Source organism: Agromyces selenitireducens (genome assembly GCF_052748465.2).
On record NZ_CM188259.1, the window covers coordinates 621151 to 676509 of the forward strand.

Sequence of the window (55359 nt, forward strand, 5' to 3'; positions counted from 1 at the left end):
CGCCGAGATCGCCGTGCTCCAGACCTGGGTCGGCGGGGAGCCGCGCCACCGGGCGGCCTGACGAAAGGGATGATCATGACGATGACGGATGCGCCGGTCGACCTCTCCGCACCGTACGCCGACACCGCCGGCCGGGCCGTGCTGGAGACCATCCGCGCCTACGGCGTGACGACGATCTTCGGAATCCCGGGCACGCACAACCTCGAGCTGTACCGTCCGCTCGCCGACCTCGGCATCCGCGCGGTGACCAACCGGCACGAGCAGGGCGCCGGCTACGGCGCCGACGGCTGGGCGCAGCAGACCGGGCTGCCGGGCGTCGTCATCACGACGTCGGGGCCGGGACTGCAGAATGCGATGAGTGCGATCGGCACCGCCTTCTGCGAATCGCGGCCGCTCATCGTGCTCTCCCCGGGCGTCGCGCTCGGCGAGGAGTTCCGCGACGTCGGGACGCTGCATGAGACGAAGGACGCCTCGGCCATGGTCGGGGCGATCGCCGAGTGGTCGCGCAGGGTGACGACGGCCGCCGAGGCCGTCGACGCGGTCCACGACGCGTTCGAGCTGTTCCGCACCGGACGGCCGCGTCCCGTGCATATCGAGATCCCCCTCGACGTCCTGGAGTCGCCGGCCGAGGTGCCGGCGGACGCACGGATGGCTCGTCCGGCGCCGCCGTCAGACCGCGGCGACGCGGGCCTGGTCCACCAGGCTGCCGAACTGCTCGCCTCCGCGTCGTCGCCGGTCGTCATCGCGGGTGGTGGCGCGACGCGCGCGACCGCCGAGGTCACCGCGCTCGCCGAACGGCTCGGTGCGCCGGTCCTGACCACGCTCAACGGCAAGGGAACCGTCGATGAGCGCCATCCGCTCGCGCTGGGCTCGAACCTGCGGCTCGCGGCGGCTCGCACGGTCGCCGAGGCGGCCGACGTGCTCCTCGTGCTCGGCTCGAAGCTCGGTGAAGCCGAGCTCTGGGCGCCGTCGCTGCAAGCTGGTGGCCGCGTCATCCGGGTCGACCGCTCGCCGGCGCAGCTGGATAAGAACCTCGAGGCGACCGTCGGGATCGTGGGCGACAGCGCTGCCGTGACCGCCGAGCTGCTGGCCACGCTGCCCGCCCCGGGCCGACCGTCGCCCGACCTCTCCACGGCCCGCCACGCGATCGCCGACGAGATCCGTTCGACGGCACCCGACACCGTCGCGCTCGCCGAGCAGATCGCGGAGGCCCTGCCTGACGACGTCATCGTCGCCGGCGACTCGTCGCAGATCATCTACCTGGCGCTGGCGAACATGCTCGAATGCTCGCGCCCGCATTCGCTGCTCTACACGCCGACGTACGCGACGCTCGGATACGGCCTCCCGGCCGCGATCGGCGCGCGCGTCGCGCAGGTTGATCGACCCGTGGTGGCCGTGCTCGGCGACGGCGCGCTGATGTTCGCGGTCAACGAGCTCGTCACCGCGGTCGAGCAGCGGCTCGACCTGACCATCGTCTGCGTCGACAACGGCGGGTATGCCGAGATCCGGCAGAACGAGGTCGACCGCGGCATCCAGCCCATCGGAGTCGACCTGGTGCAGCCCGACTGGGCGGCGCTCGCGGATGCTTTCGGTGCCACGGGTCGAACCGTTGCCGACCGCGCAGAGCTCGGCAGCGCCATCCGTTCGGCGATCGCGGATGGGGGAGTGCAACTGGTGCACTTCCGCGAGTAGGCGCCGCGGCGGCACGCTCCGCGCCGACCGGTCCAGCCCTCGCTACCGCCAGCCCAGCGCAGGCGCGACGTGCGTCAGGATCGACTCGAGCACGTGCGCGTTGTAGTCGACGCCCAACTGGTTCGGCACGGTGAGCAGCAGGGTGTCGGCGGCGGCGATCGCCTCGTCTTCGCGCAACTGCTCGATGAGCACATCGGGTTCCGCGGCGTAGCTGCGGCCGAAGACGGCGCGGAAGTCGTCGATCACACCGAACTGGTCCGACCGGTCGCCACCGCCGATGAAGTACCGTCGGTCGAGGTCGTTCACGATGGCGAAGATCGACCGGCTCACCGAGACCCGCGGCTCCCGCTCGTGCCCTGCCTCGGCCCAGGCCGCGCGGAACGCCTCGATCTGCTTGCGCTGCTGCACGTGGAAGGGCTCGCCCGACTCATCCTCCTTGAGCGTCGAACTCATCAGGTTCATGCCCTGCTCGGCCGCCCACACGGCGGTCGAGTCGGAGCCGGCGCCCCACCAGATGCGGTCGCGCAGGCCGGGCGACTGCGGCTGGATGCCGAGCGGCCCTGGGTGCGGGTTCGGGAACATCGGGCGCGGGTTCGGCTCGGCGAACCGCGCCCCGTCGATGACCTTCAGGAAGACCGTCGCGTTGTTCCGGGCGACGTCGGCCATGGTGGAGCCCTCGGGCGCCTCGTAGCCGAAGTAGCGGTAGCCCTCGATGACCTGCTCGGGCGACCCGCGCGAGATGCCCAGCTGCAGGCGGCCGCCCGCGATGAGGTCGGCGGCGCCGGCGTCCTCGGCCATGTACAGCGGGTTCTCGTAGCGCATGTCGATCACGCCCGTGCCGAGCTCGATGCGACTGGTCTTCGCGCCGGCCGCCGCGAGGAGGGGGAACGGGCTGGCGAGCTGGTTCGCGTAGTGGTGCACCCGGAAGTAGGCGCCGTCGGCACCGACCTCCTCGGCCGCGACCGCGAGGTCGATCGACTGCAGCAGCACGTCGGACGCCGATCGCGTCTGCGAGCCGGGCGAGTTCGACCAGTGGCCGAACGAGAGGAAACCGATGCGCTTCATACAGGGCTCCAACGCCTGGCGCGGCGGGGCATTCCGGGGGCGGTGCCGCGCGCGGCCCGCGGCCTGACGGCACTGACGACGACGAGCTCGGGTGGCGCCGCCTGAACCCGCTATGCGCGAGGGCGCGCGGACCAGGCAACTGGAAGACCGCGGAGCGTCAATCATCTGGACGATTCGCGGTCGATCGCAGGCGCTTAGCGTTGCGGCATGGAATCGCGGATCGCCCGGTCGGAGTTGCGACGGTTCATCGGTAGCACGGAGGACTCGATCACGCCCAAGGGCGTCGCCGCGCTGTACGGACGAGCCGAGATGCTCGCACGGCTGCCGCTGCGGGTACAGCGCTGGATCGTCTCGAAGGCCCGCGGTCCGGAGTACATGGGGTTCGTCGTGGAGCCGTACTGCACTTTCCTGGCGTACGAGATCGGCGACGAGGCCGCCGCGAACCGGATGCTGCCGTCGGGCTATCGCCTCGTCGCGACCTCGATGTTCGAGGGCGACGCTCCGCGCACCTGTGCGATCCTCGGCGCGTTCAACGTCCACGCCTCGGTCTTCTGGGGCGCTCGCGTCGAGCTGTACCTGATCGCGGAGAACCTGCGAACCGGGATGCTGACCTGGGTGATCTGCGACTACGAATCCAACACCATCAACTACGACCCCGGTCAGGGCTTCTCCGCCTCGACCACGGACCGGGCGCTCGTCACGACCTCGCACGCCGGCGAAGTGATCGTCGACGTCCGAAGCCGGGAACGTCCGAACGACCTGGCGCTCAGAGTTCGCCTGGCGGACGGCGCCATGCGGCCCCTCGACCAGCGGTTGTGGGTCGAGGGCAACCTGTCCGTCGACTACGGCGGACGGCTCGCCCACGCGGGGTCGGAGCCGTTCGGCCTGGTGTTCGACCCCGGCGAGATGAGCCAGGCGCTGCACCTGCCGCTGGACTCGGTCGTCATCGAGCGGAACACGTTCGGCACGGAGTTCCTGGCCGAGTCGCCCTTCTCGGCGGCGTGCTTCCCCTTCGCGCAGCACTTCCTCACGACGAGCTACCCACGGTCGACCCCGATCCAGGACCAGCGGTCCTTGGAGGACATGGTCCGGGCCCATGCGGGTCAGGCGCGCTGACGAGTTCCGATCCTGAGCTCACTGCGTGGCGTGCTCACCGGCTTCCGGTCGATGCGAGGTACTGCGCACCCGATAGCGCAGGTGAAGCACCCGGTCGCCCTGGATCACCACGTCGGGATCCTCCAACAGGTGCTGCGCGTGGACCGACCCGAAGTAGCGCTTGCCTGACCCGAACACGACGGGGACGACGTCCATCCGCACCTCGTCGACCAGGCCCGCGGCCAGCACCTGCCCACCGACGTCGCCGGCGGCGACCTCGACGATGCGGTCACCCGCGAGCTCCTGCGCCGTGGCCACGGCTGCCTCGACGCCGTCGACGAAGTGGAACGGCGCCTCGGGGTCCCAGCCCTCGGGCTGCGGCCGGTGCGTCACGACGACCACGTGGTCGATCCCGCTCGGAGGCGTCCCGTCCCAGCCGTCCGTGAGGTCGAAGACGTGGCGGCCGGCGATCGTCACGCCGATCTGGTCCCAGTACGGGCGGACGTAGTCGAACGACGCCTGCGACACCGTCAACACGCCGCTCTCGTCCAACGGGACGTCACCGCTGGTCAACCAGTCGAACAGCGGTCCGGGCTCGTCGTGCTCGTCCGCGATGAAGCCGTCCACCGACACCGAGGCGTACATGACCACCTTGCCCATGTGGCGCTCCTCTGCCTTGAGATGGCCCCAAACTAGCGCGTCGGGAGCTGTCGCTCTCGTAGGGAACCCCGCGAGAGCACGCGTCACGGCGTCCGTGGAACCCGACCGAATCGAACCGCGATAGTGGGGTGTGCGCCCGAGCCGATGAGCAGGCTGGATGCCGAAAGGAGGGCCGCCGTGATCGCAGCGTTGAACCGACTCGTCGACTTCGTCGAGGAGCACCTCACCGAGGAGCTCGACCTCGCCGATCTGGCAGGCGACGTCGGCACGACGGAGTACCACCTGCGCCGGATGTTCTCGTCGCTCGCGGGCATGCCGCTGTCCGAGTACATCCGACGACGGCGCATGACGGTCGCGGCATCCGAGGTGCTCACGGGTGGCGATCTGCTGGGCATCGCGGTGCGCTTCGGATACGGCTCGACCGAAGCCTTCAACCGCGCGTTCCGCGCGGTGCACGGCGTCTCGCCCGGCGACGTGCGCCGAGACGGTGGCCCCCTTCGCACTCAACCACACCTCAGGTTCCGCCTGACCGTTGAAGGGAACACCACCATGGACACTCGCATCGCCGATCGACCGGCCTTCCTGCTCGTCGGCCACACCGCACGCGTGCCGCTCATTCACCACGGACCCAACCCGCACATCCGGGCGCACCTCGCGTCGCTGCCGGAGGCGGAGCACCTGCGCCTGAAGCAGTTGAGCAACACCGAGCCGGCGGGACTGCTGCAGGTGAGCGCTGATGTCGATCCGGACTACACCGAGGGGAGTGAGCTGACGTACCTGCACGGTGTCGCCGTCGCCGCAGGAACGTCGGTACCCGGCGACCTCGACGCGATCGAGGTCCCAGCCGGCGCGTGGGCGGTCTTCCGCACGTCAGGGGCGTACCCGGCCGAACTGCAGGCCACGTGGGCGGCGACCGCCTCCGACTGGTTCCCGTCCAACCCCTGGCGGTTGCGGCCCGGCCCGTCGATGGTGGCCGTGCTCGAACGCGCCGCCGACTTCAGCAGCGCGACCACCGAGCTGTGGTTGCCGGTCGAGCGCGCCTGAGGTGAATCGCGTCGACCTGCCTCGGCCGGACTGGCGATGCGCGGGCGACGATCCGTCGAAAGGACCTTCGACTCCACGGCGGTGCGTGCCCGCGCTCCATGCTCGATGAATGCAGGTTGGCGGAGGCTCGCTGCCCGAGTCGAGGAGGCACTGGTCCGTGCGGCCCCCGGGGACCGCTCGGCGGATCATGATCGCCGGCCTGCGCGCGGGGCGACGGATCGCCCCGATGACCGGTCTGCTCGAGATGGACGTGACCACCGCGCGGGCGCTGCTCGCGGCGCCCGGTCGGGAGCCGCTCTCGATGACGGCCTATCTCGTGGCGTGCCTGGCACGAGCCGTCCGGCGGAACCCGGAGGTGCACGGCTATCGCGATTGGCGCGGGCGGATCGTCGTGCACGAGTTCGTGGATGTCACGGTGCTCGTCGAGGTGCCGACGTCGCAGCGGCCGATCGCATTCCCTCGGGTACTGAGAGATGCGCAGTCCCGCTCGGTTGCGGACCTCAGCGCCGAGCTGAGAGCCGCGAAGCGGGAGCCCTTCGCCGGACCCCCGGGCCGGATGCTGCGACGGTGGGGTCCGATCTTCGCGGCGATACCCGGAGCGACGAGCCTGATGTACCTGGTCATGGCCCGCTCGGTGCGCGTCCGGCAGCGGATCGGCACGGTGTCGGTGACGAGCGTCGGCATGTTCGGCGGCGGAGGGGGGCTTGCGATTTCGCCGCCGACGGTGATGTCGCTCGAGATGATCGTCGGGGGAATCAGCCGCCGGCCGAGGGTCGTGGGAGATGCGATCGAGCCCCGCGAGGTCGTCGACATCTCGGTGGTCCTCGATCACGTGGTCGTCGACGGCGGACCCGCCGCGCGATTCGTCCGGGACCTCCGCGAACTGGTCGAATCGGCCGAGCTCCTGCTGTCCGAGGCGACGGAGGCAGGGAAGGCGCGAAGCTCATGAGTGGCATCCCGGACCAGCTCTGGCGACTCGGCGCGACCGAGATCGCGGCGGCGATCCGCGTGCGCGAGGTCACGGTCCTCGAGGTGGTCGACGCCCATCTCGAGCGGATCGCCGACGTCAACGATGCGGTCCGGGCCGTCGTGCTCGTCTTGGGCGAGGAAGCGCGGCGGTCGGCTCGAAACGCGGATGACGCCGTCGGGGAGGGGGCGCGAATCGGGCCGTTGCACGGGGTGCCGTTCACGGTGAAGGAGAACATCGACCTCGCCGGCTCGCCGACGACGCAGGGCGTTCCCGCGATGCAGCAGGCGATGCCGCGCGACGATGCCCCGCACGTGGCGAGGTTGCGTCGCGCAGGCGCCATTCCGATCGGGCGGACGAACTGCCCCGACCTCGGGATCGGCTGGCACACGGTCAGCACCCTCTACGGGCCGACGTTCAATCCGTGGAACCCAGAGGTGACGCCGGGTGGCTCGAGCGGCGGCGAGGCCGCCGCGATCGCCACCGGCATGAGCCCGCTCGGCGTCGGCGGCGATCTCAGCGGGTCGCTCAGGTGGCCGGCCGCGTGCTGCGGGATCGCCGCGCTGAAGCCGACCCTCGGTCGCATTCCGCGGGCGCAGATGCAGGAGCCCGGAGACCTGCCCCTGAGCCTGCAGCTCATGCTCGCCGAAGGCCCGCTCGCGAGGTCGGTCGCCGACCTGCGCACCGCGCTCAGTGTGATGGCGGGCGAGGACTGGCGCGACCCATGGACGGTGCCCGCGCCGCTGAACGGCTCGGAACCGGTTCGTCCGGGCCGGGTCGCGCTCGTCCCGGATCCCTCTCCGGGCGCCACAGTGCCAGAGTTGCAGGACCGAGTGCGAGCCGTCGGCGCCGCCCTGGCGGATCTCGGCTACGCCGTGGAGGAGGACGAGCCCCCGGGGGTCGAGCGTGCCGCGGAGGTATGGCTCGACATCCTCAAGTCCGACATGTCCACGGCCATGGAGACGATGACGCCCCCGTGGGGGCCGGAGCAGGCGACCTTCGTGACACGGCTGTTCGAACTCGCCGACCCCTCGTTGCCGGCACGGACGATGGGCGCCTACGTCGAGCGCCTGAAGCTGCTGCGCGCGTGGGGCGAATTCCTCGATGGCGGTCGCGTCATCGTCGCCCCGGTCTTCGGCGGGCCGCCCTTCCTGGCTCGCGACAGCCTGCGGGACGTTCCGGGGACCTTCGCGAGTATGTCGATCACGACCGCGTGCAACGTGCTCGGCCTGCCCGCGGTCGCGGTCCCCGTCGGGCTCGCGAACGGGCTGCCCCTCTCGGTCCAGGTGATCGGCGGCCGATTCCGGGAGGATACGTGCCTCGCGGTGGCGTCCGCGATCGAATCCCGATTCCCGCCCCTCGCTCCGATCGAGCCCGTTCGTGCTCGGCTGGGTGCGACGGCCGGCCCGGTCGGCTCGAGATGACTCGGTTCAGCGTCGTTCGGCGGAGGCGGCCGTGGCGACGGGCTCGCGCGCCCCGACGGGCTCCGCCGTCGGGAACATCCGGGTGAGGAGGAGGTAGACGGCGCCGCTCACGATGAAGCCGAGGATCCAGGCGATGTCGACGAAGCCGAGGGGCTCGGCCAGCGGGCCGGTGTACATCGGGGTCACCATGAAGGGGATCTGGACGAGGATGCCGACCGCGTAGGTGGAGAGACCGACCGCGTTCCAGCGGCCGTAGCGACCGCCGTCGCGCTGGAAGAGCTCGGCCACCGCGTAGTCGCCCTTGCGCACGATGAAGTAGTCGGCCAGGTTGATCGCCGACCACGGGATGAGCACGTAGAGCAGGATCGTGACGAAGTTCTGGAACATCGTGACGAAGTCGCTCTCGCCGGCGAGGGCCCCCATCGTGGCGATCGCGCCGCACACGAGCGTGGTGATGACGCGCGTCCGGGTGGTGACGATGATCTTGGCGAAGGTCGAGTTCACGGTCGTCAGTGCGCACATGACGCCCGAGTACAGTTCCGCCGCGTTGATCATGGCGGCGCTGAAGGCGAAGATCAGCAGCCCCATCGTTCCGAAGACGCCGAGGAGTGCGCCCATCGCGCCGAGCGGGTTGGCGGGGTCGGCGGCGCCGAGGAGCACGCCGAGGATCATGACGAAGACGGAGCTCAGCACCAGGCCGAGGTACGTCGCCCAGAACGCCTGCTTGGGTCCCGTGTCCTTCGGCAGGTACCGGGAGTAGTCCGACACGTACGGGGCGTAGGCGAGCTGCCACACGACGCCGATCGCGAGCATCCCGAAGAATCCGGAGATCGTGAAGCCGGCCTCCGGGTTCGCCTGCGTGACGCTGGGCTGGAACCACAGCATGACCATGGCGACGACCACGACGACGGCGATGATGACCGACAGGAAGGCCATCGCCTTCCGGAGGAGGTCGTAGCCGTAGACGGCGATCGCGATGCCGACGACCGCGAACACGATGATGACGGCCGCGGGCGGCAGGTCGGGGAAGACCGCGAGCAGCGAGTCCTTCGCGACGACGAGGATGCTGGCGAAGAAGCCGAGGAACATCAGCAGGGCGACGAAGGCGAGGAGGCTGCCGCCGTAGAAGCCGAACTGGGCGCGGGCCTGCAGCATCTGCGGAACGCCGAGGTGGGGCCCCTGGGAGGCGTGCAGCGCCGCACCGAATGCGCCGATGAGGTTGCCCGTGAGGATCGCCACGATGCTCCAGCCGATCGAGAGGCCGAAGGCGCCGGTCGCGATCGCGCCGGTGACGACGGTGAGCGGCAGCATGTTGATGCCGACCCAGATCGCGAAGAGCGAGCGGACGGTGCCGGTCCGCTCGTTCTCCGGGATCGGCATGATGTGCCGGGTCTCGAACTGGACGAGGGATTGCGTGGTCGGTGGCGCGCTGGTCATGACTGCCCCTTCTCTCGGCGACGTTGCCGGGGATCTGTCGGGTTCGGGCGTGCGGTGGGGATTCGAGCCGGCCCGAACGTCCGGCTCCCGCTGGTGTTCCGTCCATGGTGCGCCCATCCGGTCCATCATGGAACTTCAGAAAGTCGAGCCAGTGCATCAATTGTTCAGATGCTCACGGCTCGTCGCGGCATCCGTCGTGGCATCCGCCGCGGTGATCGGAAGATGCCGTCTGCATCTTGCGAATTGATCCAGTGGTACGCGCACCGATATTGGCGGAGTCATCGGAGGTGAGGTGTACTCGTCTCATCCGATGGCTCGCGCCAACCCGCGAGACCTGACACCGCAGTTACGGAGAGCATCGTGAACACGACGACCGTCGCCATCGAACGGCGCACCCACCCCATGGATCCGCTCAGCGCCGAGGAGATCACGGCGGTCCGGGACCACCTCGTCGAGGAGGGTCGGCTCGGCGAGACGGTGCGCGTGGCCTACCTCTCGCTGAAGGAGCCGGCGAAGGCTCTCCTGCGGGAGGGTTCCGACGTGCCGCGCGAGGCGCGCGCCATCCTCCTCGACACCGCCACCGGGGCGACCACCGACCTGGTCGTCTCGCTCACCGAGGGGCGCATCGTGGCCGAGGCCGCCGTGGATCCCGCACTCGTCGGCCAGGCGCCCGTGCTGCTCGAGGAGTTCGCCTCGATCGAGTCCATCCTGGCGGCGGACGAAGGATGGCGCGCAGCGCTCGCCGCACGCGGCCTCACGCCCGACCAGGTGCGCGTCGCACCGCTGTCGGCGGGCCTCTTCGACTACGAGGGTGAGGAGGGCAGGCGCCTGCTGCGCGGCCTGGCCTTCGTGCAGCGCGAGCCCGGGGAGTACGCGTGGGGCCACCCCGTCGACCAGCTCGTCGCGTTCGTCGACATGATCGAGCGACGCGTCGTGCGCATCCTCGACGACGGCCCCTCCGACGACCCGCTCGCCAACGGGAACTTCGAGGCACCGGAACTGACCGGGCCGCTGCGCACCGACCTCAAGCCGTTGCACATCACGCAGCCCGACGGGCCGAGCTTCACGCTCGACGGCAACGTGCTGCGCTGGCAGAAGTGGGACCTCCACGTCGGGTTCGACGCGCGCGAGGGTCTCGTCCTCAGCCAGATCGGGTTCGCGGATGGCGGGCGCCGGCGATCCATCATCGACCGCGCCTCGATCGCCGAGATGGTCGTCCCGTACGGCGACCCGGCGCCGTACCGCTCCTGGCAGAACTACTTCGACACGGGCGAGTACCTCGTCGGGCGGGACGCGAACTCGCTCGAGCTCGGCTGCGACTGCCTCGGTGAGATCACCTACCTCTCGCCCGTCGTCGCCGACGACTTCGGCAACCCGCGCGAGATCACCCAGGGCATCTGCATCCACGAGGAGGACTTCGGCCTCCTCTGGAAGCACACCGACGAGTGGGCGAACCATACGTCCACGCGTCGTCAGCGTCGACTCGTGGTGAGCTTCTTCACCACCGTCGGCAACTACGACTACGGCTTCTACTGGTACTTCTACCTCGACGGCACCATCCAGTTCGAGGCGAAGGCCACGGGCATCGTGTTCACGGCGCGGTACCCCGGCACGGACTACCCGTACGCGTCCCAGATCGCACCCGGGCTGGGGGCGCCGTTCCACCAGCACCTCTTCTGCGCCCGCCTCGACATGGCGGTGGACGGCGACCGCAACGCGGTGCACGAACTCGACCTGCAGCGCGTGCCGAAGGGCGAGGGCAACCCGCACGGGAACGCCTTCACGCGCTCGCGGCGCGTGCTCGGCACCGAGACGGAAGCGCGACGACGAGCCGACGGCTCGCTCGGCCGCGTCTGGGACATCGTCAACACCGAGCGGACGAACGTCGTGGGGGAGCCGGTCGCCTACACGCTCATCCCGCAGGGGCTGCCCACGCTCGCCGCAGCGGATGACTCGTCGATCAGCCGCCGAGCGGCATTCGCGACCGAGCACCTGTGGGTCACGCGCTTCGCCGAGGACGAGCGCTTCCCCGCCGGCGACTTCGTGAACCAGAGCGTCGGCTCGCCCGGACTGCCCGAGTACATCCGGAAGGACCGGTCGATCGACGGCGAGGACATCGTGCTGTGGCACAGCTTCGGCCTCACGCACTTCCCGCGTGTCGAGGACTGGCCGATCATGCCGGTCGACTACACCGGCTTCACCCTCAAGCCCAACGGGTTCTTCGACCGGAATCCGGCGCTCGACGTGCCGCCCTCGCCGTCCGCGCACGCCGCCTGCCACACCGTAGGCGACGACGCCGGATGTCACTGCTGAGGCGGCGCTCCAGGAGTCGCCGAACCGCCGAAGAGCTCGCGAGCGAGGGTGCCGATCACCCTCGCTCGCGCGGTCGGGCGCACGTCGGCCACGCGCACGAAGCACACGTCGAGCGGGGCGATCTCCCCCGCGATCGGGATGGCGGTGAGCTCGCCGCCGTCGTAGGTGCGCGGTGACTGGGGGATGTTGTTCAGGATCGAGAAGCCCTCGCCGCGCGCGACGAGCGACCGGACCGTCTCGTAGCTGCGCGAGCTGTAGCGGATCTGCGGCTCGACGCCTGCGGCGTGCAGCATGCCGAGGAAGTACTCCCGCGAATGCGGGATGTCGAGGAGCACGAGGTCCTGCCCGTCGAGTTCGGCGAGCTTGATGCGCTTGCGCCGCGCGAGCGGGTGATCGAGCGGCAGGATGACATGGGGTTCCGCCGTGTAGAGGTGGTCGAACGCGAGGTCGTGCATGCGGCCGAAGTCGTACGCGATCGCGGCCTCGACCGTGCCGTTCAACAGCAGCTCGACCGTGCCGTCCACGTCGGCCTCGATGATCTCGATGCGCAGGCGCGGGTGCTCCTCCTTGAGACGCGAGATGAGCCTCGGCAGCACGAACGGCGCGAGCGTGACGAAGCACGCCAGTCGCAGCGTGCCTCGCACGTCGTAGTGGCGGCCGCGGACGGTGTCGGTCATCTCATCGACCTGGGCCAGAAGTGAGCGAGCGTCGCGGAGCAACTGCTCACCGGCGTCGGTCAGCGCGAGGCCCTTGCTCCGCTGGCGCACGAACAGTTGCACTCCCAGGCCGCGCTCGAGCTGGGCGATGGCCGTCGAGACGGCCGACTGCGCCACGTGCAGGTCGAGCGATGCTTCGGTCATCGAGCGCCGGGTCGCGGCCGTGACGAAGTAGCGCAGTTGCACGAGCGTCATGTCGGGACGGGTGAGGCGTGCCATGACCCGACTGTATCAACTCAACTGATGCAGTGCGCCGCCAATCTCATCTATACAGATTCCAATGCGATTCCTAGCCTGAAATCACCGACGCAGACGTCGGCGGAGCAAGGAGGGTCAGGATGTCGAGCGAAGAGACCGAAGTCCTCGTGATCGGCGCCGGTCAGGCCGGCATCGCGATGAGCGAGCACCTGAGCGAGCGCGGCATCGCGCACATCGTCGTGGAGCGCGAGCGCATCGCCGAACGGTGGCGCACCGGCCGGTGGGACTCGCTCGTCGCGAACGGGCCCGCGTGGCACGACCGGTTCCCGGGACTCGAGTTCGACGTCCACCCGGACGCGTTCGCCCCCAAGGAGACCGTCGCCCGGTACTTCGAGGCGTACGCCGAGAAGATCGCGGCCCCCATCCGCACCGGCGTCGAGGTGACCGCCGTGCGCCGTCGTTCCAGCGGCCCGGGCTTCACGGCCGAGACGTCCGCCGGCACCATTCACGCTCGCTATGTCGTCGCGGCCACGGGGCCGTTCCAGCGTCCCGTCATTCCCGCCGTGGTGCCCGCCGAGGCCGGCATCCATCAGCTGCACTCGAGCGGATACCGCAACCCGCAGCAGCTGCCGGACGGGGCCGTCCTCGTGGTCGGCGCCGGCTCATCGGGCGTGCAGATCGCCGACGAGCTCCGGCGCGCCGGCCGGAAGGTGTACCTCGCCGTGGGCCCGCACGACCGCCCGCCGCGCAGCTATCGCGGCCGGGACTTCTGCTGGTGGCTCGGGGTGCTGGGCAAGTGGGAGATGGCCGCACCGCCCGCAGGTGCCGAGCACGTCACCATCGCCGTGAGCGGCGCCCGTGGCGGCCACACCGTCGACTTCCGTCGGCTCGCCGCCGAGGGCATCACCCTCCTCGGGCGCGCGGGCGCGTTCGAGCGCGGCACGATGCGGTTCGCCCCCGACCTGGCCGCCAACATCGCGCGCGGCGACGCCAACTACCTGGACCTGCTCGACGAGGCCGACGCGTACGTCGCTCGCAACGGCATCGACCTGCCCGCGGAACCCGAGGCACGCGTCATCGGCCCCGACCCCGAGTGCCTCACCGACCCGATCCTCGAACTCGACCTCGCCGCGAGCGGCATCACGACCGTCCTCTGGGCGACCGGCTTCGCCGTCGACTACTCCTGGATGGAGTTCGACGCCTTCGACGATCGCGGACGTCCGCGACATCACCGGGGCGTCTCGGTCGAGCCTGGCGTGTACTTCCTCGGGCTGCCGTGGCAGTCGAGGCGCGGATCGAGCTTCATCTGGGGCGTCTGGCACGATGCCCGCTACCTCGCCGACCAGATCATGATCCAGCGCGGCTACCACGCCTACCTCCCCGAGGCTGCGACGGCGGCCGGGGCCTCCACCCCGTCCGACAGCGGTCTCGACCACGTGGCCGCGCTCGCAGCATCCGGAGCACTCTGATGACGACCCACACGCGCATCCGTCCCTTCAACACCCGCGACACCTACCCCGAGCAGAGCCTCGCCAACGACCTGTGCCAGGCCGTCGTCGCGAACGGCGTGGTCTACCTGCGCGGGCAGATCGGGCAGGACCTCGACACCCGCGAATCCGTCGGCATCGGCGACGTCGAGGCCCAGACCGAGAAGGCGATGGCGAACATCGCGATGCTGCTCGAGGAGGCCGGCTCGTCGCTCGACGACATCGTCAAGGTCGTCGTCTACCTCATCGACCCGCGCTATCGCGAAACGGTGTACCGGGTCATGGGCCGGTGGCTCGAGGGCGTGTTCCCCGTCTCGACCGGGCTCGTCGTGAGCGCGCTCGCCCGCCCCGAGTGGCTCGTCGAGATCGACGCGACCGCCGTCATCAGCACTCCTGCGACGGAGGGCGCACGATGACGTTCTCACTCGTCGCCCGCGACGCCTCCGGTGCGCTCGGCTCCGCGATCTGCTCGTCGTCGCCGGCCGTCGCGGCCCGCTGCGTCACGCTCGCCGACGGCATCGGGGCGGTCAACTCGCAGAACATCACCGACCCGCGGCTGGGTCCGTCGGTCGTCGATCGCCTCCGGTCCGGAATGTCGACCCGCGACGCGCTCGACGCCGTCGTCTCGGCGACCCCGCACACCGAGTTCCGGCAGCTGCTCGTCGTCGACGCAGGCGGCGGTGCGGCCGTCCACTCGGGCGGACGCGCGCTCGGCATCTTCGGTCACGCGACCGGCGACGGAGTTGCCGCGGGCGGCAACCTGCTCGCCGCCGCCGACATCCCCCAGCGCATGGTCGACGCGTTCCACGCCGCGACGGGCGAGCTCGAGCACCGCCTGCTCGCGGCGATGCGGGCGGCGATGGATGCCGGCGGCGAAGCCGGCCCCGTCCACTCGGCGGGGCTCGCGGTCGTGCGCGACGCCGGATGGCGCGTGACCGACCTGCGCGTCGACTGGACCGACGGCGACCCCGTCGCCGAGCTCGGCGCGCTGCTCGAGCTCTGGGTGCCGCAGCGCGACGCCTACGTCACGCGAGCGCTCGACCCAGCCGCCGCACCGTCGTACGGAGTGCCCGGCGATGAGTAGCGAACTGGGAACCCTCAAGGGCGCGGCCGACCGGACGGTGGCCGCGGCATCCGCTGGGCTCATCGCCCTCTCGGAGACGCTGCACGCGCACCCCGAGACGGCCTGGGAGGAACACCGCGCCGCGGGCTGGGTCGGCGACTCCCTGGCGCGCGCGGGCTTCCGCGTGACGCCCGACTACCTCGGCTTCGAGACGGCGCTGCTCGCCGAAGCGGGGTCCGGCCCCGTGACGATCGGCATCATGGCCGAGTACGACGCACTGCCCGGGCTCGGCCACGCGTGCGGGCACAACCTCATCGCGGCGAGCGCCGTCGGGGCCGGTCTCGCGCTCGCGCAGCTGGCCGACGACCTCGGCATCACCGTGCGCGTCTACGGCACGCCGGCCGAAGAGGGCGGCGGCGGCAAGATCGAACTCATCGAGGCCGGCGCGTTCGGCGACCTCGACCTCGCCATGATGGTCCACCCCGCGCCGGTCGACGTCGCCGAGGCGCGGCCCTTCGCCGTCTCCCACAGCCACATCGCCTACGACGGGGTCTCGGCCCACGCCGCCGCCTACCCCGACCAGGGAGTCAACGCGAACGACGCGTTCGTCATCGCCCAGGTCGCGATCGGGATGCTGCGCCAGCAGCTTCCGTCGGACACGCGCGTGCACGGCATCCAGACCGTCGGCGGGTTCGCGCCCAACGCGATCCCCGAGCGCACGGAAGGCCGTTGGTACGCGCGCGCGAACTCGCTCGATGAGCTCGCCGTGCTCGAGGAGCGCGTGCGCCGGTGCTTCGAAGCCGGGGCGGTCGCGACGGGCGCGAGCCTGACGGTGACCCCGGAGTCGAAGCCGTACGCGGAGTTCCGCACCGACGAGCGCGCGCTCGCCGCGTACACGCGCAACGCCCTCGAGCGGGGGCGGGTCTTCGCGGATCCGTCCGTCGCAGGCCGCATGAACCGCGCCTCGACCGACATGGGGAACGTGTCGCAGATCGTGCCGGCGATCCATCCCTACATCGGCGTCGACTCGCTGCCCCACACCAACCACCAGAAGGAGTTCGCCGCGGCCTGCGTCGGCGGCGCCGCCGAACGGGCGCTGCTCGACGCCGCCGTGCTCATGGCCTGGACCGCCGTCGACATCGTGTCGGCCAACTCGACCCCTGCGGAGGACGCATCATGACCACCATCGACTGGACCGCCCGCAGCCGCGATCTCGCCATCGACGGACGCGCCTTCATCGGCGGTCGCCGCGTCGACGCGGCCGAGGGCCGCACCATTCCGGCGATCAGTCCCGGCTCGCTCGCCCACCTCGCCGACCTCTCGGCGGGCACCGAGCGCGACGTCGACCTGGCGGTCGGCCACGCCCGGCAGGCCTTCGACGACGGCGCGTGGAGCCGTATCGGCGCCGCCGACCGCGGGCGCGTCCTCATCCGGCTCGCCGACCTCATCCACGCGAACCTCGACGAGCTCGCGCTGCTCGAGAGCCTCGACTCCGGCAAGCCGATCGCCCAGACGCTCACGGTCGACGTGCCGGGAGCCGCCGAGACCTTCCGCTGGTACGGGGAACTCGCCGACAAGCGGTACGACGAGATCCCGGCGACGCCCCCGGGCTCGACGGCACTCGTGCGTCGCGTGCCCCTCGGCGTGGTCGGCGCGATCGTGCCCTGGAACTACCCGCTCGAGATCGCCGCGTGGAAGCTCGCCCCCGCACTCGCGGCCGGCAACAGCGTCGTGCTCAAGCCCGCGACCGAGACGTCGCTGACCGCACTCCGCCTCGCCGACCTCGCGCTCGAGGCCGGCGTTCCGGCAGGCGTGCTCAACGTCGTCCCCGGACGCGGCTCGACCGTCGGCGGCCGGATCGCGCGGCATCCGGGCATCGACGTGCTCGCCTTCACGGGATCGACCGCGGTCGCGAAGCAGCTCATGATCGACGCCGGCTCGTCGAACATGAAGCGCGTCGCCCTCGAGGCCGGCGGGAAGAGCTCCAACCTGGTCTTCGCGGACGCCGACTTGCAGGCCGCCGCCGAGAAGGCCGCCTTCGGTGCCTTCTACAACCAGGGCCAGGTGTGCTCGGCCAACTCCCGCATCCTCGTCGAACGCGCGGTGCACGACGAGTTCGTGGCCTTGCTCGCTTCGGCCTCCCACGCGTACGAGCCGAGCGACCCGCTCGCAGGAGCACCCGGCAACGGCAGCCTCATCAGTCGCGCGCACGCAGATGCCGTCGGGACCGCGATCGACCGTGCCGCGCGGGACGGCCGGCTCGTCAGCGGCGGCGACCGCGTCACGATCACCGGATCCGACGCCTACCTGCGGCCCGCGATCGTGACCGGGCTCGGTGCCGAGCACGAACTCCACCATGTCGAGGTGTTCGGTCCGCTCGTCGTCGTGCTGCCCTTCGACGCCGAAGGCGAGGCGATCGAGCTCGCCAACGCGACCGACTACGGTCTCGCGGCGTCGCTCTGGACCTCCGACCTCGGGCGCGCGCACCGCGTGTCGGAGCGGCTGGTCGCTGGAACCGTCTCGGTCAATACGGTCGATGCGCTGGGGCTCACCACGCCGTTCGGCGGCTTCCGCCAATCGGGCTTCGGACGCGACCTCTCGCGCCACGCGCTCGACAACTACACCGACTGGAAGACGACGTGGTTCCAGCACGGGTGAGGTTCGCCAGTGACTTCCTACGCTGACCGCCGTCGGGCAGGGTGACGACCATGACCGAGGTGCTGCACCCTGCCGCGATCGGCCTCACGGCCATCGCTGCGTTGCTGCACACCGGATGGCGACGGCGCGCTGCCCTCCCGGGCCTGCTCGCGGTGCTGCTGATGCTCGGCGCGATGGTGGACGTCGTCTTCCTCCACCGGATCGGCACCGTGCTCTGGTTGGCGGTACTGCTCGCTGGGGCGATCGGGTTGTCGGCGGTCCACGCATGGCGGCGTCGACGAGCCGGAGAGGACGCCGCGGAGTTGCACGTGGGGGCGACCCATGACGCCCTTGGCCTGGTCGTCATGGCGGCGTTGCTCCCGATGATGTCCGGAGGCCTCGGAGAGGCGGGAGCCGACGCGCACGCCGGACACGGCGCTGGCGTGAGCGGACTTTCCGCCCTCGTAGTGGCGGCCGCCCTGTCGCACACGGTGGTCTCCGCGGTCGCCTCCGTCCGAGGCGTCAGGGCGAGCGAGCGACTCATGCATCTGCTCATGGGCGGAGCGACGCTCCTCATGGCAGGGCATGCGCTCGGTCAGCTGTCCTGATTCGAGCGTCGTCGGGACCGGTGGCCGGACTACTCGAGCAGCTTGCCCGCGACCGACACCTCGCGGTCCATGAGCGCCGCGATCTCCTCGGGGATGGGCGGGATGGCCTCGCGGGTGACGCCGGCGGCGGGCGACCAGACGAGGTTGACCTGCAGCGCGGCATCCGTTTCGGGGAAGTCGGAGCGGTTGTGGCATCCGCGGGTCTCGCGCCGTTCGAGTGCGGCCTCGAGGGTCGCGCGCGCGGCGAGGGCAGCCGACTTGAGGTCGAACGCGTGGGCGAGGTCCTGGTAGCCGGCGAGGTCGGGGTGCACGCCGATGCCGGCCATGCGGGCCTCGATCGCGTCGAGCTCGGCGAGGCCGGCGCGGAGGCCCTGCTCGTCGCGCACGACGCCGGCGTGCTCGGTCATGGTGTTGCGGATGGCGCGCTGGAGGGCGCGCACGTTCTCCGCGCCATCCGCTGCGAGCAGGTCGTCGATCTCGGCCCGGGCCGCCTGGACCGCCGCCGCCGATCGCCGCTGCGCGGCGAGCCCCCGCGAGTAGTCGGCCGCAGCCTGCCCGACGATGCGCCCGAACACGAGCAGCTCGATGAGCGAGTTGCCGCCGAGTCGGTTGGCGCCGTGCAGTCCCGAGGAGGCCTCGCCGATCGCGTAGAGGCCGGGCACATCGGTGCCGTGGTCGTCGGGGCGCACCCAGACCCCGCCCATCGAGTAGTGCGCGGTGGGCGCGATCTCGATCGGCTCCGTCGTGATGTCGCGCATCTGCAGCTCGAGCATGGTCTGGTAGACGCGGGGGAGGCGGGTCATGATCGTCTCGCGAGGCAGGTGCGAGACATCCAGCCAGACACCGCCATTGGGGGTGCCGCGGCCCTCCTTGATCTCGGTGTACGCCGCGAGGGCGACGCGGTCGCGCGTCGACAGCTCCATCCGCTCCGGGTCGTACTTCGACATGAAGCGCTCGCCGAGGGCGTTGGTGAGGATGCCGCCCTCGCCGCGGGCCGCCTCGCTGATGAGGGTGCCGGCCGCGTTCTCGGGCTCGAGGATGCCCGACGGGTGGAACTGCACGAGCTCGGGGTCGCGCACCCGGCCGCCGGCCCCGACGGCGAGGCGCCACGAGTCGCCCGTGTTCTCGTCGCGACGCGACGACGTGCGGCGCCAGATGCGGTTATGACCGCCGGCGGCGAGGATCACCGCGTCGGCGTGGATCAGGTAGCGCGTGCCGTCCTCGAGGTCGAAACCGTAGGCGCCGAAGACCGCCCCGTCGTCGTTCACGAGGATGCGCGTGACGTAGACCGTGTCGAGGATCGGCACGCCGAGCTGCGCGGCCCGGTTCACGAGCGTGCGCTGGATCTCGAGGCCCGTGTAGTCGCCCGCGAACGCCGTGCGGCGGTAGGTGTGCGCGCCGAAGAAGCGCTGCGAGATGCGGCCGTCCTCCTCGCGGGCGAACGGCATGCCGTAGCGCTCGAGGTCCTGGATGCCGCGTGCCGCGCCCTTGGTCACGGTCTCGACGGTGCGCGGGTCGGCGAGGAGGTAACTCTCCTTCAGGGTGTCGGCGGCGTGCTGCTGCCAGCTGTCGTCGGCGTCCATCGTCGAGAGGGCGGCGTTGATACCGCCTGCCGCGAGCGAGGTGTGCGCGTCGGACTTCGCGCGCTTGCCCAGCGCGAGCACGTCGACGCCCGCCTCGGCGAGCTCGATGGCGGCGCGCAGGCCGGACCCGCCCGTGCCGATCACGAGGACGGTCGTGGAGATCTGCCGCTCGGAAGCGGCCCTGCCTGAAGCACTCATGGGATCCACGGTAGGTTCGGCGATCGGATGCGTCCAATGCATCTTGTGCTTGATGTCGATGCATCTAGGCTATCGACATGAACCTCGAGCAGCTGCGGTCGTTCGTCGAAGTGGCCCGATTCGGCAACTTCACGCGGGCTGCCGAGGAGCTCTACCTCTCGCAGCCTTCGCTGAGTCGCCAGATCGCCGCGCTCGAGCAGAGCCTCGGCGCCGAGCTGTTCCACCGCGCCCGCGGCGGCTCGACGCTGACCGTCGCGGGAGAGTCGCTGCTGCCGCTTGCGCGCCGCATGCTCGCGGACGCCCAGTCGGTGCGACGCGAACTCGCCGAACTCGCCGGGTTGGAGCGTGGCCGGGTTCGGCTCGGCGCGACGCCGACGCTCTGCATCAGCCTCGTCGCCGAGGTGCTCAGCGCCTTCCACGCCGAACATCCGGCCATCGAGCTGCATCTCTCCGAACAGGGGTCGCGGGGCCTGCTCGACGAACTCGGCGCCGGCGAGCTCGACCTCGCGCTCATCGTCACGTCGGAAGCCACGACCGCCGAGCGCTTCACCGTGACCCCGCTGCTCGTCGAGGAGCTCGTGGTCGTGTCATCCGCTGCTCTGCCGCCGGTCACCACCGACGACAGCATGGGGCCTCCGGATGTCGCGCGCCTGCCGCAGATCGTCTTCAGCTCGACCTATGACCTGCGCGCGACGACGGATGCCGCGTTCCGCGCGGCGGACCTCACCCCCGAGGTGGTGCTCGAGGGGGCGGAGATGGACGCCGTGCTGCGGTTCGTCGAGCGCGGGCTCGGCGTCGCGATCGTGCCCGCGATGGTGCTCATCGACCGGCCCGGGCTGCGGTCGGTGCGGCTCGAGGCGCCGACGCTCGAGCGTACGATCAGCCTGGCGCGGCCCGCGGATGTCGCGGCGACGGCTGCGGTCGAGGTGATGCAGACGACGATCGCGGCGACGGCGGTGGCCTTCGCGGGGCGGGCGGGCGAGACGATGCGGCTCGCGGGAGCGATGGAGTGGCGGAGATGATCGGCCGGCTCAGCCGGCATCCGCTCGCATGCCGGACGACCCGAGCACCCGCTCGACCGTCAACTCGAGCACGACGCGGTGCGGGTTGACGCGCGGCTGACGATATCGGGCCGCGTAGAGCTCGACGGCGAACGCGACCGACTCCGGGTCCGACAGGATGCGCACCGGTCCCTCGAAGCTGATCCACCTGGCGCCGTCGACGGTGTTCACGCTCGCCCGCCCTCCGCGCTCGGCGTTGACGAACTTCTGCGAGCCGCGACTGCCGATCACGCGGACGACGCCATCCAGGTAGGTGATCCCGACGGGCACCGAATGGATCCGGCCCGACCGGCCGATCGTCGAGAGCGTCGCGAGATGGCGTTCGGCGAGGAACTGCCTGGCCGCGTCGGTGATCACGGGGGTTGCACTCCTCGCAGGGGTCGGGGACTGTCGCTGCAGCCCAGTCTGTCAGCTGTGTCGTGTCGCAGAATCGAATGGTGTCATCTGCCGCCGCCGAGTTCATCGACCGCACCCTCCGGGCCGAGGGCTCCGAGGAGCGCGCGGCCGCAGACGCGGAGCGGGTCGGCGGCGGCCTGCACTTCTACGGGGCATCGGTGGGAGCGGTGCGCGGCACGGTCCGCGACGCCCGCCGGCGGCACCCGCGCATGACGCACGACGAGATCACCGCGCTCGCGTCGGAGCTGTGGTCGACGCCGGTCTACGAGCGACGGCTCGCCGCGATCGTCCTCCTGCAGGGCCACGTGACCGAGCTGCTCGCGTCAGACCTCACGCGCCTCGAGCAGTTCCTGCGCGATGCACGCGTCCCGGAGCTCGTCACGCCCCTCGCCGTCGACGTGGTGCGTCCGCTCATCGGCCGGCTCGAGGGCGCCGAGGCGTTGCGCTCGCGAGGGATCGTCGCCCGATGGGCGAGCGAAGATGACGCACACCTCCGTCAAGCGGCGTCTGCGATCTGACCGGGCCCGCCGTCACGTCACGACGCGGAACCGGAGATGGGTCGCGACATCCGTGGCAGATCGATGTCCGCTCCGGACGTTCGGCGTAGGGTGTGCCGCGAAGGGGATCCTGCGGGGAGCGATGGGAGGAAGGCGGCCATGACGAGATTCGGCATCGACGCCCTCGTCGCGCTGCGGCTGGTGCAAGAGGGGGTCGTGGTTGCCGAGGGCCACCAGCTGGTCGCGCCGAACGTGCTCCGCTCGCAGGTCCTCTCGCTCCTCTATCGCGAAGTCCGCCGCGGTGAGCTCAGCCGCGATGCGGCTCGCGCGCGGCTCGACCGGCTCTCGTCGATGCGCGTGCGGCTACTCGGTGATCGGGTGTCACGCGCGGTCGCGTGGCAGATCGCGGAACAGCTCGATTGGGATGACACGACCGCGGCAGAGTTCGTCGCCGTCGCGAAGCTGCAGGCCGACGCCTTCATCACCCTCGACGCGGACCTTGCCCGCCGTGTCGAGGGCGTTGTCACGATCGCGCCGTTCGAGGCCCTCGTCGCGGCCTGAGCGCGCTGAGGATGGCGGTCGACGAGCGCTGCTGCGAACGACGCGGCTCCCTGATACTGGACGCATGACCACGGACCGCACGCCCCTGTCGTGGAGCGCACAGCTCCAGCGAGATCCTCGGTATCGATTGATCGCGTCGGTCGGTCAGGTCCTGGGCGCTCCGTTCTTCATCGTCGTGGGAGTCGCGCTTTCCATTCGGTCGCCCTGGTGGCATATGCTCACCGTCGCCGCCATCGCGCTTCTCGCGTGGGGTGTCATGGGCGTGTGGCGGTATCGCAATGCATTCACTTTCGGGAGGCCGACCGGCACGGATCGGCCGCTGGCTTAACCCCCGAGCCGCTCGACGATCGCCGCGACCTCGGCCCGCGCCTCGTCGTCGAGCCCGCGGATCGGCAGCGGCAGGCACGAGCGATGGGCGAGTCCGAGCTGCTCGGCAATCGCAGCGACGACCCGGAGGCTGCCGTGCAGCGCGAACAAGGCCCAAAGCGGGCCGAGCCGGTCGGAGGCGGCGCGGGCGCCGGCGGCATCCGCTGCCTGCACCGCCCGCATGATCGCGAGGGCGGGTTCGGGAAGCGTGCCGGCGATGACCGAGTACCAGGCGTCGCATCCGGCGAGCAGGGCGGTGGTGGCGAAGGCGTCGCCGGAGATGCCGATCGTGACGTGGGCGGGCAGGCGCCGGCGGACGGCGTCGACACGGGCGGCCGCCGCATCCGCTCGACCGGGGATCGGCGGGATCTTGATCGAGGCGACGTTCGGCAGCTCGGCGATGCCGGCGTACAGCTCGTCGGTGAACGCGAAATGCGTGGTGCCGGGGTTGTCGTAGACGATGAGCGGCACCGAGAGGTCGCGCGTGACATCGGCGTAGAGGCCGAACACGTCGTCGGGAGTGAGCGGCTGGTAGGTGAGCGGCGCGAGCAGGAGGCCGGCCGCGCCCGCCTGCTGCGCGTCGTCGGCGAGCGCCTGCACGTGACTCGTGCGCAGCGCGCCGATGCCGACGAAGACGGGGACGTCGCCCGCGTGCTCGACCGCGATGCGCGCCGCGGCCGCGCGCTCCTCGCGCGAGAGGTAGGGGGCGGCGCCCGTCGAACCGAGGGCGGTGATCGAGTCGACGCGGGCGTCGGCCAGCCGCACGATGATCCGGGCGTAGGCCGCCTCGTCGAGCGCGTCGTCGCGCAACGGGGTCAGCGGGAAGGCGCTGAGGCCGGTGAATCGTGCGGCCCGCTCGGTCATGTGCTGCTCCGATCTGGGAAGCGGTCGGCGAAGCCCGCGATGCCGTCGAGCACCACGCCGAGGCCGATCTCGAACGACGACGCGAAGACGTAGTCGGTGCTCGCGGCGTAGAGCGCGGCGGCTTCGGCGATGCGGGGGAACGCCGCGAGGTCCATGCCGGCGCGCAGGTCGGCGGGGGAGTCGGGTAGGCCCGCGGTCTCGAGCATCGACTCCTGCAGCGCGTACCCGAAGACGAACGCGTCGAGCAGCGCGAAGGCGTGGGCGGATGCCTCGACCGAGAAGCCGGCGCGACGCAGCACGTCGAGCACGGCCTCGTGTGCGGCGAGGGTCGACGGGCCCGGGTGGGCGCGGGTCTCGAGCACCGACAGCGCCCAGCGATGGCGGGCGAGGAGGTCGCGCATCGCCCGGCTGCGGTCGGCGAGCTGCTCGCGCCATCCGTCGCTGTCGGCCCGGGGGAGCGGGACCTCGGCGAACACGCGGTCGACCAGTGCGTCGAGCAGCACGTCCTTCGAGGCGACGTAGTGGTAGATCGCCATGGGCTTCACGCCCAGGTCGGCCGCGAGGGCGCGGATCGTGAGCGCCTCGAGGCCGTCGCGGTCGGCGAGCGCGAGCGCCCCCTCCATGACTCGATCACGGGTGAGGGTGTTGCGCGCGGCCCTCGGGCTTGACATTCGGCCAGCGTACCGTACGCTGTACCGTACGACGTACCGTACAACGTACAGTACCTTGGTGCGAACGGATGCCGCCGGCATCCGTCACCGGAACGGAGCAGAACCCATGAACGCCTCGACCACCGCTCTCGCGGTCACCGACCGCGCCCCAACCCCCTCGACCGCCGCCTCGACCCGCGCCGCCGCGCTCGTCGCGGGCATCTCCCTCGCCCTCATGGCGGTGCTCGCACCGCTCGGGCTGTTGGTGGCGCTCCCCGCCGGCCTGACCGGCCCGGCCGCGGTCGCCGTGCTCGTGATCGCCGTGCTCGACGTCATCGTCGGCGTCGCGCTGTACCCGATCCTGAGGCCGGGCGGCGAGCTGATCGCCCAGGTCGCGGCCGCGCTGCGCGTCGCCTACGGGGCCGCCTTCGCCGTCGCCGCCGGCGCGCTCCTCGAGCCCGCCGATCCCGAGCGGTTCCAGGCGATGTGGGATGCCGCGCTGTTCGTGTTCGGCCTGCACCTGCTCGCCGTCGGCATCGCCGCCGTGCGCGCGTCGAGCATCCCGACCTGGATCGGCGTGCTCGTGCTCATCGCCGGCGCCGGGTACGCCATCGACGCCGTGAGCGTCGCGCTCGCGCCGTCCGCGCCGCTCGGCATCGGGCAGTTCGTGTTCGTCGGCGAAGTCGTGCTGCTCGTGTGGCTCATCGGCTGGGGCGGTCGCCGCACCCCCGCCGTCAGGTGACCCGATACGCGGCGTAGCGCACCGCGTCGGCGTCGCGCACGCACGAGGCGACGAAGACGGCGTGCTCGAGGTGCGCGAGCGCCGCGGCATCCGTCTCGATCGTGATCACCGTGCGGAAGTAGTAGCGGTCGGGGGAGACGTCGTCGCCGGCCAGCAGCGCCGCCAGCACCTGCGGTGGGCCGGTGCGGACGCCCGCCACCTGGAGGTAGATCAGTTCGCCGCCGGGCGTGCGCGCGGTGTAGCGGCCGTCGACCTCGATCGCGCCGTCGTCGCGGACCACCTGCCAGTCCGCCCCGCCGGGCAGGATCTCCGCATCGAGTCCGCCGGTGACCTGCCCGCCGATGATCGGGATGACGCGTCGGTGACCGGCGCGTGTGCGCCCGTGGTCGGCCAGCGGGCCGAGGCGCACCACGACGTCGAACGCGTGCTCGAGCGTCGGGACGGTGGGCGTGTGCGTCATCGGGGCTCCAGCGCGACGGTGAGGGAGGAGCGCGCGTTCAGCGCGTCGGGGTGGAAGCCCGCCGCGGCCTTGTACTCCGCGGCGATCCGCTCGAGCTCGGCCTGCGGAATGACGTCGTGGATGTCGTCGAACCCCTGAGGTGCGCGCTCGTGTGCGAGCAGCATGACCTGCTCCGGGCCGGTCCGGCGCGTGAGGCCGAGCAGCTTCTCGGTCGCGGGGCGGCGGATCCGGTCGTACGCCTCGAGGGCCTCCTCCGGCGACGGCGCGGTCGAGAGCTGGTACGCCACGGTGCGCGCGTCGAGGATCGCCTGCGAACCGCCGTTCGATCCGTTCGGGTACATGGCGTGCGCGGCGTCGCCGAGCAGCGTCGTGCGCTCGAACGTCCAGCGCGGCAGCGCGTTGCGATCGACCATCGGGTACTCGAGGATCTCGTCGGCCGCCGCGATCGCGCCCGGGATGTCGAGCCAGTCGAAGCGCCAGTCGCGGAACAGGTCGACGATCGGCGCCGGATCGACCGACCGGTTCCAGTCCACGTCGGGGCTCCCGGCTCCGCGCCGCTCGGCGATGAAGTTGATGCGCTGACGGCCGTCGGCCCCGCGCTCCTCGAGGGGGTACGCGACGAACTTCTGCTCGCCGTCGCCGGCCATGACCATCGTGCGGCCGTCGAGGTACGTCTGGATCGTCGCGGTGCCACGCCACAGGGTCAGCCCGCTCCACACCGGCTCGCCGTCATCCGGGTACCGAAGCGCCCGCAGCGCCGAGTGGATGCCGTCGGCGCCGATGACGACGTCGGCCTCCACGTCGACCCTGCCCTGCTCGGTCTCGAACGTCGCGGTGGCCGTGCGCTCCCCGTCGTCGATGCCGACGAGCCGCTGGCCGAGGTGGACGATGTCGCCGAGGCGCTCCTGGACCGCGTCGAGCAGGGTCAGCTGCAGCCGGCCGCGATGCACCGACAGCTGCGGCCACCGATAGCCGGCCGCGAGCCCGCGCGGTTCACTCCAGATTCGCTGGCCGTGCCGATTGAAGTACCTCAGCGTCGCGGGTGCGACGCCGAGCGCGGCGATGCGGTCAGCGAGCCCGAGCTCGGTCAGCTCGCGCATGGCGTGCGGCAGCAGGTTGATGCCCACGCCCAGCCCGCGGATGCGGTCGGCCCGTTCGAAGATGCGGATGTCGCGGAATCCGGCCGCCTCGAGGCTCAGGGCGGTCGCGAGGCCGCCGATGCCGGCGCCGGCGATGACGATGCGCATGGGATGACTCCTTCGGTGGCCGGGCCGTCGGACCCGATCGGTCTGGTACTAGCGGCGAGCCGGCTCGGGCGCCGGATGCTCGTCGACCGAGGCATCCGCCACCACCCGGCCGTCGACGAGGGTGAGCAGCACGCGTGCGCGCCCGAGGTCGTCGGGATCGGCGGTCAGCGGATCGAGGTCGAGCACGGTGACGTCGGCGACGGCGCCGAGCTCGAGCACGCCACCGCGCTGCCCGATGGTCGTATGCGGATGCGTCGTGAATCCGCGGAGGGCGTCGACCGCGCCGAGCGCCTGCTCCGGGTGCACGGGTTCGGCGTCGGGGTCGTCATGCGGACGTCGCAGGCGGGCGTCGGCGAGGATGCCGACCGCGTCGCTCGGCGCGATCGGCCAGTCCGAGCCCAGTGCAAGCGGAACGCCGGCGCGGACGAGGTCGCCCGTGCGGAAGCCGCGTGACGCCCGCTCCTCGCCGAGACGCGTCGACCAGTGATCGCTGCCGTCGGCCCGGGTGAACAGGGTGCAGTGCGTCGGCTGCATGCTGGCCATGATCCCGGACGACGCGAAGAGCTCCAGCGCGGCATCCGTCATCGTCTCGATGTGCTCGACCCGATGGGTCGCGTTCCGGCGCGGCAGCCCGGCGATGGCGCGCACGACGAACTCGATGCCGGCATCGCCGATGGCGTGCGTCGTGGTCGGGATGCCGCGGCGGTCGAGATCGGTGAGCGCCTCGCGGTACTGCTCGGGGTCGAGCCAGAGCGACGTCGTCGACTCGCCGAGGCAGTCGGGCTCGTGCAGCCACGCGGTTCCGTTGTCGATCGTGCCGTCGATCATGAGCTTCACGCCCTCGACGACCCAACGGCGCCCACGCATGCCCTGCAGGCGTGCGAGCCGGTCGACCTCCTGGACCGCGGTGCCGGGCTCGAACCACGGCGACATCCGGAGTCGGATCGGCAGGTCGCGAGTCTCCTCGATGGCCCGCAGCAGTTCGATCGTGTCGGGCGCCAGGTCCTGCACCTGCCCGGCGGTGAAGCCGGCGCGGGCCATCTGCATGAGGACCTCGTAGAGCCCGTCGACGCGCTGGTCGAAGGTGAGCTGCGGAACGAAGGGCTCGACCAGCGCCATCGCCTGCAGTTCGAGCAGGTAGCCGGTCGGCCGGCCCGTCGCATCGGTGACGACCCGGGAGCCGTCGGTGAACCGCTCGTCGCCGTGGCATCCGGCGATCTCGAGGGCGCGGGTCGACGCCAGCGCCGCGTGCGCGTCGAACAGCCGGATGAACGCCGGGCGGCCCGGGGAGACGTCGTCGAGCACGCGGTTGGTGACCTCGCGGCCCTCGAACGCGTTCGGGTCGAGGCCCCAGCCGAGGAGCCAGTCCCCGTCGCCCAGGCTCTCGAGCTCGGCGCGGAGCCGCTGCTCGACCTCGGCGAGCGTGCGGCAGCCCGTGAGGTCGGCGCCGCGCGTGAGGGCGAGGCCGAACACGGGGTGGATGTGGCTGTCGACGAAGCCGGGGAGGATGGCCGCGCCGGGTAGTTCGATCACCGCGGTGGCGTCGTCGATGAGACCCTGCAGCTCGTCGCGGTCGCCGATGGCCAGGATCCGCCCGTCGGCGATCGCCACGCCGGTGGCGCCCTCCGGGGCGAGGTTCCCGTCGGCCATCGTGATGACCGCTCCGCCGAAGAGGACGGTCTCGGCCCTGGCATCCGTGCTCATCGCGCCTCCACCTGCTCCCCGCCGCCGATGCGGGCGAACTGCTCGGGCCGGTTGGAGCGGAGGACGAGCGCGTACACCGCGCCGGCGACGAGGACGAGCGGCACCACGGTCAGGATGACGGCGTTGATCGCAGGACCGGCCGCGGTGAGGAAGTCGATCGTCGAGACGAGGATCGCGAGCAGCACCGTCATCGCCACGATCGAGAAGACGGCCGCCGGGAGCACGTACCACTTCCGCTCGAGGTGGCGGTTCCTGAGGATGAAGATCAGCACGGCGATGGAAGCGAGCAGCTGCAGCGTGATGATGCCGTAGACACCGGGCGAGTTCACCAGGATGACGAGCTGCGTCAGCGGGTCCAGGCCGGCGATCCCGAACGCGAGCACGACGGCGATCGCGACGGCGGTCTGCAGCAGCCCGGCCAACCAGGGCGCGCCGGTGCGGTTGGTGCGGTTGAAGAGGGCGGGCAGGATGCCGTCGCGCGACAGCGCGAAGCTGTACCGGTTGATGGCGTTGTGGAACGCCAGCTGCCCCGCGAAGATGCTCGACACGATCAGGATGAACATGACGGCGACGCCCCACTCGCCCACGTACTGCCCCATGGCGATGAAGAAGAACGCGGCCGGGTCCTCGGCGATCACGCCCTGGGCCGCGGCGTCGCCGAAGGCCTGGATCACCAGCCAGAGCGTGCCGGTGTAGAACAGCGCGAGGAACGCCACGGCGATGTAGGTCGCCCGCGGGATGGAGCGGGCCGGGTTGCGGGTCTCGTTGCGGTACAGCACCGTGGACTCGAAGCCCATGAACGCGGCGAATCCGAAGCCCAGGATGGCGAACATGCTCGGCGTGAAGATGTTCTCGGGGGCGAAGGTGGCGAATCCGAGGTCGCCGCCGCGCTGGCTCAGGATCGAGGCGGCGAGCACGAGCAGCAACGCCGTCTCGAGCACGAGCAGGACGCCGAGCACGCGCGCGCCGACGTCGACGCCGGCTGCGGCGAGGCCGAAGACCATCACGGCGCCGACGACCGCGAGCATCCACCACGGCAGCTGGATTCCGAAGACCTGCGCCAGCATGCCCTCGGCCATCACGCCGAAGAGTCCCCACAATCCGATCTGCAGGAGGTTGTACGACGCCCACGCGAGGAATCCGGCGCCGAGGCCGACGACCTTGCCCAGCCCGACGGCGATGTAGGTGTAGAAGCCGCCCATCGGCTTGAGGTTTCGGGCGGTGAAGAGGAAGCCGATCGAGAAGATCGCGAGGACAACGCCGGCGATCGCATAGACGAGCGGTGCCGAGACGCCGCCGATGAGGACCGCGAGGGGTCCGATTCCGGCGAGCACGCTGAGGGGAGCGGCGGCCGAGACCACGAGGAAGACGACGCCCCATGTGCCGAGCGCTGCGGTCTTCAGCGTTCCGGTCTTGGGTGCCTCGTCGAGGAGGGTCGAATCCAGGGTCACGAGCAACTCCTTCGTTGATGCCGACACGTGCGCGCTGCCCGTGGCGGAGGGGTGACCCGGCTGAGTCTGCCTCATCTCGAGCGAATGCGCAATCGATTGTGCAAATTTGTCCGCGGTGCGAACGTGGTCGCATAGGATCGGTCCGGGGAGGGGATGCATCCGATGGCCGCCACACGCCCGCCGACGCTGCAGGATGTCGCCGACCTCAGCGGCGTCTCGCGGGGCACCGCGTCGCGGGCGCTCTCAGGAGGCGGACGGGTGTCGGCTGAGACGCGAGCCCGCGTGGCTGCCGCCGCGGCCGAGCTCGACTTCTCGACGAACAGCGGGGCCCGGAACCTCCGACGTGCGCGTGCCGGCTCGATCGGCCTCTGGCTGCCCCAGGGCCTGCGGTTCATGGAGTACTACATGAACTTCACCCTCGGCGTGGTGGAGGCGACGAACGACCGCGAGCTCACCGTGTCGCTGATCCCCGGCGACTTCCCGCCGGGCAAGGCGCGCAGCCTGCACGTCGACGGTTTCGTCATGGCCGACGTCGACGGGCATGACGAGCTCGCGCGGGCGATCCTCGAGACGGGTCGGCCCGTCGTCACCTCCGAACTCGTCCCGCACGGCGTGCCGCAGCCGACGGCATCGGTCATGGCCGATCACGCCGCCGCGACCCACCTGCTCCTCGACCGGCTGCGCGCCGGCGGCGCGACCTCGATCGTGGTGCTCATCCCCGAGATCGACCAGATGTGGGTCCAGGGGGTCCATGCCGCCGCCGCGCGCTGGTCCGCCGAGACCGGCGTGGGATTGTCGTTCCAGCCCCTCACCGGCATCCCGCTGGCGACGGCGCTGCGCCGCATCGTCGACGACCTCATCGCTGCGCGGCCGGATGTCGATGCCATCGTGTGCGTTCCCGACGGGCTCGCCGTGGGCATCCTCTCGACCCTGCAGGAGCGCGGTCGCGCCGTGCCCGGTGACATCCAGATCGTGTCGTACGTCGACAGCGCGACGCTGCCGATCGTGCACCCGCCGATCAGCGCGCTCGACCTGCGACCCCGCGAGGCCGGTCTGCGCTCCGGGCAACTGCTCGTCTCGATGCTCGACGGCGAGGGCCCGGTGACGGAGGACGGGGCGACGCTCGTGGAGACGTTCGACCTCGAGTATCACGAGCGGGCGTCGACCCGTCACGCCGAGGGGAGCACTCGCTGATGGGATTCGCGCTTCCCGCCCCGGGCGTCGTGCTCGGCGTCGCCTCCCTCGTGCTGAGGGAGGGCGCCACGCTCGAGACCGCGCTCGTGGTCGTGCGCGCCGCCGTCGACGCCGGCGTGCTCGCGATCGACACCGCGCGTGCCTACGCCACGGTCGACGACGACGCCGCGGGGGAGCGGATCGCGCAGGCGGCCCGCGCGCAACGGCCCGACATCCCGATCATCACCAAGGCCGGGCACTTCCGGCTGGGTCGGGCGGCGTGGGATGTCGACGGCAGCGCCGAGCGCGTGCGCGCCGACGCACTGCGCAGCCGCGCGGTGCTCGGCGCCCCGCCCTCGCTGCTGCTGCTCCACCGAGCCGACCGGGTCGACGACCTCGACGCCTCGGTGCGCGAGCTCGCCGCGCTGCGAGACGAGGGCGTCGTCGAGGCGATCGGCCTGTCGAACGCCTCGGTCGAGATGCTCGACCGGGCCCGTTCGATCACCACGCTCGACGCCGTCGAGAACCGCTTCGCCCTCGGGCTCGACACGGCCGCCGAATACCACTACTGCGTCGACGCCGGCATCCCGTTCCTCGCCTACGCGCCGTTCGGCGGACCCAGGTCGACGCCGTTGGTGACCCACATCCCGCGCGTGGCGGCGCTCGCCATGACGCGCGGCATCTCGGTGCACCGCGCGGCGCTCGCGGCCATGCTCGAGGCGATGCCCGGCGCGTGGCCCGTCGTCGGTTCGACGCGCGTCGAGACGGTGCTCGACTCGATCTCCTCGGCCGACCTTGTCGTCGACGACGAACTGCGGCGGGCGTTGGGCGAAGACCTGCGCTCGCGCGGCGTCGGGCTGTAGGGAGCTGCCGGCCCCGTCGGCAACGGCCCGGCTCGTCGCGAGATGCGACTGCCGGGCCGGGTGCGCCGGGGGAGGAACGGCAGCTCGGAGGCGCGCTACCTGACCTTCTTGCGGTAGACGGACATCGCGAAGGCATACGCGACGACCATGATGCCGACGAGCCAGGCGAGGGCGATCCAGATGTCGGTGCCGACGGGTTCGCCGGCGAACAGGGCGCGGGTCGAGTCGACGATCGCGGTCACCGGCTGGTTCTCGGCGAACCAGGCGACCGGTGCGGGCATCGAGTCGGTCGGCACGAATGCCGAGCTGATGAACGGCAGGAAGATCAGCGGGTAGCTGAACGCGCTCGCACCGTCGACGGTCTTCGCTGAGAGGCCTGCGATCACGGCGATCCAGGTCAGCGCGAACGTGAACAGCACGAGGATGCCGGCGACGGCGAGCCAGGCGCCCACGGATGCTCCGGTGCGGAAGCCCATGATGAGCGCGACGCCGACGACGATCGCGACCGACACCACGTTCGACACGACCGAGGTGAGCACATGCGCCCAGAGGACGCTCGACCTGGCGATCGGCATCGACTGGAAGCGTTCGAAGATGCCGCCCTGCATGTCGAGGAACAGCCGGTACGCGGTGTAGGCCACGCCCGACGCGATCGTGATGAGCAGGATGCCGGGCAGCATGTAGTCGATGTACGACTCGGTGCTGCCGGTGTCGATCGCTCCGCCGAACACGTACACGAACAGCAGCATCAGCGCGATCGGCGTGACCGCGGTGGTGATGATCGTGTCGGGGCTGCGGAGGATGTGCCGGAGCGAGCGCCCGGTGAGGGTGCCGGTGTCGCCGAGGACGTGCGTGGTCATCGCGAATCCTTTCGTGTCGGAGCGGCGCCGTCGGCAGTGGAGTCGGCGTCGGTGGTGGTCGCCGTCTCGCCGACGAGCGCGAGGAAGACCTCCTCGAGCGAGGGCTGCTTCTCGACGTACTCGACCTTCGCGGCCGGGAGGAGCAGCTTGAGTTCGGCGAGGGTGCCGTTCTGGATGATCGTGCCCTGGTGCAGGATCGCGATCCGGTCGGCCAGGTGCTCGGCCTCGTCGAGGTACTGCGTGGTCAGCAGCACCGTGGTGCCGTTGCTGGCGAGCGTCCGGATCGTGTCCCACACCTCGAGGCGGGACTGCGGGTCGAGCCCGGTGGTGGGCTCGTCGAGGAAGATCACCGGCGGGTCGCCGATGAGGCTCATCGCGATGTCGAGCCGACGGCGCATGCCGCCCGAGTACTCCGCCACCTTCCGGCCGCCCGCATCGGTGAGCGCGAAGCGGGCGAGCAGGTCGTCGGCGATCGCACCTGGGTCCTTCAGGTGACGGAGCCTCGCGACCAGGACGAGGTTCTCGCGGCCGGTGAGCACGTCGTCGACGGCCGCGAACTGGCCGGTCAGGCTGATCGCCTCGCGCACGTCCTGCGCCTGCGTCGCGACGTCGAACCCGTCGACGCTCGCCGTGCCGCCGTCGGCCCTGAGCAGCGTCGACAGGATCCGCACGACCGTGGTCTTGCCCGCTCCGTTCGAACCGAGCAGGGCGAAGATGCTGCCCTGCGCGACGTCGAAGTCGACGCCGCGCAGCACGGCGAGGTCCTTGAACGACTTCTCGATGCCCCGGACGCGGATCGCGGCGTCCGTCCGCACCGCGGTGGTCATCGTGATCCCTCCTCTCGCTTCGCGTCGTCGATCGCCTTCGTCAGACGCGCGCGCTCCTTGTCGATCCACTGGGTGCCCCCGTAGGCCTGGGTGAACGTCTCGGCGAACTCCACGGGGTCCTCGCCGACGATGGCGCTTACCGGCGTGCCGTCGACGGCGGCGCGTTCCCAGAGGTCGGCGGAGTCGGCGAGCATCTTGACCATGGTGTCGCCGTCGGTGATGCCCCCGTAGTACATGAAGTACCGGTCGAATGCCTTCGCAGCCGCTCGGTACGGCTCGGGGAGCGCCTGGATGCGCGCCTTGTACTGCTTGTACTGCTTCTTCTGCTCGAGCGACCCGGTGAGGGTCTCGATCCACTTCGCGGCCATGGTCACTTCTCTCCTTCGTGGAGCTGTTCGATACGTTCTGCGAGGAAGCTCCATGTCCTCCAGAACTCGTCGAGCTCGGTTCGTCCCTGCGCGTTGAGCGTGTACACCTTGCGCGGCGGCCCCTTCTCTGAGGGCACCTTCTCGACATCGACGAGGCCGCGCTGCTCGACCCTGACCAGCAGGGCGTAGACGGTCCCCTCGGCGATGTCGGCGAAGCCCCGATCGCGCAGCCGCGCCGTGATCTGGTAGCCGTACGCCGGCTCCATCGCGAGGATCGCGAGGACGATGCCCTCGAGCGTGCCCTTGAGCAGCTCGGTCATCTGCTTGCCCATCGACGCCCCCTCTCTCTACTCAGCGTTACTGATTACCGGTACATAGTAAGCATGAGTACCGGTACATAGCAAGACTGAATAGTGAGGTCGTCGGCTCGCGTCGACTCCCGGGACGACTGGACTCCGTCTCGCGCGTGACCCGCCCGGCGCGGATAGGCTGCACGAGTGGGTCGCCGACGCGGTTCTCGGATGACACGGCGATCGATGGCCCGACGGGCACACGACTGATCCCCGCCCGAAACGGAGCCGCTGATCGATGTCCTGGGATGACGATTCGCACGATGACCGACCGGGTCGTCCGATGCAACCTGCGACCTGGCGGCAGGCGCTCCTCCAGGCCGCGGGATACGCCGGACTCGTGGTCGCGGTCGTGGCGCTGGTGATCGGGGCGGTCTCCCTCCCGGCCCTGATCGGGACGGCGGTCAATCCCGACGGGTTCGCCGCGCCGTCGGCGCACGGGCAGGGCGTGGCGCTGCCGCCGGTGAGCGCGCCGCTCGACGGCGGCGACGAGGGCGACGACGGCGACGACGGCGACGGGATCGACGAGGCAGATCCGGCGAAGGATCCCACCGACGTGACCGGGTCGGATGTCGCGCCGCTGGTGGAGCCCGACGTCGAGGTCGTCGACGACTGGGTCTCGCGGACCGCCTCCGCGACCGGGATCCCCGCGCGTGCGCTGTCGGCGTACGCCCTCGCGCACGTCTCGATCGCCCAGGTCGAACCCGACTGCGGACTCGACTGGACGACCATCGCGGCGATCGGCGCGATCGAGTCCGGCCACGGCAGCCATGGCGACGCGGTGCTCGCCGACGACGGGACGGTCCAGCCGACGATCCTCGGCCGCGCCCTCGACGGCGACGGCGTGGCCGCCATCCGGGATACCGACGGCGGCGCCCTCGACGGCGACGCCAGGTGGGATCGCGCGGTCGGCCCGATGCAGTTCATCCCGTCGACCTGGGCGATCTGGGGGATCGACGCCAACGGCGACGGGGTCGCCGACCCGAATCACATCGACGACGCCGCGCACGCCACCGCGCTGTACCTCTGCGCATCCGGGCCGATGACGAGTCCCGAGGGCTGGCGCGAGGCCGTGTTCTCCTACAACCACGACAACGCCTACGTCGACAAGGTGGCGACGATCGCGAACGGCTACGTGGCGTCGGTCGGGTGACCCGACCTTCTCATCGCGCCGTGAATGCCCGGAGCTCATGCGAGACTGCCCCGGTGACGGACATCGAACTCGCGCGGATCGCGGCCGGCACCGTCACCCTGCACGACGCCCGCCGCACGGTGCGATGGAGCGTCGACCTCGAGCCGTTCGAGATCGGCGTGTACCCGGTCACGCAGGAGCAGTTGGGGGAGATGCTCGGCGAGAGCGCGTCGTACCCGCACCCGCGCCGTCCGGCGACCGACGTGAGCTGGCTGCGCGCCATCCGCTTCTGCAATGCGGCGTCGGAGTGGGAGGGCCTCGACCCGGTCTACGGGTACGACGGCGAGGACGTCACGTGGCACGTCGACGCCGACGGCTACCGACTGCCGACCGAGGCGGAGTGGGAGTTCGCGTGCCGCGCCGGTTCGACGGGCCCGCACTACGGTCCACTCACCGAGATCGCCTGGACGAGCGCAGACGGCGTGACCGCTCCGCAGGAGGTCGGCGCGAAGCTGCCGAACCTCAACGGGCTCTTCGACACGCTCGGCAACGTGTGGGAGTGGTGCTGGGACCTGCTCGACCCGGCGCGGTACGACGACTACCGGGTGTTCCGCGGCGGCGGGTTCGCGGATGACGCGTGGAGCGTTCGCGCGTCGACGCGCCGCGGCGGGGCGCCGCGGATGCACCACGAGGACGTCGGGTTCCGGGTGGCGCGCGGCGGCTTCGAGACGACGGATGCCGCGCAGGGCTGGTCCGCGGCGACCGACCTCGAGCGCGCCGCGATCGACGGCCCGCTCCCGCCCGGGTGGACGCCGCGACGCTGAGCGACCGGAGCCAAGCTCCTCACGCTCGCGGCACGCGGGCGCTCACGTCGAAGCGCACTCGATGAAGCGCGGCCACGATGGCAGAGGTCAGCGCTCCGAGCTCACGCACCCCGGCTCGACCGGCTCGCCGGCGAACCGGGCAGCGGTCCACTCGATGAGCTCCGGCACGAGCGGCGAGTCCGGTTCGACCAGGGGCACGTGGTCGCGGCCCTCGTAGACGCGGTAGTCGACCTGCTGGCCGGCGGCGCAGAGGTCGTCGACGTAGGCGTCCTGCGCCGGCCGCACCACCAGCTGGTCGGCGGCGCCCTGGCCGATGAGGAGCGGTGCGAGGATCGTCGGCGGTGGCGTGTTCTCGACGAGGCGCTCGCCGAAGGCGCCGGTGGTCGGGTCGGCGGCGCCGATCTCGGGGTCGCGCGAGAGCCCGAGGACGCTCAACACCGACGCGAAGCTGCTCGGTTCGGCGAGGCACCGCTCGGCCATCTGCCGCACGGTGACCTCCGCCCCCGGCCGCACGTACTCGCGGTACGTGACATCCGGGTAGATCGCGGTGTAGGCGGCGATCACGAACGACTGGAAGATCGACCCGCCTGTCACCTCCGGGAGGTTCTCGATCAGGCCGGTGAGGTTGGACGCCGGCGCGAGGGCCGCGACGCCCGCGAGGTCGAGGTCGGGTGCGTACCCGTCGGCGATCGCGCCGGTCCAGAGCGCGGCGCCGCCGCCCTGCGAGTGGCCCCAGACGACGGTCTGATCGCCGAGGTTCGCCTCCTCCAACTCGGATGCCGCGCGGCGCGCGTCCAGCGCCGCGTGCGCGCTCGGCCGGCCGATCAGGTACGGGTGGGGCCCGGGGGTCCCGAGCCCCAGATAGTCGGTCGCCACGAGCGCCCAGCCGTTGTCGAGGATGTCGGGCAGCAGGAACAGCGCGCCGGACTCGAACGGCTCCTCGGCGAGCGACGGCGCGCACGGCTGCGCGAATCCGGTGGTGCCGTGCGTCCAGTCGATGACGGGGAAGTCCTCACCCTCGGTCGGCACGACCACGAGTCCGCTGGCCACGGCGGGCTCGCCGGCGTGGTCCGTGGTCGTGTAGAGGATCCGCCATCCGACGGCGTTCTCCGGCACGCCTCGCGTGAACGGCTCGGCTCGGATCAGCCGCCCCGGCTCGCCGGGCACGTCGCGCGGCGCCGCGTAGAACTCGTCGACGACGGGCGAGCCGCCTCGGAGCGTCGCGCTGATCGATCCGGCGATGACCGCGAGGAGCACGGCGACGACTGCCGCGATGGTCCGCGTCCATCGCCGCACGCCCGTGGCTGCCCCGGCCGCGCGACGCGACGGCTGCGTGCCGCGCACGGCATGCCAGGCCAGCAGCAGACCGACGATGATGAGCCGCGCGCCGAACACGACCGCGACGACGAGCAGCGTGATGTCGGGCCACAGCAGTGCGAGGAGGCCGAACGAGATGCCCGCCACGCCGAGCAGCGCGGCCGCGATGCGCGCGTCCCACGTCTGGCCGCGCCGGAACGCGGCGAGGAGCGACAGGACGCCGTTCACGATGAGCGCGATGGCGACGACCAGTGCGACGGTCCGCACCGTGAGGCCGGGGAAGAGGAGCACGAACAGGCCGGCGATGATCCACAGCGCCGCGGTGACGACTCGCCACCTCGGCGTGCGTTCCTCGTCGTCGGGGTCGCCGCCGCCGGCGAGTTCGAGGATGCCGCTCAGGACGAGTCCGGCGCCGATCAGGATCGCGAGGACCCCGAGGGAGGTCGTCGGCCGGGTGAGGATGACGGCGCCGAGGATGACCGCCACGACACCGAGGGCGCCGCGGACCCACCGCGGAAGGCGGGCGAACCACGTGTCGAGCCTGGTCGTCATGCGTGCTCCTCGGAAGCTCCCGTCACGTGCTCACTCTGGCATGCGTCCGGATGATCGCGCGAGCGCCCGAGGGCGACGCGTGATCAGCTCAGGAGCAGGTACACGCCCGCGGCGAGCGTGAGTACGAGCACGATCCGCTCGAACCATGCCGGCGAGATGCGGCGCGCGAGCCGCCATCCGACGAGGGCACCGACGATCAGGGCCGGGACGAGCACGAGGTTGAGCAGCAGCGACTCGGGCGTCATGAGGCCGAGCCCGACCGAGAAGGGCACCTTGAATGCGTTCACCACCAGGAAGAACCAGGCGGCGGTGCCGAGCACCGCCTGAACCGGGAGGCGGGATGCGACGAAGTAGAGCGACATCACCGGCCCCGCGGCGTTCGCGATCATGGTCGTGAAGCCGCCGAGCGGCCCGAAGACGTGCGCGAGTGCGGGAGGAACGGGCCGCGTTTCGGCACGGTCGCGACGTCGGCGCAGCATGAGCGCGAGGCTCAGTGCGACGAGGAACACCAGGATGGCGCCGATGATGCGGCGCACCGCCTGGTCGTCGGCGAACCACAGCACCACCACGCCGAGCAGCACGCCGACGACGACGGAGGGAACGAGTCGCCGGAGGATCCGCCAGTCTGCGTGCGCGTGGTACATCCGCACCGCGATGAGATCGCCGACGAGGAGCAGGCCGAGCACGGCGCCCGTCGACGCCTTCGCCGGCAGCACCGAGGCGAACAGTGCCGTGGGAACCGGGCCGAACGCCGGCATGCCGCTCTTGGAGAGCCCGACCGCGCTCGCGGCGAGCGCGAGGAGGAGCCACTCGAGCGCGGTGAATTCGGGCACGCAGCCACCTTCGCACGGCGCCGGGGTCAGGCTCGATCGGATGACGCGGGCGGATCGTCGCCGTGCGATGCAGCGACCGCCGCCTCGGCCGCGCGCTCCACCCACTTCGGCATCGCCCCGTAACGCTGGAACGGCACGAGACGGCCGGCCGCGCTGTCGTCGATGAGCTGGGCGAGCCGGCGCTCGCGCGTCGCCTGCTGCTTGGCCGTGAGCAGCCAGTGCGTGACGAGTCGACGATAGGTGGGGGTCGCCGCAGCCCAGAAGGCGGATGCGGCGGCATCCGCCGCCAGCCGCGCCGCGTACTCGGGAGGCAGTTCCTGCTCGGCGTTCTCGTGCGAGTACACCGAGGACCGATCGTCGCGTCGACGCTCGAAGGCCGCGAGGCCGGCGGGGTGCATGCGGCCCTCGGCAGTGAGCCGTTCGACGTGCGCGATGTTCACCGCCGACCAGATGCTCGAGGGCTTGCGCGGGGTCCAGCGCTGGCGCCGCGCATCGTCGTCGATGCGCTGCGAGACCGAGTCGATCCAGCCGAAGCACAGCGCTTCGGGGACCGCCTGCTCCCAGGTCAGCCCGCGACCCGGGACGTGCTTCTTGTAGAGGCCCATCCACAGCTCGGTCGCCGTCTCGTGGTTCGCCTCGAGCCAGGCGCGGAACTCCTCCGGCCCGGAGAAGAACAGCGCGGGGCGATCCGGGGTGCCGCCGGGGGTGCCGATCGTCGGGCTCATGCCGTGAGTCTGCCACCGCCCGCCGACGCCGGGCCCCGGTCGGCCGACGCCGGCCCGGGGTCAGCCGGCTGCCGGAGCTTACGGCAGTTCGAACGCCGTGCCGCCCAGTGCGACCGCCGCGAAGCTCAGGATGAGGCCGGTGCCGATGACGACCGCGGCGATGCCCAGCATGAGCAGGGTGCCGAAGATCGAGGCCTTGGACTCGCGCCCTCGGGGCTGCTGGTCGAGCCGATCGGCGGAGGTCGGGCGGTACAGCGTCATCGCGTGGTCCTTCGTTCGGCAGCGGTCGGGATGCTCCTCCGATTGTCGCAGCTTGCCGTCGGCGCGACATCCGTTTACCATCGACTGAGCGATATGTGAATGGTGTATTCGATTATCGAACACAGGCCAGGCGCAACGCACAGCAGACCACGACGATGTGAAGGAGCACCCGTGCAGTTCCACCACCACGGATATGTCTCGGGCAACCCCCGGGTGAAGCCGGCCGCCGGAGTCGGCATCGACCGCCCGGAGGAGCTGCCCGACGAGGTCGACGTGCTGATCGTCGGTTCGGGCCCGGCCGGCATGATCGCCGCCGCGCAGCTCGCGCAGTTCCCGAACGTCGTGACGCGCATGGTCGAGCGCCGCCCCGGCCGCCTCGTCATCGGCCAGGCCGACGGCATCCAGGCGCGCAGCGTCGAGACCTTCCAGGCGTTCGGATTCGCCCAGGAGATCATCGCCGAGGCGTACCGCATCACCGAGATGGCCTTCTGGAAGCCGGACCCCGCCGACCCGTCGAAGATCATCCGCACCGCGCGCCCCGCCGACGACCCGACCGGCGTCAGCGAGTTCCCGCACCTCATCGTCAACCAGGCGCGCGTGCTCGACTACTTCGCCGAGGTCGCCGCGAACGGCCCGACCCGCTCGGTGCCCGACTACGGCTACGAGTTCGTCGGCCTCGAGATCGCCGACGACTCCGAGGGCGCCGACCACCCGGTCACGGTGACGCTGCGGCGTACCGCCGGCGACCGCGAAGGGCAGGAACGCGTCGTCCGGGCGAAGTACGTCCTCGGGGCGGATGGCGCGCGCAGCGGGGTGCGCGACTCGATCGGCTGCACCATGAAGGGCGACAAGGCCAACCACGCGTGGGGCGTCATGGACGTGCTCGCCGTCACGGACTTCCCCGACATCCGCACGAAGTGCTCGATCCAGTCCGAGGCGGGCAACATCCTGCTCATCCCGCGCGAGGGCGGGCACCTCTTCCGCATGTACGTCGACCTCGGCGAGGTGCCGGCCGACGACCACCACAAAGTGCGCGAGACCACGATCGAGCAGATCATCGCTCGGGCCAACGCGATCCTCCACCCGTACACGCTCGACGTGAGGAACGTCGCGTGGCACAGCGTCTACGAGGTGGGCCACCGCCTCACCGACCGGTTCGACGACGTGCCGACGGATGCCGCGGGCACCCGCACCCCGCGCGTGTTCATCGCCGGCGACGCCTGCCACACGCACAGCGCGAAGGCCGGCCAGGGCATGAACGTGTCGATGCAGGACGGCTGGAACCTCGCGTGGAAGCTGGGCCACGTGCTCGAGGGCCGCAGTCCCGAGAGCCTGCTCGCGACGTACTCCGCGGAGCGGCAGGTCGTCGCGAAGAACCTCATCGACTTCGACAAGCAGTGGTCGACGATGATGGCGAAGAAGCCCGAGGAGTTCGCGAGCCCGTCGGAGCTCGAGGACTTCTACGTGCAGACCCACGAGTTCCCGGCCGGCTTCATGACCCAGTACGAGGCTTCGCTCATCGTCGGGGAGGCCGCGCACCAGGAGCTCGCGACCGGGTTCGCGGTCGGCAAGCGCTTCAAGTCGGCGCCCGTCGTGCGCGTCGGCGACGGCAACCCGATCCACCTCGGCCACCACGCGACGGCCGACGGGCGGTGGCGCATCTACGTGTTCGCCGACACGGCACGTGCCGGCGAGGCATCCGCGGTCGCCGATCTCGCGGAATGGCTGCAGACGGCGCCCGACTCGCCGATCGCCGCGACCCCCGAGGGGCTCGACCGCGACGCGTGGTTCGACGTCAAGGTCGTCTACCAGCAGCCGCACACCGAGGTCGACCTCGGCAGCGTGCCGAAGGTGTTCCTGCCGCACGTCGGGCCGTTCCAGCTCGTGGACTACGAGAAGGTCTACGCCGCCGATCCGGCGGACGACATCTTCGAGCAGCGCGGCATCGCCCGTGACGGCGCGATCGTCGTCGTCCGGCCCGACCAGTACGTGTCGCACGTGCTGCCGCTCACGGCGACCACGGAGCTCGCGGAGTTCTTCGCGCCGATCCTCCGGGCGGGCGAACGCGAGCCCGCGAACGCCTGAGGCGCGCCGTCAGCCGGCGGCCGCGCCGCCGCGCCCGAACGCCTCGGCGAACGGGCGCGGCGCGCGACCGGCCGGCTGCTCCGGCCGCGGGCCCGGGTGCGGCAGCGACGGCGTCGGCATCGTCACCGGGCGATCCCGCTCGAGGGCGACCTCTTCGTCGAAGTGGCGGACGGTCACCGGTTCGCCGTCGACGAGCGTGTAGGTCGTGGCATCCGTCGACGTGTCGACCCGGATCACCCGGCCGCAGAACCGGATGCCGAACTCGAGCCGCGTGAGCTGCGGGGGCAGGCGCGGCGCGAACCGGACCTCGGTCTCGCTGTCGCGGAACCCGCCGAACCCGGCGACGAGCGCCGTCCAGATGCCCGCGAGCGAGGCCAGGTGGACGCCGTCCTCGGTGTCCCCCTGCACGTCGTCGAGGTCGAGCGTCGCGGCCTCGGCGAGGTAGTCGGCGGCGAGCCCGAGATGGCCCACCTGCGCGGCGATCACCGCCTGGATGCACGCCGACAGCGACGAGTCGCGCACCGTCACGCCCTCGTAGTAGGCGAACGCGCGAGCCGTCTGCTCGGGCGTGAACGCCTCGTGCGCGAAGTACAGCGCGAGCACGAGGTCGGCCTGCTTGGCCACCTGCCGTCGGTACATCCCGAAGTAGGGGTAGTGGTCCTGCAGGGGGTAGCGGTCCGGCGGAGTGCCGGCGAAGTCCCATCGCGCGTACTCGGTGAAGCCCGCCGACTGCTGGTGCACGCCGAGCCGCTCGTCGAACGGCACCACGACGCGCGCGGCCGCGTCGCGCCATCCGTCGATCTCGTCGGACCCCACCCCGAGGCGTGCGGCGATCTCGGGCAGGTCGCCGGCGACGGATGCCGCCGCGCGCAGGTTCTGCGCGGCCATCAGGTTGGTGTACGCGTTGTCGTCGGCCATCGCCGAGTACTCGTCGGGGCCGGTGACGCCGTCGAAGTGCACGCCGCCGTCGTCGTCGCGCCGTGCCAGCGACATCCACAGCCGCGCGGTCTCGACGAGCAGCTCGAGGCCGTGGTCGCGCAGGAATCGCTCGTCGCGCGTGCCGCGGTGGAAGTGCACCACGGCGGCCGCGATCGCCGCCTGGAGGTGCCACGCGATCGTGCTCGCGAGCCAGTAGCCCGAGCTCTCGGTGCCGTCGAGGGTGCGCCACGGGAACGCCGCGCCCTCGAGATGCAGCTCGCGAGCGCGGTCGCGCGCCTTGCCGAGCGTCGCGTGCCGCCAGCGCAGCGCCTCGCGCGCCGCCTCCGGCAGCGTGGAGGTGAGCACGGGAAGCACGAACCCCTCGAAGTCCCAGAACGTGTGGCCCTGGTAGCCGGTGCCCGTGAGCCCCTTGCCGGGCACGGACCGACCGTCGAGGCGCGCGGCCGACTGGAACACCTGGAAGAGCGCGAACCGCACGGCCTGCTGCAGGCGCGGCTCGCCCTCGACGGTCACGTCGGCAGCGCTCCAGAAGTCGTCGAGCCGGCGGCGCTGGGCATCGGCGAGCGCGTCCCACCCCTCGCCGAGCGCGTCGGCGACCTCCGCGTCGGCGCGGTCGCGCAGCCCGCCGTCGGTCGCGTCCGTCGACCACTCGTAGGCCACGGCCTTGGTGAGGCGCAGCCGCTCGCCCGGCCCCAGGCGCACGCCGATCGTGGTCCGCGCGAGGTCCTCCGAGGTCTCGGTGTCGACGCGCCCGCCGCCGGGGGACTCGATGAGGTGGTCCATCGCGGACGCGACGCGGATCCGGCTGCGGCGCACCAGGTGCACGAGGGCGGCCGCCGTGCCGATGGCGAAGTCGCCGACCGGCACGAGCGGGTGCTCGAGCAGGCGCTGCACGCCGTCGTCGGGGTGGGTGTCGTCCGGGATCGGCACGTTCGCCACGAGCTCCGACTGCACGGTCACCTCGACCGCGGCATCCACCGCCTCGACCGCGTACCGCACGGCGGCCACCGCGCGACGCTCGAACGAGACCAGTCGCGTCGACGTCACGCGCACGCGGGAGCCCGACGGCGAGACCCAGTCCACCTCGCGGTGGAGCGTGCCGGCGCGGAAGTCGAGCCGCTGCACGTGTCGATGCAGGCGGCCGGTCCGCACGTCGAACGGCTCGCCGTCGACCAGCAGTCGGATCACCTGCCCGTCGGGCACGTTCACGATGCCCTGGCCCTCGGTCGGGTAGGCGTAGCCCGGCTCGGAGTACGGCATCGTGTACGTCTCGTACACGCCGTTGGCGTAGCACCCCGCGATGCCGACCGGTTCGCCCTCGTCGAGGACGCCGCGCCAGCCGATGTGCCCGTTCGAGAGGGCGAACACCGATTCGCGGTGCGGCAGGCGGTCGGCGTCGAGTCCCTCGAGACCGAGGCTCCACGGGTCGTCGTCGAAGTCGAGCGGGCGGCGTTCGGGGTCGTGTCGGTCGTCGCTCACGGCGCCCAACCTAACCGCCGAGTGCCGTGCGGATCGAGTCGGAGGCGGCCGTGAGGCGCGCGGCGATCTCCTCGTCGGCCTGCGTGCTCGAGACGTAGACGACCGCGAGCGCGGCGGGCTGCCCGCTCGGCAGACGCAGCGGCACGGCCGTCGAGCGCACGCCGGGGAGGACCTCGTCGTGGCTGATCGCCCAGCCGCGCGAGCGGACCTGCTCGAGCTCGGCCCGGCGCGCGGCATCCGTCGCCTCGGGCCACTCGTGCGCGGGCAGCGACGCGAGGATCACCTTGCCCGGCGCGCCGATGCCCATCGGATGCCGCGACCCGGGGCGCTGCGCGACCGACGCGACCGCGTGCCGCGGCTCGACGCTCGTGAGCGTGACGATCTCGTCGGCGTCGAGCACGGCGAGGAAGCAGGTCATCGCGAGCTCGTTCGCCGCGCTCGTGAGCTCGGGGAGCGCCTCGGCCTGCAGGTCGTGGGCGACGCCCGCCGCGAGCGCCGCGAGGCGCGCACCGAGCGTGATGCGCCCGCGCGGGTCGCGCACCGTGAGCCGATGGTGCTCGAGGGTGCGGAGCAGCCGGTACGCGACCGACCGGTGCACGCCGAGGCGCTGGGCGAGCTCGTCGATCGAGAGGGGCTCGCGGGCGTCGGCCAGGATCTCGAGGATGCGGATGCCGCGCGAGAGCGTCTGCGACTGCGGGCCGGCGGCGGGTGTGTCATCCGTTGCGGTCATGTTCTCTCTTCGGGATCTGGAGCAGCGGCGCGCTCGTCTCGATCGGGTGTCGAACGATGTGTTCGACTATAGAACATGAACGGCTCGGACGTTCGGCTCCGCAGGCCGGACGTCCTCGTACGGCGACGAGCCTCCGAACGGCCGGACCGCGTCGCATGCACCGGGCGGCATGCAGGCGGGGGCCCGGATGGCGGCGCGGAACGGCAACGTGGCGATGTCACCGGCGGGACGGGCGGCCGATGCCAATCGTCCATGCCGACGCACGTTCTGACCTGTCATGGGCAAAAGGGCTGCAGGAATGCATCTCGACGGCGGCGTCGTCCGTCGAATCCGCGCGTGGATTCGACGCTTGACGCTGGAAGTCGCCGTCCGCTAGACAGAGCGCACGGTGCCCGGGGCATCGCTTTCCGGCCGCCGGCCGGAGCGCCGCCGCCAACCCGACCGACCGCACCACCGCACAGAACGAAGCACCACCCACGAGGAGGAACGCTCGATGTACACGGTGAGAAGAAGAGCGCTCGGCGGAACGGCGGCAGCAGCCGCACTCGCCGGGTTGTTGTTGACGGGAATGACGCCGATCAGTCCGGCGGCGGGCACTGAGCCGCTGTCGGACGTGACGCACGACGCCGACGAGGAGGTCGGCGTCGTCGAGGTCATCCTGCCCGACCAGTCCGAACTCGACCGTCTGGTCGACACCGGCGTCGACCTGGACCACGCCGCACACCTCAACGCCGACGGCACGATCACCGCGCACGCGGTCATCAGCGACGGCGGGGCGAAGGCGCTCGAGGCACGCGGATTCACGGTCGGCAAGTCCGTGCACGACGAGGACGACACCGAGGAGGTGCTCGCCGAGCGGGACGCCAAGATCGCCGCGGCCGTCGCGGAGAACGAGGAGTTCGCCGCAGCCGCGGAGAGCGCCGCGGTGTCCGACGTCAAGATCATCCGCGCCGACTACTACACCTCGTTCGGTGTCGGCTACCTCTCCGTCGAGGCGAAGTGGGCCGGCGGCCAGGGCAGCTCGGCGCAGCTCACCGTCGAGCGCGACAGCGGCCCGGGCACCGAGCTCGGCTCCGGCGGCACGCAGAACATCAGCCGCTTCGTCGACGCCGGCGTCTACCTGTACCACCGAGGCGCGGCCGTCGTGGAGACCCGGCCCGACACGATCCGCATCACGAGCCCGACCGGCGACGTCGCGACCGCGACGGTGACCGACTGGCTGCCGATCGAGGGCGAGGGCGGCACCGGCCCGAACTACCAGACCGACTTCATCACCTCGTACCTCACGCCGACCGAGCTGTACGACCGCATCGAGGCCCTCGCCGCCGAGTTCCCGAAGCTCGCCGAGATCGTCGAGCTGCCGTACGAGACCAACGGCTACCGTCGCCTCGCACAGGCCCTGCTGGGAAGCAGCTCTGCGAGCCGCGTGGCCATCGACTCGGTCGCGTGGGGGCACGAAGGCGGCAACGACCTCAGCATCGCCATGACCGACCCGGGTGCGGCCGACCAGCCGCTCTCCGTGTCGGTGGCCGGCGACGACGTCGTCGTCTCGCTCGCAACCGACGGCGCGGGTGCGGTCACGAGCACCGCCGCTGAGGTCGTCGCGGCGATCAACGCGTCGCCCGCGGCATCCGCTCTCGTCGTCGCCTACACGTACCGCGGCAACGCCGGCGCCGGCGTCGTCTCGCCCGTGGCGGCCACCGCGCTGAGCGACGGCCTCAGCGCGCCCGAGTCGGTCTCGCGCGACCCGCAGACGGTGCACGCGATCCGCATCGGCAAGGTCCGCGACGGGTCGAAGATGGGCGTGCTCGCGTACGCCCAGGAGCACGCACGCGAATGGGTGCCCCCGCTGGTCACGATCGAGACCGCCGAGCGGCTCCTGCGGAACTACGCGCAGGATGCCTCGACGAAGAAGCTGGTCGACAACCTCGACATCTGGATCGTGCCGTCGGTCAACCCCGACGGCGGTCACTACTCGTTCTACGACTTCAACTCGCAGCGCAAGAACATGACCAACCACTGCGAGCGCACGGGCAGCGCCGATTACAACGGCCGCAACAGCTGGGGCGTCGACAACAACCGCAACTACGACACGTACAGCCTGTTCGACGGCTACAACGGTGCGTCCACCTCGTGCACGAGCGGCACGTTCGCCGGTCCCGCCGAGCTGAGCGAGCCGGAGAGCGCCAACATCGACTGGATCGCGTCGGAGAACGACAACATCCGGTTCGCGATGAACCTGCACAGCTCGGGCAACTACTTCATGTGGTCGCCGGGCGCGTACATCACGCCGGGGCGCATCTCGGCGCCGCGTCCGACGCTCGAGGAGGAGTCGTACTTCTGGGGTGCGTCGTCGCGGATCCTCACCGAGATCAAGCGGTACCGCGGGATGTCGGTGACGCCCGCGCGCACCGGGCCGATCTCGGACGTGCTGTACTCGGCCGCCGGCAACTCCGGCGACATGCTCTGGTACAAGCACGGGATCTACGCGTGGAACTTCGAGGTCGGCACCCAGTTCCAGCCGCCGTTCGAGAACGAGAACCCCAACGGCGCCTCGGCGCACGCGGAGTCGCAGGAGTACGCGAACGGCCTGGTCGAACTCATGCGCGTGGCTCACGACTTCGAGTCCGACAAGGTGCGGCCGAACACCACGGTGAAGGCCTCGGCGAGCAGCGAGCCGGGCATGGTCGACCTGACGTTCGAGATGAGCGAGACGGCCGCCGTGTTCTACACGCTCGACGGTTCGAAGCCGACCTACGAGTCGACCATGTACGGCACCTCCGGCCTCCGCGAGGGCGCCGAGGTGCTCACCGTCCCCGTGGGCACGAAGGTGCACTGGTTCTCGGTCGACTCGGCGGGCAACGTCGAGAAGAACTACAAGCCCGACGGCACGTCGAGCAACTTCAACAAGCTGACGGTCACCACCCCCCAGTGATCCGTCGATGAGAGCCGCGGCCGCGGCATCCGTTCCAGCGGATGCCGCGGCCGTGGCGCGTGCGGCCTACGATGGCAGGACACCACCCCCATCGTCCGACGGGAGGCGTCATGGTCCAGGTCCGCGTCCTCGGGGTCGCGCTCGATCAGTCCGGGCAGCACATCATCCTGCTGAAGCCGCTCGGCGAGGAGGACGGCCGCGGGCGCGTGCTGCCGATCTGGATCGGCGCGCAGGAGGCGACGTCGATCCTCATCGCCGTGCAGGGGGAACAGGCGCCTCGCCCCCTGTCGCACGACCTGATGAAGCTGCTGCTCGACGCGGTCGGGTCGAAGATCGAGCGGGTGGATGTCACCCGCATCGAGGACGGCACGTTCTACGCCGAGCTGACGATCATGACCCCGACCGGGCCCTACGTCATCGACGCGCGCCCATCCGACTCCGTGGCCCTCGCGTCGCGGACCGAGGCGCCCCTGTTCGTCGCCGACGAGGTGCTCGAGCAGGCCGGCATTCCCGCCGAGATGGTCGAGACGCGCTCCGACGAGGAGGAATCCGAGGAGTCGGCCGACGAGAAGCTCGAGGAGTTCAAGAAGTTCCTGGAGGACGTCGACCCGGAGGACTTCCAGGGCTGACGATCCGGCGTCCGCGCACGCTGTACGATCCCCCGATGCGCATCCTCCGCCGTACGGTCGCCGTCGTCGCCGTCCTCGTGCTGATCCTGATCGCCGCGTTCGCGGGCGTCTACCTGTGGCAGCAGCCGATCCTGCTGACCGGCACGGGCTACGCCGCGCACAACGCGTGCGCGGTGACCGAGGTGGCCGGCCGTGACGACCCCGAGTCCGACCTGCCGTCGAACCCGCTCGTGACCTACCTCCAGGTCGACGGCAGCGGCGACCCGACAGCAGGGTCGCTCTTCGGCGCGCTCGCGAAGCAGAAGGCCTGGTACACCGAGGGCTTCGGGTGCACGCTCGCCGACGCGCGGCCCGAGCTCGGCGCGGCATCCGTCATCGAACCCGGCGGCAACCCGTTCACCGACGGGCCCACGTCCCGACTGAGCGACGACCTCAGGGCGGCGCTCGGCAGGGCCTTCGGCGACGACCTGCCCGAAGCGGATGCCGCAGCACTCGGCACGCGCGGGGTCGTGATCGTGAAGGACGGCGAGCTCGTCGCCGAGCGCTACGCCGACGGCTTCGACGCCGACACCCCGCAGCTCGGATGGTCGATGTCGAAGAGCGTGGCGAACCTGCTGACGGGCGTGCTCGTCGATCAGGGCGTCGTCGCGCTCGACGACGACGGGCTGCGCCCGGAGTGGACCGACGAGCGCGCCGACATCACCATCGAGCACCTGCTGCGACAGACCAGCGGGCTGGAGTGGGACGAGACCTACGACCTCGGCACGCCCATCACCCGCATGCTCTACCTCGAGCCCGACATGGGCGCGTTCGTCGCCGGACAGCCGCTCGTGCACGAGCCGGGGACCGTGCAGCTCTACTCGAGCGGCAACACCAACCTGCTGTGCTCGGTGCTCGCCGAGCGCACGGGCCTCGGCGCCGACCTGCCGCGGCAGGTCCTGCTCGGCCCGCTCGGCCTCACCTCGGCGGTGTTCGAGCCGGATGCCGCGGGCACGCCCGTGTGCTCGTCGTACCTGTGGGCGACACCGCGCGATTGGGCCGCGATCGGGCAGTTCGCCATGCAGAACGGGGAGTGGAACGGCGAGCAGCTGCTGCCCGCCGACTGGATGCTGCAGAGCCTCACCGTCGACGATGTCGAGGAGACCGACGACCCCGGCAACGGGATGAGCTGGCGCGTCAACACGCTGCCGGGCGGCGAGCCCCGGTGGCCCGAGCTGCCGGAGGACACGTTCTACGCCAGCGGCCACGACGGGCAGAAGATGCTCATCGTGCCGTCGGAGGGACTCGTCGTGGTGCGGCTCGGATTCACGCCCGATGCCGACGACGATCCGTCGGTCGTCGCGCTCGTCGAGGAGGCGATCACGGCGCTCGGCTGAGCGGCCCCCGTACGATGGCCGGGTGAGCTGGATCTGGACGGTGGCCGGGGTCGCCCTCATCGCGGTCGGCCTCTACGAGGTCTTCCACACCCTGCTGCATCCCACCGGGCGCGGTCGCGTCACCGCGTTCGTGTCGAACGCGACCTGGCGGGCGTCGTCCCGGCTCGGGCGACGCGGACGCACCGTCGCCGGTCCGCTCGCCGCCGTGGCGGTCATCGTGCTCTGGGCCGGCTTCCAGGTCGTCGGCTGGGCGCTCGTGTACCTCCCGCACGTCCCGGAGGCGTTCGCGTACAACCCCGAGATCCGGCCCGAGGCGTACCCGGCGATCGTCGAGGCGTTCTACTACTCCGTGGTCAGCATGTCGACCCTCGGCCTCGGCGACGTGTACCCGGTCGACCCGTGGCTGCGCGTCGTCGCGCCGGTGCAGGGGCTCATCGGGTTCGCCCTGCTCACGGCGGCCGTCGCCTGGTTCGTGGAGCTCTACCCCGGACTCGGGCGGCGGCGCGCCCTCGCGCTGCGCATCGCGCTCATGGAGCGGTCCGACACCGCGAGCCACCTGCCCGACCGGGAGCCGGCGACGGCGAGTGCGCTCCTCGACTCGATCACCGCCGACCTCGCCCAGGCGCGCATCGACATGTGGCAGAACGCCGAGTCGTACTACTTCACCGAAGACCAACCCGAGGCGTCGCTGGCCGCGCAACTGCCGTACGCGTTGCACCTCGCCCGCCTCGCCCGGCGATCGCCAGACAGGACCGTGCGCAACAGCGGTGACATGCTCGAGGCGGGCATCGACGACTTCGCCCGCATCCTGCGCGGCCGGTTCTTCCGCAGCGCGGACGACACCGACGAGATCCTCCGCGAGTTCGCACGCCAGCACCGGCAGCGGGCCGTCGTGACCGGCGAGCCGACCGATGGTGCGCCCGTCTGAGCCGGACCGACGGGCCTGCGCAAGGGTGGTGCGCTCGCCTGCGCTGCGGACTAGCGTGAAGTCGTGTCCGCTCCTGCGATCGATGCACGGACCGCTCACGCCGAGGGCGTCGAGCGACTGCTCGAGAGCTACCGCGCGGTCCCGGCCGCGGCGCCCGTCCGGCTGGCGAAGCGTACGTCGAACCTGTTCCGGTCGCGCGCCGCAACCGACGTGCCGGGCCTCGACACCTCCGGGCTGACGGGGGTCATCGCCATCGACCCCGAGGCCCGTACTGCGGATGTCGCCGGCATGTGCACCTACGAGGATCTCGTCGACGCGACCCTGCCCCACGGTCTCGCACCGCTCGTGGTGCCGCAGCTGAAGACGATCACGCTCGGCGGCGCGGTCACCGGTCTCGGCATCGAGTCGACCTCGTTCCGCAACGGCCTGCCGCACGAGTCGGTGCTCGAGCTGGACATCCTGACCGGCGCCGGCGAGATCGTGACGGCGTCGCCGCACGAGCACGCCGACCTCTTCCGGGCGTTCCCGAACTCGTACGGCACGCTCGGCTACGCGGTGCGCCTACGCATCGAGCTCGAGCCGGTCGAGCCGTTCGTCGCGCTCACGCACCTCCGCTTCCACTCGCTCGCCGAGCTCATCGCGGCGATGGACCGCATCATCGACACCGGCAGTCACGACGGCGCGAGGGTCGACTACCTCGACGGCGTCGTGTTCGGCGCCGACGAGAGCTATCTGTGCCTGGGCGTGCGGACCGCGGCATCCGGACCCGTCAGCGACTACACCGGCCAGCGGATCTTCTACCGCTCGATCCGGCACGACGACGGCGCCGCCCACGACCGGCTCACCATCCACGACTACCTGTGGCGGTGGGACACGGACTGGTTCTGGTGCTCGGCGGCGTTCGGCGCGCAGCATCCGCTCGTTCGCAGGATCTGGCCGAAGCGGTACCTGCGCAGCCGCTCGTACTCGACGCTCATGCGCCTCGAGCGGCGATTCGACATCGGGAACAAGTTGGAGAGGCTCAAGCGGCGGCCGCCGCGCGAACGCGTGATCCAGGACATCGAGGTGCCGATCGAGCGCACCGAGGAGTTCCTCGACTGGTTCCTCGCGAACGTGCCCATCGAGCCCATCTGGCTCTGCCCGCTCCGACTCCGCGGCGACGACGCCTGGCCGCTCTACCCGCTCGAGCCGCACCGCACGTATGTCAACGTCGGCTTCTGGTCGACCGTGCCGGTCGGGCCGACCGAGGGCGAGACGAATCGGCGCATCGAACGGAGGGTGAGCGAGCTCGACGGGCACAAGTCGCTCTACTCCGACTCCTTCTACCCGCCCGACGAGTTCGACCGGCTCTACGGCGGGGATGCCCACCGGGCCGTGAAGCGGCGGTACGACCCCGACTCGCGGCTCCTCGACCTCTACGCGAAGGCGGTGCAACGACGATGACCTCGTTCAAGGACGACGCTGCGACGGCGACCCCGGCCGAGCCTCCACAGCAGGCGACGCAGCAGACGGATGCCGCGCTGCAGGCGCACTCGGAGGGGAAGCTGACGCTCGCGGAGATCCTCGAGATCCTCGCCGGCGGCAAGCTCCCGCTGCGGTTCACCGCCTACGACGGCAGCTCCGCCGGACCGCCCGACGCCCGGTTCGGACTCGACCTGAAGAGCCCGCGCGGCACCACCTACCTCGCGACGGGACGCGGTGACCTGGGCCTCGCGCGTGCGTACGTCGCCGGCGACCTCGAGGCCACGGGCGTGCACCCGGGCGACCCGTACGAGCTCCTCAAGGCGCTCGCCGACGACCTCGTCTTCGAGCGGCCGTCGCCGCGGGTCACGGCGAGGATCGTCCGCTCGATCGGCGTCGGCCGACTTCGGCCCGTCGCGCCGCCCCCGCAGGAGGCGCAGCCGCGCTGGCGTCGCGTCGCCGCAGGGCTCCGGCACAGCAAGGCGCGCGACGCCGAGGCGATCCACCACCACTACGACGTCTCGAACACCTTCTACGAGTGGGTGCTCGGGCCGTCGATGACGTACACGTGCGCCTGCTACCCGCGCCCCGACGCATCCCTCGACGAAGCGCAGGAGAACAAGTACCGTCTCGTGTTCGACAAGCTGCGGTTGAAGCCCGGCGACCGGCTGCTGGACGTGGGATGCGGCTGGGGCGGAATGGTGCGCTATGCCGCGCGCCACGGCGTCTCGGCCGTCGGCGTGACACTCTCGCACGAGCAGTCCATGTGGGCGAAGCGCGCCATCGTCGAGGAGGGGCTCGGCGAGCTCGCCGAGGTCCGCTATGCGGACTACCGCGATGTCGCCGAGACCGGCTTCGACGCGGTGTCGTCGATCGGGCTGCTCGAGCACATCGGGGTCCGCAACTACGCGTCGTACTTCGAGTTCCTCCTTTCACGACTGCGCCCCGGCGGGCTGCTGCTGAACCACTGCATCACGCGGCCCGAGAACCGCACCGAACCGGCGGCGAAGGGCTTCATCGACCGCTACGTGTTCCCCGACGGCGAGCTCACCGGCTCGGGTCGCATCATCAGCGCCGCGCAGGACGCCGGCCTCGAGGTGCTGCACGAGGAGAACCTGCGGCAGCACTACGCGATGACCCTCCGCGACTGGTGCGCGAACCTCGTCGAGCACTGGGACGAGGCGGTCGCCGAGGTCGGGCTGCCGACCGCGAAGGTGTGGGGCCTCTACATGGCCGGCTCGCGGCTCGCGTTCGAGACGGGCGGGATCCAGTTGCACCAGGTGCTGGCCGCGCGACCCCACGACGACGGTCGCGTCGGCGACCTGCCGCTCCGGCCGTGGTGGACGCCGTAACGACCGGCAGAATGGGCGACATGGATGCCGCCTTCCCCGCCCTGACCGAGATGCCGTCGCCGCAGTTCGTCATGTCGGGTGAGGGGCGCCGCATCGCCACCTACCTGTGGGGCGACGAGGACGCGCCGACCGTGATGTGCGTGCACGGGTTCGCGTCGAGCTGCCGCGACAACTGGGTCCTGACCGGGTGGGTGCGCGACCTCACCCGCGCGGGCTTCCGCGTGCTCGGCGTCGACCAGCGCGGCCACGGGCAGAGCGACAAGCCGCACGAGGCGATCGCCTACGGCATGGACGCCCTCGCGAACGACCTCGTGACCGTGCTCGACACGTACCTCCTCGACACCGTGCTCTACGCCGGGTACTCGCTCGGCGCCCGGGTCGGCTGGCAGGTCGCCGTGCAGGCGCCCCACCGCATCGAGCGGGCCGTGCTCGGCGGCATCCCCGACGGGCGCCCCCTCGCCCGCATGCAGATCGAGCAGGCCCAGGCCTACGCCGAGCACGGCACCCCAGTCGACGACACGGTGACTCGCAACTACGTGACGCTCGCCGAGCGGGTGCCGGGCAACGACCTGCGGGCGCTCGTCGCGCTGGCGGAGGGCATGCGGCAGGGCGACGCCGACCCCGACCCATCGAACCCGCCCGTGCAGCCGATCCTGTTCGCGACCGGCAGCGACGACGCGATCCTCGAGCAGTCGAAGCAGCTGGCGGATGCCACGCCGAACGGCACCTTCGTCGAACTGCCCGGCCGGCACCACTTCAACGCCCCGGGGTCGCGCGACTTCCGGAGGGCGGCGGTCGAGTTCTTCACCGGAAGTTCGCAGGCCTGACGCATCGATTCAAGGGTGCACGCTTGAATACCCCTGAATGGGGGGCACTTCTCCTGTGAATAGCGGGTGCTGCCTTGCCGCTGCACATCGACACTGCAACCGTGGCGGCCATGCGACAACGCGAAGAACTCATGCACACGGCATCCGACGCCGCCCTCGAGGTCGACGGCTGGATGCGCATCGAACTCGACGACGAACTGCTGGCGCACGTCGCCCTCGTCGTGTTCTCCAAGCTCCGCCGCAATGAGCCGCTCCTCGTCTCGTGGACCGATCCTGCCGGAAGCCCGGCACAGGCCTGGCTCCACCCCAACGCCACGATCGTGGCCCGTCACACGGCCGGCGCGGAC

53 protein-coding genes (2 of these 53 cut by a window edge) are annotated in these 55359 nt (G+C 71.0%); 31 read left to right on the forward strand and 22 right to left on the reverse strand.

Annotated features, from left to right (window positions below):
* Positions 1-61 carry the 3' end of an amidohydrolase gene (locus ACULK4_RS02900; RefSeq protein WP_445964955.1) on the forward strand. It extends 1610 nt beyond the left edge of the window, so the window shows 61 of its 1671 coding nt (coding positions 1611-1671); its start codon lies off the left edge, out of view; it ends in the stop codon at positions 59-61.
* A gap of 20 nt (positions 62-81) precedes the next feature.
* Complete coding sequence (locus tag ACULK4_RS02905; RefSeq protein ID WP_445965195.1) at positions 82-1692, forward strand: thiamine pyrophosphate-binding protein; 1611 nt, start codon at positions 82-84, stop codon at positions 1690-1692.
* Positions 1693-1734: 42 nt separating this feature from the next.
* On the opposite strand, the gene ACULK4_RS02910 is transcribed toward ACULK4_RS02905, so the two are convergent.
* The gene (locus tag ACULK4_RS02910) at positions 1735-2757 is read right to left on the reverse strand and encodes an LLM class flavin-dependent oxidoreductase (RefSeq protein ID WP_445964956.1); all 1023 of its coding nucleotides are present in this window, start codon (positions 2755-2757) and stop codon (positions 1735-1737) included.
* A 207-nt stretch (positions 2758-2964) separates the two neighbouring features.
* Here ACULK4_RS02910 and ACULK4_RS02915 point away from each other — a divergent pair, with 207 nt between their 5' ends.
* A complete protein-coding gene (locus ACULK4_RS02915) occupies positions 2965-3873 on the forward strand; it encodes a hypothetical protein (protein WP_445964957.1) in 909 nt (302 codons plus the stop codon).
* An 18-nt stretch (positions 3874-3891) separates the two neighbouring features.
* Here the strand turns inward: ACULK4_RS02915 and ACULK4_RS02920 are convergent, their stop codons facing one another.
* Positions 3892-4512 carry a dihydrofolate reductase family protein gene (locus ACULK4_RS02920; RefSeq protein WP_445964958.1) on the reverse strand — a complete coding sequence of 207 codons (621 nt, stop codon included), beginning with the start codon at positions 4510-4512 and terminating at the stop codon, positions 3892-3894.
* A gap of 177 nt (positions 4513-4689) precedes the next feature.
* On the opposite strand from ACULK4_RS02920, the gene ACULK4_RS02925 reads away from it, so the two are divergent.
* The 3 genes from ACULK4_RS02925 (at position 4690) to ACULK4_RS02935 (ending at position 7947) form a co-directional block, all read left to right on the forward strand.
* Positions 4690-5556 carry an AraC family transcriptional regulator gene (locus tag ACULK4_RS02925; protein WP_445964959.1) on the forward strand — a complete coding sequence of 289 codons (867 nt, stop codon included), beginning with the start codon at positions 4690-4692 and terminating at the stop codon, positions 5554-5556.
* Between the two features lie 226 nt (positions 5557-5782).
* On the forward strand, positions 5783-6505 hold the full coding sequence (locus ACULK4_RS02930) for a 2-oxo acid dehydrogenase subunit E2 (protein ID WP_501043353.1): 723 nt from the start codon (positions 5783-5785) through the stop codon (positions 6503-6505).
* A complete protein-coding gene (locus ACULK4_RS02935) occupies positions 6502-7947 on the forward strand; it encodes an amidase (RefSeq protein ID WP_445964961.1) in 1446 nt (481 codons plus the stop codon). Before ACULK4_RS02930 ends, ACULK4_RS02935 begins: the two co-directional genes overlap by 4 nt.
* A 6-nt stretch (positions 7948-7953) precedes the next feature.
* Here ACULK4_RS02935 and ACULK4_RS02940 read toward each other — a convergent pair whose 3' ends face one another.
* Positions 7954-9384, reverse strand: coding sequence for a purine-cytosine permease family protein (locus ACULK4_RS02940; RefSeq protein WP_445964962.1), 1431 nt, complete (start codon positions 9382-9384; stop codon positions 7954-7956).
* Positions 9385-9786: 402 nt separating this feature from the next.
* Here ACULK4_RS02940 and ACULK4_RS02945 point away from each other — a divergent pair, with 402 nt between their 5' ends.
* Positions 9787-11697, forward strand: a complete 1911-nt coding sequence (locus ACULK4_RS02945; protein ID WP_501043394.1) for a primary-amine oxidase — start codon at positions 9787-9789, stop codon at positions 11695-11697.
* Here the strand turns inward: ACULK4_RS02945 and ACULK4_RS02950 are convergent.
* On the reverse strand, positions 11688-12632 hold the full coding sequence (locus tag ACULK4_RS02950) for a LysR substrate-binding domain-containing protein (protein ID WP_445964964.1): 945 nt from the start codon (positions 12630-12632) through the stop codon (positions 11688-11690). The two genes, ACULK4_RS02945 and ACULK4_RS02950, sit on opposite strands and share 10 nt — an antisense overlap.
* A 119-nt stretch (positions 12633-12751) precedes the next feature.
* On the opposite strand from ACULK4_RS02950, the gene ACULK4_RS02955 reads away from it, so the two are divergent.
* From ACULK4_RS02955 to ACULK4_RS02980, 6 genes are read left to right on the forward strand one after another with little or no spacing between them, the layout of a single operon-like run.
* Positions 12752-14080, forward strand: coding sequence for a flavin-containing monooxygenase (locus tag ACULK4_RS02955; RefSeq protein ID WP_445964965.1), 1329 nt, complete (start codon positions 12752-12754; stop codon positions 14078-14080).
* Entirely contained in the window at positions 14080-14514 is a 435-nt protein-coding gene (locus ACULK4_RS02960; protein ID WP_445964966.1) for a RidA family protein, read from the forward strand. Before ACULK4_RS02955 ends, ACULK4_RS02960 begins: the two co-directional genes overlap by 1 nt.
* Positions 14511-15182: a DUF1028 domain-containing protein gene (locus tag ACULK4_RS02965; RefSeq protein ID WP_445964967.1), complete on the forward strand. Its 672-nt coding sequence runs from the start codon at positions 14511-14513 to the stop codon at positions 15180-15182. Before ACULK4_RS02960 ends, ACULK4_RS02965 begins: the two co-directional genes overlap by 4 nt.
* The gene (locus ACULK4_RS02970) at positions 15175-16341 is read left to right on the forward strand and encodes a M20 family metallopeptidase (protein ID WP_445964968.1); all 1167 of its coding nucleotides are present in this window, start codon (positions 15175-15177) and stop codon (positions 16339-16341) included. The genes ACULK4_RS02965 and ACULK4_RS02970 overlap by 8 nt, the downstream gene beginning before the upstream one ends.
* Entirely contained in the window at positions 16338-17819 is a 1482-nt protein-coding gene (locus ACULK4_RS02975) for an aldehyde dehydrogenase family protein (protein ID WP_445964969.1), read from the forward strand. Before ACULK4_RS02970 ends, ACULK4_RS02975 begins: the two co-directional genes overlap by 4 nt.
* Before the next feature lie 50 nt (positions 17820-17869).
* Positions 17870-18406: a hypothetical protein gene (locus ACULK4_RS02980; RefSeq protein WP_445964970.1), complete on the forward strand. Its 537-nt coding sequence runs from the start codon at positions 17870-17872 to the stop codon at positions 18404-18406.
* A gap of 29 nt (positions 18407-18435) precedes the next feature.
* On the opposite strand, the gene ACULK4_RS02985 is transcribed toward ACULK4_RS02980, so the two are convergent.
* Positions 18436-20187, reverse strand: coding sequence for an L-aspartate oxidase (locus ACULK4_RS02985; RefSeq protein WP_445964971.1), 1752 nt, complete (start codon positions 20185-20187; stop codon positions 18436-18438).
* Positions 20188-20264: 77 nt separating this feature from the next.
* Here ACULK4_RS02985 and ACULK4_RS02990 point away from each other — a divergent pair, with 77 nt between their 5' ends.
* Positions 20265-21209 carry a LysR family transcriptional regulator gene (locus ACULK4_RS02990; protein WP_445964972.1) on the forward strand — a complete coding sequence of 315 codons (945 nt, stop codon included), beginning with the start codon at positions 20265-20267 and terminating at the stop codon, positions 21207-21209.
* Between the two features lie 9 nt (positions 21210-21218).
* On the opposite strand, the gene ACULK4_RS02995 is transcribed toward ACULK4_RS02990, so the two are convergent.
* Entirely contained in the window at positions 21219-21605 is a 387-nt protein-coding gene (locus tag ACULK4_RS02995; protein ID WP_445964973.1) for a PPOX class F420-dependent oxidoreductase, read from the reverse strand.
* A 77-nt stretch (positions 21606-21682) separates the two neighbouring features.
* Here ACULK4_RS02995 and ACULK4_RS03000 point away from each other — a divergent pair, with 77 nt between their 5' ends.
* The 3 genes from ACULK4_RS03000 to ACULK4_RS03010 all read left to right on the forward strand — a co-directional run bounded on the left by ACULK4_RS03000 (position 21683) and on the right by ACULK4_RS03010 (position 23030).
* Positions 21683-22162, forward strand: coding sequence for a DNA alkylation repair protein (locus ACULK4_RS03000; RefSeq protein ID WP_445964974.1), 480 nt, complete (start codon positions 21683-21685; stop codon positions 22160-22162).
* 138 nt (positions 22163-22300) lie between these two features.
* Positions 22301-22702 (forward strand): hypothetical protein, encoded by a 402-nt coding sequence (locus ACULK4_RS03005; protein ID WP_445964975.1) that lies wholly within the window; start codon positions 22301-22303, stop codon positions 22700-22702.
* Positions 22703-22766: 64 nt separating this feature from the next.
* A complete protein-coding gene (locus ACULK4_RS03010; RefSeq protein ID WP_445964976.1) occupies positions 22767-23030 on the forward strand; it encodes a hypothetical protein in 264 nt (87 codons plus the stop codon).
* Here ACULK4_RS03010 and ACULK4_RS03015 read toward each other — a convergent pair.
* Positions 23027-23932, reverse strand: a complete 906-nt coding sequence (locus ACULK4_RS03015; RefSeq protein WP_445964977.1) for a dihydrodipicolinate synthase family protein — start codon at positions 23930-23932, stop codon at positions 23027-23029. The genes ACULK4_RS03010 and ACULK4_RS03015 overlap by 4 nt on opposite strands.
* Complete coding sequence (locus tag ACULK4_RS03020; RefSeq protein WP_445964978.1) at positions 23929-24603, reverse strand: TetR/AcrR family transcriptional regulator; 675 nt, start codon at positions 24601-24603, stop codon at positions 23929-23931. The genes ACULK4_RS03015 and ACULK4_RS03020 overlap by 4 nt, the downstream gene beginning before the upstream one ends.
* Positions 24604-24709: 106 nt before the next feature.
* Between ACULK4_RS03020 and ACULK4_RS03025 the strand changes: the two genes are divergently transcribed.
* Positions 24710-25324, forward strand: coding sequence for a DUF4386 family protein (locus tag ACULK4_RS03025; protein ID WP_445964979.1), 615 nt, complete (start codon positions 24710-24712; stop codon positions 25322-25324).
* On the opposite strand, the gene ACULK4_RS03030 is transcribed toward ACULK4_RS03025, so the two are convergent.
* Genes ACULK4_RS03030 through ACULK4_RS03045 form a run of 4 tightly spaced genes read right to left on the reverse strand, consistent with a single transcriptional unit; the run spans position 25317 to position 30186 of the window.
* Positions 25317-25784, reverse strand: a complete 468-nt coding sequence (locus ACULK4_RS03030; protein ID WP_445964980.1) for a DUF3237 domain-containing protein — start codon at positions 25782-25784, stop codon at positions 25317-25319. The two genes, ACULK4_RS03025 and ACULK4_RS03030, sit on opposite strands and share 8 nt — an antisense overlap.
* On the reverse strand, positions 25781-27031 hold the full coding sequence (locus tag ACULK4_RS03035; protein ID WP_445964981.1) for a flavin-dependent oxidoreductase: 1251 nt from the start codon (positions 27029-27031) through the stop codon (positions 25781-25783). The genes ACULK4_RS03030 and ACULK4_RS03035 overlap by 4 nt, the downstream gene beginning before the upstream one ends.
* Before the next feature lie 48 nt (positions 27032-27079).
* Entirely contained in the window at positions 27080-28735 is a 1656-nt protein-coding gene (locus tag ACULK4_RS03040) for an amidohydrolase (protein WP_445964982.1), read from the reverse strand.
* Positions 28732-30186 carry an APC family permease gene (locus tag ACULK4_RS03045; RefSeq protein ID WP_445964983.1) on the reverse strand — a complete coding sequence of 485 codons (1455 nt, stop codon included), beginning with the start codon at positions 30184-30186 and terminating at the stop codon, positions 28732-28734. The genes ACULK4_RS03040 and ACULK4_RS03045 overlap by 4 nt, the downstream gene beginning before the upstream one ends.
* A gap of 162 nt (positions 30187-30348) precedes the next feature.
* On the opposite strand from ACULK4_RS03045, the gene ACULK4_RS03050 reads away from it, so the two are divergent.
* Positions 30349-31380 carry a LacI family DNA-binding transcriptional regulator gene (locus tag ACULK4_RS03050; protein ID WP_445964984.1) on the forward strand — a complete coding sequence of 344 codons (1032 nt, stop codon included), beginning with the start codon at positions 30349-30351 and terminating at the stop codon, positions 31378-31380.
* Positions 31380-32222 carry an aldo/keto reductase gene (locus ACULK4_RS03055; protein ID WP_445964985.1) on the forward strand — a complete coding sequence of 281 codons (843 nt, stop codon included), beginning with the start codon at positions 31380-31382 and terminating at the stop codon, positions 32220-32222. Before ACULK4_RS03050 ends, ACULK4_RS03055 begins: the two co-directional genes overlap by 1 nt.
* 95 nt (positions 32223-32317) lie before the next feature.
* Here ACULK4_RS03055 and ACULK4_RS03060 read toward each other — a convergent pair whose 3' ends face one another.
* Genes ACULK4_RS03060 through ACULK4_RS03075 form a run of 4 tightly spaced genes read right to left on the reverse strand, consistent with a single transcriptional unit; the run spans position 32318 to position 34609 of the window.
* Positions 32318-33082 carry an ABC transporter permease gene (locus tag ACULK4_RS03060; protein WP_445964986.1) on the reverse strand — a complete coding sequence of 255 codons (765 nt, stop codon included), beginning with the start codon at positions 33080-33082 and terminating at the stop codon, positions 32318-32320.
* Entirely contained in the window at positions 33079-33909 is an 831-nt protein-coding gene (locus tag ACULK4_RS03065; RefSeq protein ID WP_445964987.1) for an ABC transporter ATP-binding protein, read from the reverse strand. The genes ACULK4_RS03060 and ACULK4_RS03065 overlap by 4 nt, the downstream gene beginning before the upstream one ends.
* The gene (locus tag ACULK4_RS03070) at positions 33906-34277 is read right to left on the reverse strand and encodes a DUF1048 domain-containing protein (protein WP_445964988.1); all 372 of its coding nucleotides are present in this window, start codon (positions 34275-34277) and stop codon (positions 33906-33908) included. Before ACULK4_RS03070 ends, ACULK4_RS03065 begins: the two co-directional genes overlap by 4 nt.
* 2 nt (positions 34278-34279) lie before the next feature.
* Complete coding sequence (locus ACULK4_RS03075; RefSeq protein WP_445964989.1) at positions 34280-34609, reverse strand: PadR family transcriptional regulator; 330 nt, start codon at positions 34607-34609, stop codon at positions 34280-34282.
* A gap of 301 nt (positions 34610-34910) precedes the next feature.
* On the opposite strand from ACULK4_RS03075, the gene ACULK4_RS03080 reads away from it, so the two are divergent.
* Entirely contained in the window at positions 34911-35780 is an 870-nt protein-coding gene (locus ACULK4_RS03080; protein ID WP_445964990.1) for a lytic transglycosylase domain-containing protein, read from the forward strand.
* Between the two features lie 53 nt (positions 35781-35833).
* Complete coding sequence (locus ACULK4_RS03085) at positions 35834-36583, forward strand: formylglycine-generating enzyme family protein (RefSeq protein ID WP_445964991.1); 750 nt, start codon at positions 35834-35836, stop codon at positions 36581-36583.
* Positions 36584-36670: 87 nt separating this feature from the next.
* On the opposite strand, the gene ACULK4_RS03090 is transcribed toward ACULK4_RS03085, so the two are convergent.
* The 4 genes from ACULK4_RS03090 to ACULK4_RS03105 all read right to left on the reverse strand — a co-directional run bounded on the left by ACULK4_RS03090 (position 36671) and on the right by ACULK4_RS03105 (position 40271).
* The gene (locus tag ACULK4_RS03090; protein ID WP_445964992.1) at positions 36671-38452 is read right to left on the reverse strand and encodes a lipase family protein; all 1782 of its coding nucleotides are present in this window, start codon (positions 38450-38452) and stop codon (positions 36671-36673) included.
* An 83-nt stretch (positions 38453-38535) separates the two neighbouring features.
* Positions 38536-39285, reverse strand: a complete 750-nt coding sequence (locus tag ACULK4_RS03095; protein ID WP_445964993.1) for a sulfite exporter TauE/SafE family protein — start codon at positions 39283-39285, stop codon at positions 38536-38538.
* Positions 39286-39311: 26 nt separating this feature from the next.
* Positions 39312-40010, reverse strand: a complete 699-nt coding sequence (locus ACULK4_RS03100; protein ID WP_445964994.1) for a YdeI/OmpD-associated family protein — start codon at positions 40008-40010, stop codon at positions 39312-39314.
* Between the two features lie 78 nt (positions 40011-40088).
* On the reverse strand, positions 40089-40271 hold the full coding sequence (locus tag ACULK4_RS03105; protein WP_445964995.1) for a hypothetical protein: 183 nt from the start codon (positions 40269-40271) through the stop codon (positions 40089-40091).
* Positions 40272-40442: 171 nt separating this feature from the next.
* Between ACULK4_RS03105 and ACULK4_RS03110 the strand changes: the two genes are divergently transcribed.
* The gene (locus ACULK4_RS03110) at positions 40443-42356 is read left to right on the forward strand and encodes an FAD-binding monooxygenase (protein WP_445964996.1); all 1914 of its coding nucleotides are present in this window, start codon (positions 40443-40445) and stop codon (positions 42354-42356) included.
* 9 nt (positions 42357-42365) lie between these two features.
* On the opposite strand, the gene ACULK4_RS03115 is transcribed toward ACULK4_RS03110, so the two are convergent.
* Complete coding sequence (locus ACULK4_RS03115) at positions 42366-44774, reverse strand: glycoside hydrolase family 65 protein (protein WP_445964997.1); 2409 nt, start codon at positions 44772-44774, stop codon at positions 42366-42368.
* Positions 44775-44784: 10 nt separating this feature from the next.
* The gene (locus ACULK4_RS03120) at positions 44785-45504 is read right to left on the reverse strand and encodes an IclR family transcriptional regulator (RefSeq protein WP_445964998.1); all 720 of its coding nucleotides are present in this window, start codon (positions 45502-45504) and stop codon (positions 44785-44787) included.
* Between the two features lie 613 nt (positions 45505-46117).
* On the opposite strand from ACULK4_RS03120, the gene ACULK4_RS03125 reads away from it, so the two are divergent.
* The 8 genes from ACULK4_RS03125 to ACULK4_RS03160 all read left to right on the forward strand — a co-directional run.
* Positions 46118-48439, forward strand: coding sequence for a M14 family metallopeptidase (locus tag ACULK4_RS03125; protein WP_445964999.1), 2322 nt, complete (start codon positions 46118-46120; stop codon positions 48437-48439).
* 110 nt (positions 48440-48549) lie between these two features.
* Positions 48550-49068 (forward strand): bifunctional nuclease family protein, encoded by a 519-nt coding sequence (locus tag ACULK4_RS03130; protein WP_445965000.1) that lies wholly within the window; start codon positions 48550-48552, stop codon positions 49066-49068.
* A gap of 35 nt (positions 49069-49103) precedes the next feature.
* Entirely contained in the window at positions 49104-50444 is a 1341-nt protein-coding gene (locus ACULK4_RS03135; RefSeq protein ID WP_445965001.1) for a serine hydrolase domain-containing protein, read from the forward strand.
* A gap of 22 nt (positions 50445-50466) precedes the next feature.
* Positions 50467-51372 (forward strand): potassium channel family protein, encoded by a 906-nt coding sequence (locus tag ACULK4_RS03140; protein ID WP_445965002.1) that lies wholly within the window; start codon positions 50467-50469, stop codon positions 51370-51372.
* A 63-nt stretch (positions 51373-51435) separates the two neighbouring features.
* Entirely contained in the window at positions 51436-52815 is a 1380-nt protein-coding gene (locus ACULK4_RS03145; RefSeq protein ID WP_445965003.1) for an FAD-binding oxidoreductase, read from the forward strand.
* The gene (locus tag ACULK4_RS03150) at positions 52812-54185 is read left to right on the forward strand and encodes a class I SAM-dependent methyltransferase (protein WP_445965004.1); all 1374 of its coding nucleotides are present in this window, start codon (positions 52812-52814) and stop codon (positions 54183-54185) included. Before ACULK4_RS03145 ends, ACULK4_RS03150 begins: the two co-directional genes overlap by 4 nt.
* Before the next feature lie 20 nt (positions 54186-54205).
* Positions 54206-55012 carry an alpha/beta fold hydrolase gene (locus tag ACULK4_RS03155; RefSeq protein WP_445965005.1) on the forward strand — a complete coding sequence of 269 codons (807 nt, stop codon included), beginning with the start codon at positions 54206-54208 and terminating at the stop codon, positions 55010-55012.
* Positions 55013-55122: 110 nt separating this feature from the next.
* Positions 55123-55359, forward strand: partial view of a DUF7882 family protein gene (locus ACULK4_RS03160; RefSeq protein WP_445965006.1) — the 5' portion only. 156 nt of this gene lie beyond the right edge of the window; only the first 237 of its 393 coding nucleotides appear in the window; its start codon is at positions 55123-55125; its stop codon lies beyond the right edge, outside the window.

What these genes read in the sequence shown, in the direction of transcription:
- ACULK4_RS02945 (WP_501043394.1), top strand. Translation starts at nt 9,787, where the DNA reads ATGGATCCGCTCAGCGCCGAGGAGATCACGGCGGTCCGGGACCACCTC.
- ACULK4_RS02915 (WP_445964957.1), top strand. Translation starts at nt 2,965, where the DNA reads ATGGAATCGCGGATCGCCCGGTCGGAGTTGCGACGGTTCATCGGTAGC.
- ACULK4_RS03080 (WP_445964990.1), top strand. Translation starts at nt 34,911, where the DNA reads ATGCAACCTGCGACCTGGCGGCAGGCGCTCCTCCAGGCCGCGGGATAC.
- ACULK4_RS03090 (WP_445964992.1), bottom strand. Translation starts at nt 38,452, where the DNA reads ATGACGACCAGGCTCGACACGTGGTTCGCCCGCCTTCCGCGGTGGGTC.
- ACULK4_RS03130 (WP_445965000.1), top strand. Translation starts at nt 48,550, where the DNA reads ATGGTCCAGGTCCGCGTCCTCGGGGTCGCGCTCGATCAGTCCGGGCAG.
- ACULK4_RS02955 (WP_445964965.1), top strand. Translation starts at nt 12,752, where the DNA reads ATGTCGAGCGAAGAGACCGAAGTCCTCGTGATCGGCGCCGGTCAGGCC.
- ACULK4_RS02910 (WP_445964956.1), bottom strand. Translation starts at nt 2,757, where the DNA reads ATGAAGCGCATCGGTTTCCTCTCGTTCGGCCACTGGTCGAACTCGCCC.
- ACULK4_RS02960 (WP_445964966.1), top strand. Translation starts at nt 14,080, where the DNA reads ATGACGACCCACACGCGCATCCGTCCCTTCAACACCCGCGACACCTAC.
- ACULK4_RS03065 (WP_445964987.1), bottom strand. Translation starts at nt 33,909, where the DNA reads ATGACCACCGCGGTGCGGACGGACGCCGCGATCCGCGTCCGGGGCATC.
- ACULK4_RS03100 (WP_445964994.1), bottom strand. Translation starts at nt 40,010, where the DNA reads ATGAGCCCGACGATCGGCACCCCCGGCGGCACCCCGGATCGCCCCGCG.
- ACULK4_RS03105 (WP_445964995.1), bottom strand. Translation starts at nt 40,271, where the DNA reads ATGACGCTGTACCGCCCGACCTCCGCCGATCGGCTCGACCAGCAGCCC.
- ACULK4_RS02990 (WP_445964972.1), top strand. Translation starts at nt 20,265, where the DNA reads ATGAACCTCGAGCAGCTGCGGTCGTTCGTCGAAGTGGCCCGATTCGGC.
- ACULK4_RS03155 (WP_445965005.1), top strand. Translation starts at nt 54,206, where the DNA reads ATGGATGCCGCCTTCCCCGCCCTGACCGAGATGCCGTCGCCGCAGTTC.
- ACULK4_RS03055 (WP_445964985.1), top strand. Translation starts at nt 31,380, where the DNA reads ATGGGATTCGCGCTTCCCGCCCCGGGCGTCGTGCTCGGCGTCGCCTCC.
- ACULK4_RS02930 (WP_501043353.1), top strand. Translation starts at nt 5,783, where the DNA reads ATGACCGGTCTGCTCGAGATGGACGTGACCACCGCGCGGGCGCTGCTC.
- ACULK4_RS03050 (WP_445964984.1), top strand. Translation starts at nt 30,349, where the DNA reads ATGGCCGCCACACGCCCGCCGACGCTGCAGGATGTCGCCGACCTCAGC.
- ACULK4_RS03120 (WP_445964998.1), bottom strand. Translation starts at nt 45,504, where the DNA reads ATGACCGCAACGGATGACACACCCGCCGCCGGCCCGCAGTCGCAGACG.
- ACULK4_RS03060 (WP_445964986.1), bottom strand. Translation starts at nt 33,082, where the DNA reads ATGACCACGCACGTCCTCGGCGACACCGGCACCCTCACCGGGCGCTCG.
- ACULK4_RS03025 (WP_445964979.1), top strand. Translation starts at nt 24,710, where the DNA reads ATGAACGCCTCGACCACCGCTCTCGCGGTCACCGACCGCGCCCCAACC.
- ACULK4_RS03010 (WP_445964976.1), top strand. Translation starts at nt 22,767, where the DNA reads ATGACCACGGACCGCACGCCCCTGTCGTGGAGCGCACAGCTCCAGCGA.
- ACULK4_RS03005 (WP_445964975.1), top strand. Translation starts at nt 22,301, where the DNA reads ATGACGAGATTCGGCATCGACGCCCTCGTCGCGCTGCGGCTGGTGCAA.
- ACULK4_RS03075 (WP_445964989.1), bottom strand. Translation starts at nt 34,609, where the DNA reads ATGGGCAAGCAGATGACCGAGCTGCTCAAGGGCACGCTCGAGGGCATC.
- ACULK4_RS02985 (WP_445964971.1), bottom strand. Translation starts at nt 20,187, where the DNA reads ATGAGTGCTTCAGGCAGGGCCGCTTCCGAGCGGCAGATCTCCACGACC.
- ACULK4_RS03000 (WP_445964974.1), top strand. Translation starts at nt 21,683, where the DNA reads ATGGTGTCATCTGCCGCCGCCGAGTTCATCGACCGCACCCTCCGGGCC.
- ACULK4_RS03150 (WP_445965004.1), top strand. Translation starts at nt 52,812, where the DNA reads ATGACCTCGTTCAAGGACGACGCTGCGACGGCGACCCCGGCCGAGCCT.
- ACULK4_RS03070 (WP_445964988.1), bottom strand. Translation starts at nt 34,277, where the DNA reads ATGGCCGCGAAGTGGATCGAGACCCTCACCGGGTCGCTCGAGCAGAAG.
- ACULK4_RS03020 (WP_445964978.1), bottom strand. Translation starts at nt 24,603, where the DNA reads ATGTCAAGCCCGAGGGCCGCGCGCAACACCCTCACCCGTGATCGAGTC.
- ACULK4_RS02920 (WP_445964958.1), bottom strand. Translation starts at nt 4,512, where the DNA reads ATGGGCAAGGTGGTCATGTACGCCTCGGTGTCGGTGGACGGCTTCATC.
- ACULK4_RS02975 (WP_445964969.1), top strand. Translation starts at nt 16,338, where the DNA reads ATGACCACCATCGACTGGACCGCCCGCAGCCGCGATCTCGCCATCGAC.
- ACULK4_RS02980 (WP_445964970.1), top strand. Translation starts at nt 17,870, where the DNA reads ATGACCGAGGTGCTGCACCCTGCCGCGATCGGCCTCACGGCCATCGCT.
- ACULK4_RS03030 (WP_445964980.1), bottom strand. Translation starts at nt 25,784, where the DNA reads ATGACGCACACGCCCACCGTCCCGACGCTCGAGCACGCGTTCGACGTC.
- ACULK4_RS03040 (WP_445964982.1), bottom strand. Translation starts at nt 28,735, where the DNA reads ATGAGCACGGATGCCAGGGCCGAGACCGTCCTCTTCGGCGGAGCGGTC.
- ACULK4_RS02935 (WP_445964961.1), top strand. Translation starts at nt 6,502, where the DNA reads ATGAGTGGCATCCCGGACCAGCTCTGGCGACTCGGCGCGACCGAGATC.
- ACULK4_RS02970 (WP_445964968.1), top strand. Translation starts at nt 15,175, where the DNA reads ATGAGTAGCGAACTGGGAACCCTCAAGGGCGCGGCCGACCGGACGGTG.
- ACULK4_RS02965 (WP_445964967.1), top strand. Translation starts at nt 14,511, where the DNA reads ATGACGTTCTCACTCGTCGCCCGCGACGCCTCCGGTGCGCTCGGCTCC.
- ACULK4_RS02950 (WP_445964964.1), bottom strand. Translation starts at nt 12,632, where the DNA reads ATGGCACGCCTCACCCGTCCCGACATGACGCTCGTGCAACTGCGCTAC.
- ACULK4_RS02940 (WP_445964962.1), bottom strand. Translation starts at nt 9,384, where the DNA reads ATGACCAGCGCGCCACCGACCACGCAATCCCTCGTCCAGTTCGAGACC.
- ACULK4_RS03135 (WP_445965001.1), top strand. Translation starts at nt 49,104, where the DNA reads ATGCGCATCCTCCGCCGTACGGTCGCCGTCGTCGCCGTCCTCGTGCTG.
- ACULK4_RS03015 (WP_445964977.1), bottom strand. Translation starts at nt 23,932, where the DNA reads ATGACCGAGCGGGCCGCACGATTCACCGGCCTCAGCGCCTTCCCGCTG.
- ACULK4_RS02905 (WP_445965195.1), top strand. Translation starts at nt 82, where the DNA reads ATGACGGATGCGCCGGTCGACCTCTCCGCACCGTACGCCGACACCGCC.
- ACULK4_RS03035 (WP_445964981.1), bottom strand. Translation starts at nt 27,031, where the DNA reads ATGCGCATCGTCATCGCCGGCGCCGGCATCGGCGGCCTCGCGACCGCC.